This is a genomic window from Belnapia rosea, assembly GCF_900101615.1.
Lineage (GTDB): Bacteria > Pseudomonadota > Alphaproteobacteria > Acetobacterales > Acetobacteraceae > Belnapia > Belnapia rosea.
Genome location: NZ_FMZX01000015.1, coordinates 1 through 56177, shown reverse-complemented (window position 1 = coordinate 56177; position 56177 = coordinate 1). Strand labels below are relative to the sequence as shown.

The 56177-nt window shown below is 66.5% G+C and carries 53 protein-coding genes and 7 pseudogenes (1 of these 60 running past the window's edge); 34 read left to right on the top strand and 26 right to left on the bottom strand.

Annotated features, from left to right (window positions below; translation table 11 throughout):
* Positions 1 to 17 carry the 5' end (the start) of a MerR family transcriptional regulator gene (locus BLR02_RS20295; RefSeq protein WP_090664436.1) on the bottom strand. Its footprint begins 397 nt before the window's first position, so 17 of the gene's 414 nt are visible here — the first part of the coding sequence; it begins with the start codon at positions 15 to 17; its stop codon lies off the left edge, out of view.
* 91 nt (positions 18 to 108) lie between these two features.
* Here BLR02_RS20295 and BLR02_RS20290 point away from each other — a divergent pair, with 91 nt between their 5' ends.
* Positions 109 to 2298, top strand: a complete 2190-nt coding sequence (locus BLR02_RS20290; RefSeq protein ID WP_090664479.1) for a heavy metal translocating P-type ATPase — start codon at positions 109 to 111, stop codon at positions 2296 to 2298.
* 31 nt (positions 2299 to 2329) lie between these two features.
* Here BLR02_RS20290 and BLR02_RS20285 read toward each other — a convergent pair whose 3' ends face one another.
* Positions 2330 to 2653 carry an ArsR/SmtB family transcription factor gene (locus BLR02_RS20285; RefSeq protein ID WP_245704873.1) on the bottom strand — a complete coding sequence of 108 codons (324 nt, stop codon included), beginning with the start codon at positions 2651 to 2653 and terminating at the stop codon, positions 2330 to 2332.
* 111 nt (positions 2654 to 2764) lie between these two features.
* Between BLR02_RS20285 and BLR02_RS20280 the strand changes: the two genes are divergently transcribed.
* The 20 genes and pseudogenes from BLR02_RS20280 (at position 2765) to BLR02_RS29645 (ending at position 19916) form a co-directional block, all read left to right on the top strand.
* The gene (locus BLR02_RS20280) at positions 2765 to 3646 is read left to right on the top strand and encodes a cation diffusion facilitator family transporter (protein WP_090664434.1); all 882 of its coding nucleotides are present in this window, start codon (positions 2765 to 2767) and stop codon (positions 3644 to 3646) included.
* Entirely contained in the window at positions 3646 to 4080 is a 435-nt protein-coding gene (gene lspA, locus BLR02_RS20275) for a signal peptidase II (RefSeq protein WP_245704872.1), read from the top strand. Before BLR02_RS20280 ends, lspA (BLR02_RS20275) begins: the two co-directional genes overlap by 1 nt.
* An 83-nt stretch (positions 4081 to 4163) precedes the next feature.
* Complete coding sequence (locus BLR02_RS20270) at positions 4164 to 4460, top strand: hypothetical protein (protein ID WP_090664433.1); 297 nt, start codon at positions 4164 to 4166, stop codon at positions 4458 to 4460.
* An 89-nt stretch (positions 4461 to 4549) separates the two neighbouring features.
* Positions 4550 to 5272, top strand: coding sequence for a cytochrome c biogenesis CcdA family protein (locus BLR02_RS20265; protein ID WP_090664432.1), 723 nt, complete (start codon positions 4550 to 4552; stop codon positions 5270 to 5272).
* A gap of 62 nt (positions 5273 to 5334) precedes the next feature.
* Positions 5335 to 5799 (top strand): copper chaperone PCu(A)C, encoded by a 465-nt coding sequence (locus BLR02_RS20260; protein ID WP_090664478.1) that lies wholly within the window; start codon positions 5335 to 5337, stop codon positions 5797 to 5799.
* 2 nt (positions 5800 to 5801) lie between these two features.
* Complete coding sequence (locus BLR02_RS20255) at positions 5802 to 6422, top strand: SCO family protein (protein WP_176849704.1); 621 nt, start codon at positions 5802 to 5804, stop codon at positions 6420 to 6422.
* Between the two features lie 160 nt (positions 6423 to 6582).
* Positions 6583 to 7062 carry a signal peptidase II gene (gene lspA, locus BLR02_RS20250; RefSeq protein ID WP_090664477.1) on the top strand — a complete coding sequence of 160 codons (480 nt, stop codon included), beginning with the start codon at positions 6583 to 6585 and terminating at the stop codon, positions 7060 to 7062.
* A gap of 54 nt (positions 7063 to 7116) precedes the next feature.
* Entirely contained in the window at positions 7117 to 7473 is a 357-nt protein-coding gene (locus BLR02_RS20245) for an ArsR/SmtB family transcription factor (protein WP_090664430.1), read from the top strand.
* 281 nt (positions 7474 to 7754) lie between these two features.
* Positions 7755 to 8104: pseudogene (locus tag BLR02_RS31100) on the top strand (multicopper oxidase domain-containing protein).
* A gap of 81 nt (positions 8105 to 8185) precedes the next feature.
* Entirely contained in the window at positions 8186 to 9088 is a 903-nt protein-coding gene (locus tag BLR02_RS20235; RefSeq protein ID WP_090664476.1) for an MBL fold metallo-hydrolase, read from the top strand.
* 381 nt (positions 9089 to 9469) lie between these two features.
* The gene (locus tag BLR02_RS20230) at positions 9470 to 10105 is read left to right on the top strand and encodes a peroxiredoxin (protein WP_090664429.1); all 636 of its coding nucleotides are present in this window, start codon (positions 9470 to 9472) and stop codon (positions 10103 to 10105) included.
* 2 nt (positions 10106 to 10107) lie between these two features.
* Positions 10108 to 10404, top strand: coding sequence for a PepSY domain-containing protein (locus tag BLR02_RS20225; RefSeq protein ID WP_090664428.1), 297 nt, complete (start codon positions 10108 to 10110; stop codon positions 10402 to 10404).
* A gap of 36 nt (positions 10405 to 10440) precedes the next feature.
* The gene (locus BLR02_RS31240; protein ID WP_245704877.1) at positions 10441 to 10596 is read left to right on the top strand and encodes a MerR family DNA-binding protein; all 156 of its coding nucleotides are present in this window, start codon (positions 10441 to 10443) and stop codon (positions 10594 to 10596) included.
* A gap of 449 nt (positions 10597 to 11045) precedes the next feature.
* A complete protein-coding gene (locus BLR02_RS20215; RefSeq protein ID WP_218128007.1) occupies positions 11046 to 12614 on the top strand; it encodes an alkaline phosphatase in 1569 nt (522 codons plus the stop codon).
* A gap of 187 nt (positions 12615 to 12801) precedes the next feature.
* Positions 12802 to 13170: a hypothetical protein gene (locus tag BLR02_RS20210; RefSeq protein WP_176849703.1), complete on the top strand. Its 369-nt coding sequence runs from the start codon at positions 12802 to 12804 to the stop codon at positions 13168 to 13170.
* Positions 13171 to 13182: 12 nt separating this feature from the next.
* Complete coding sequence (locus BLR02_RS20205; protein WP_090664425.1) at positions 13183 to 13551, top strand: hypothetical protein; 369 nt, start codon at positions 13183 to 13185, stop codon at positions 13549 to 13551.
* 84 nt (positions 13552 to 13635) lie between these two features.
* Entirely contained in the window at positions 13636 to 15012 is a 1377-nt protein-coding gene (locus tag BLR02_RS20200; protein WP_090664424.1) for a TolC family protein, read from the top strand.
* A gap of 2 nt (positions 15013 to 15014) precedes the next feature.
* Positions 15015 to 16271, top strand: coding sequence for an efflux RND transporter periplasmic adaptor subunit (locus tag BLR02_RS20195; protein ID WP_090664423.1), 1257 nt, complete (start codon positions 15015 to 15017; stop codon positions 16269 to 16271).
* Positions 16272 to 16283: 12 nt separating this feature from the next.
* Positions 16284 to 19556 carry an efflux RND transporter permease subunit gene (locus BLR02_RS20190; protein WP_090664422.1) on the top strand — a complete coding sequence of 1091 codons (3273 nt, stop codon included), beginning with the start codon at positions 16284 to 16286 and terminating at the stop codon, positions 19554 to 19556.
* 57 nt (positions 19557 to 19613) lie between these two features.
* On the top strand, positions 19614 to 19916 hold the full coding sequence (locus BLR02_RS29645) for a hypothetical protein (RefSeq protein WP_218128006.1): 303 nt from the start codon (positions 19614 to 19616) through the stop codon (positions 19914 to 19916).
* 371 nt (positions 19917 to 20287) lie between these two features.
* On the opposite strand, the pseudogene BLR02_RS20180 reads toward BLR02_RS29645, so the two are convergent.
* From BLR02_RS20180 to BLR02_RS20145, 8 genes and pseudogenes are all read right to left on the bottom strand, one after another.
* Positions 20288 to 20674, bottom strand: a pseudogene (locus tag BLR02_RS20180) (transposase); the annotation flags it as partial.
* A gap of 333 nt (positions 20675 to 21007) precedes the next feature.
* Positions 21008 to 22525, bottom strand: a complete 1518-nt coding sequence (locus tag BLR02_RS20175) for a ComEC/Rec2 family competence protein (protein ID WP_090664420.1) — start codon at positions 22523 to 22525, stop codon at positions 21008 to 21010.
* 360 nt (positions 22526 to 22885) lie between these two features.
* Positions 22886 to 23647, bottom strand: coding sequence for a DUF2278 family protein (locus tag BLR02_RS20170; protein WP_218128004.1), 762 nt, complete (start codon positions 23645 to 23647; stop codon positions 22886 to 22888).
* Between the two features lie 60 nt (positions 23648 to 23707).
* Complete coding sequence (locus BLR02_RS28775; RefSeq protein ID WP_176849701.1) at positions 23708 to 24919, bottom strand: c-type cytochrome; 1212 nt, start codon at positions 24917 to 24919, stop codon at positions 23708 to 23710.
* A 134-nt stretch (positions 24920 to 25053) separates the two neighbouring features.
* Positions 25054 to 25626 (bottom strand): SCO family protein, encoded by a 573-nt coding sequence (locus BLR02_RS20160; protein WP_143018209.1) that lies wholly within the window; start codon positions 25624 to 25626, stop codon positions 25054 to 25056.
* The gene (locus BLR02_RS20155) at positions 25623 to 26954 is read right to left on the bottom strand and encodes a WD40 repeat domain-containing protein (RefSeq protein WP_090664416.1); all 1332 of its coding nucleotides are present in this window, start codon (positions 26952 to 26954) and stop codon (positions 25623 to 25625) included. The genes BLR02_RS20160 and BLR02_RS20155 overlap by 4 nt, the downstream gene beginning before the upstream one ends.
* A 161-nt stretch (positions 26955 to 27115) precedes the next feature.
* Complete coding sequence (locus BLR02_RS28770; protein WP_176849700.1) at positions 27116 to 33166, bottom strand: cupredoxin domain-containing protein; 6051 nt, start codon at positions 33164 to 33166, stop codon at positions 27116 to 27118.
* A gap of 1621 nt (positions 33167 to 34787) precedes the next feature.
* Complete coding sequence (locus tag BLR02_RS20145; protein WP_090664414.1) at positions 34788 to 35021, bottom strand: DUF6894 family protein; 234 nt, start codon at positions 35019 to 35021, stop codon at positions 34788 to 34790.
* A 407-nt stretch (positions 35022 to 35428) separates the two neighbouring features.
* Between BLR02_RS20145 and BLR02_RS20140 the strand changes: the two genes are divergently transcribed.
* Positions 35429 to 36169: a Crp/Fnr family transcriptional regulator gene (locus BLR02_RS20140; RefSeq protein ID WP_090664413.1), complete on the top strand. Its 741-nt coding sequence runs from the start codon at positions 35429 to 35431 to the stop codon at positions 36167 to 36169.
* Positions 36170 to 36651: 482 nt separating this feature from the next.
* Here BLR02_RS20140 and BLR02_RS20135 read toward each other — a convergent pair.
* Both BLR02_RS20135 and BLR02_RS20130 read right to left on the bottom strand, forming a co-directional pair.
* Positions 36652 to 37751 (bottom strand): IS3 family transposase gene (locus BLR02_RS20135; protein ID WP_090664412.1). Its coding sequence is split into 2 segments (ribosomal slippage): positions 36652 to 37499 and positions 37499 to 37751, totalling 1101 coding nucleotides; the frame shifts between segments, so codons are not numbered across the junction.
* 75 nt (positions 37752 to 37826) lie between these two features.
* Positions 37827 to 38057, bottom strand: coding sequence for a hypothetical protein (locus tag BLR02_RS20130; RefSeq protein WP_090664411.1), 231 nt, complete (start codon positions 38055 to 38057; stop codon positions 37827 to 37829).
* 277 nt (positions 38058 to 38334) lie between these two features.
* Here BLR02_RS20130 and BLR02_RS20125 point away from each other — a divergent pair, with 277 nt between their 5' ends.
* Positions 38335 to 39033 carry a thermonuclease family protein gene (locus BLR02_RS20125; protein ID WP_090664410.1) on the top strand — a complete coding sequence of 233 codons (699 nt, stop codon included), beginning with the start codon at positions 38335 to 38337 and terminating at the stop codon, positions 39031 to 39033.
* Positions 39034 to 39062: 29 nt separating this feature from the next.
* Here BLR02_RS20125 and BLR02_RS20120 read toward each other — a convergent pair whose 3' ends face one another.
* Positions 39063 to 39344, bottom strand: a complete 282-nt coding sequence (locus BLR02_RS20120; protein WP_090664409.1) for a hypothetical protein — start codon at positions 39342 to 39344, stop codon at positions 39063 to 39065.
* 373 nt (positions 39345 to 39717) lie between these two features.
* Between BLR02_RS20120 and BLR02_RS20115 the strand changes: the two genes are divergently transcribed.
* The 3 genes and pseudogenes from BLR02_RS20115 to BLR02_RS28765 all read left to right on the top strand — a co-directional run bounded on the left by BLR02_RS20115 (position 39718) and on the right by BLR02_RS28765 (position 41122).
* Positions 39718 to 40068, top strand: coding sequence for a MarR family transcriptional regulator (locus tag BLR02_RS20115; protein WP_090664408.1), 351 nt, complete (start codon positions 39718 to 39720; stop codon positions 40066 to 40068).
* Between the two features lie 247 nt (positions 40069 to 40315).
* A pseudogene (hfq, locus tag BLR02_RS20110) lies at positions 40316 to 40601 on the top strand (RNA chaperone Hfq).
* A 257-nt stretch (positions 40602 to 40858) separates the two neighbouring features.
* Entirely contained in the window at positions 40859 to 41122 is a 264-nt protein-coding gene (locus tag BLR02_RS28765; RefSeq protein ID WP_143018207.1) for a hypothetical protein, read from the top strand.
* A 72-nt stretch (positions 41123 to 41194) separates the two neighbouring features.
* Here BLR02_RS28765 and BLR02_RS20105 read toward each other — a convergent pair whose 3' ends face one another.
* The 9 genes from BLR02_RS20105 to BLR02_RS20065 form a co-directional block, all read right to left on the bottom strand.
* Entirely contained in the window at positions 41195 to 41938 is a 744-nt protein-coding gene (locus BLR02_RS20105) for a Crp/Fnr family transcriptional regulator (RefSeq protein ID WP_090664407.1), read from the bottom strand.
* Positions 41939 to 42161: 223 nt separating this feature from the next.
* Positions 42162 to 42401, bottom strand: coding sequence for a DUF6894 family protein (locus tag BLR02_RS31090; protein WP_408735526.1), 240 nt, complete (start codon positions 42399 to 42401; stop codon positions 42162 to 42164).
* Positions 42402 to 42513: 112 nt separating this feature from the next.
* Entirely contained in the window at positions 42514 to 42822 is a 309-nt protein-coding gene (locus tag BLR02_RS20100; RefSeq protein ID WP_143018206.1) for a hypothetical protein, read from the bottom strand.
* Between the two features lie 555 nt (positions 42823 to 43377).
* Positions 43378 to 44106, bottom strand: a complete 729-nt coding sequence (locus BLR02_RS20090) for a hypothetical protein (RefSeq protein WP_090664404.1) — start codon at positions 44104 to 44106, stop codon at positions 43378 to 43380.
* A 119-nt stretch (positions 44107 to 44225) separates the two neighbouring features.
* Positions 44226 to 44414, bottom strand: coding sequence for a hypothetical protein (locus BLR02_RS29640; protein WP_090664403.1), 189 nt, complete (start codon positions 44412 to 44414; stop codon positions 44226 to 44228).
* Positions 44411 to 44635: a hypothetical protein gene (locus BLR02_RS20080; RefSeq protein WP_090664402.1), complete on the bottom strand. Its 225-nt coding sequence runs from the start codon at positions 44633 to 44635 to the stop codon at positions 44411 to 44413. Before BLR02_RS20080 ends, BLR02_RS29640 begins: the two co-directional genes overlap by 4 nt.
* Positions 44636 to 44827: 192 nt before the next feature.
* Positions 44828 to 45031 (bottom strand): hypothetical protein, encoded by a 204-nt coding sequence (locus BLR02_RS20075; RefSeq protein ID WP_090664401.1) that lies wholly within the window; start codon positions 45029 to 45031, stop codon positions 44828 to 44830.
* Between the two features lie 2 nt (positions 45032 to 45033).
* Positions 45034 to 45219 (bottom strand): hypothetical protein, encoded by a 186-nt coding sequence (locus BLR02_RS20070; RefSeq protein WP_090664400.1) that lies wholly within the window; start codon positions 45217 to 45219, stop codon positions 45034 to 45036.
* A complete protein-coding gene (locus BLR02_RS20065; RefSeq protein ID WP_090664399.1) occupies positions 45216 to 45665 on the bottom strand; it encodes a DUF5681 domain-containing protein in 450 nt (149 codons plus the stop codon). Before BLR02_RS20065 ends, BLR02_RS20070 begins: the two co-directional genes overlap by 4 nt.
* A gap of 348 nt (positions 45666 to 46013) precedes the next feature.
* On the opposite strand from BLR02_RS20065, the gene BLR02_RS20060 reads away from it, so the two are divergent.
* The 6 genes and pseudogenes from BLR02_RS20060 to BLR02_RS20040 form a co-directional block, all read left to right on the top strand.
* A complete protein-coding gene (locus BLR02_RS20060) occupies positions 46014 to 46232 on the top strand; it encodes a hypothetical protein (RefSeq protein WP_090664398.1) in 219 nt (72 codons plus the stop codon).
* A gap of 93 nt (positions 46233 to 46325) precedes the next feature.
* Positions 46326 to 46598: a hypothetical protein gene (locus tag BLR02_RS20055; protein ID WP_090664397.1), complete on the top strand. Its 273-nt coding sequence runs from the start codon at positions 46326 to 46328 to the stop codon at positions 46596 to 46598.
* A gap of 434 nt (positions 46599 to 47032) precedes the next feature.
* Positions 47033 to 47302 carry a hypothetical protein gene (locus BLR02_RS20050; protein WP_090664396.1) on the top strand — a complete coding sequence of 90 codons (270 nt, stop codon included), beginning with the start codon at positions 47033 to 47035 and terminating at the stop codon, positions 47300 to 47302.
* Positions 47299 to 47805, top strand: coding sequence for a hypothetical protein (locus tag BLR02_RS20045; protein WP_090664395.1), 507 nt, complete (start codon positions 47299 to 47301; stop codon positions 47803 to 47805). Before BLR02_RS20050 ends, BLR02_RS20045 begins: the two co-directional genes overlap by 4 nt.
* Positions 47806 to 48291: 486 nt before the next feature.
* Entirely contained in the window at positions 48292 to 48423 is a 132-nt protein-coding gene (locus BLR02_RS30910; RefSeq protein ID WP_281201098.1) for a hypothetical protein, read from the top strand.
* Between the two features lie 315 nt (positions 48424 to 48738).
* A pseudogene (locus tag BLR02_RS20040) lies at positions 48739 to 48999 on the top strand (IS110 family transposase); the annotation flags it as partial.
* Between the two features lie 266 nt (positions 49000 to 49265).
* Here the strand turns inward: BLR02_RS20040 and BLR02_RS20035 are convergent.
* On the bottom strand, positions 49266 to 50321 hold the full coding sequence (locus BLR02_RS20035) for an IS110 family RNA-guided transposase (RefSeq protein ID WP_090664475.1): 1056 nt from the start codon (positions 50319 to 50321) through the stop codon (positions 49266 to 49268).
* Positions 50322 to 50364: 43 nt separating this feature from the next.
* Between BLR02_RS20035 and BLR02_RS20030 the strand changes: the two genes are divergently transcribed.
* A complete protein-coding gene (locus BLR02_RS20030; RefSeq protein WP_176849699.1) occupies positions 50365 to 51171 on the top strand; it encodes an IS110 family RNA-guided transposase in 807 nt (268 codons plus the stop codon).
* A gap of 350 nt (positions 51172 to 51521) precedes the next feature.
* Positions 51522 to 52157: pseudogene (locus BLR02_RS20025) on the top strand (IS630 family transposase); the annotation flags it as partial.
* Positions 52158 to 52493: 336 nt separating this feature from the next.
* Here the strand turns inward: BLR02_RS20025 and tnpC are convergent.
* From tnpC to BLR02_RS30540, 3 genes and pseudogenes are all read right to left on the bottom strand, one after another.
* Positions 52494 to 53759 (bottom strand): IS66 family transposase, encoded by a 1266-nt coding sequence (tnpC, locus tag BLR02_RS20020; protein WP_408735525.1) that lies wholly within the window; start codon positions 53757 to 53759, stop codon positions 52494 to 52496.
* A gap of 164 nt (positions 53760 to 53923) precedes the next feature.
* A pseudogene (locus tag BLR02_RS20015) lies at positions 53924 to 55527 on the bottom strand (IS3 family transposase); the annotation flags it as partial.
* Between the two features lie 201 nt (positions 55528 to 55728).
* Positions 55729 to 56177, bottom strand: a pseudogene (locus tag BLR02_RS30540) (transposase); the annotation flags it as partial.

Here is a 56177-nt window from a genome sequence, read left to right as displayed (position 1 = left end):
ATGCTTTTTGTACCCATGGTCCTTGACCCTGTAGCGACTACAGTGTCCATATAAGGTGTCGTACTGAACCAGGGCAAGCTGGTCTTGCTGCAGGATGAGAAGGCACGCATGGCATACGACGAGCTGACGAGGCCTGAGACACCAGCCTCAACGCCCCTGAGATACCGGGTCGAGGGCATGGACTGCCCGAGCTGCGCCTCAAAGATCGAGACGGCCGTCGGCCGGGTCGCCGGGGCTCAGGACATCCGCGTCAATTACGGCACCCAGATGCTGGCGTTCCGGCTGGATGAAGCCGCCTCTCCGCGCAGCCAAGTCGAAGCGCAGATCCGCAAGCTCGGCTATGGCATCGCGCCGGTTGAAGCACCGCGCGTCGAAGCAGGCGAGCCGGGGCCGCTGCCGGACGACAACGCCCGCAGCACCGCGCGGCCTCCGTGGTGGAAAAGCGCCAAGGCGCGCCTGGCGGCTTCCATTGGCGCACTGATCGCCGGCGCGTTCGCCGCGACGCTCGCGGTCCCTGCGCTGGATCACTGGGCCTACCTGCCCGCCGCGCTGGTGGGGCTGGCATTCTTCGGGCGTAAGGCCTTCGCCGCAGCACGGGCTGGCTCGCCCTTCTCGATCGAGATGTTGATGTCCATCGCCACGGTAGGGGCGATCCTGATTGGCGCCACCTCCGAGGCAGCGGTGGTGGTGTTTCTCTTCACCATCGGCGAGCTGCTGGAGAACGTGGCGGCCGGCCGGGCCCGTGCTGGCATCGAGGCGCTGGGCAGTCTGGTGCCGAGAACGGCGCTCCTCATCGAGGGCGGCGCGGCGCGGGAGGTGCCGGCTGCCCGCCTAAAGGTGGGTGATCTTGTCCTGGTGCGCCCCGGTGACCGCGTCTCAGCCGATGGCGAGGTGGTGGAAGGCGAGTCCGAGATCGATGAGAGCCCGGTCACCGGAGAATCCGTGCCGGTGCCGAAGGCTGAGGGCGCGGCGGTCTTCGCCGGCAGTGTGAATGCCTCGGGCGCGCTGCAGGTGCGGGTCAGCAAGCCCGCCTCGGACAACACCATCGCCCGCATCATTCGCTTGGTAGAAGAGGCGCAGGAGGCCAAGGCGCCGACCGCCCGCTTTATCGAACGCTTCTCCGCCATCTACACGCCTGCCGCCGTGGCTGTGGCGGCCCTGGTGGCCATCCTGCCGCCCCTGCTGCTCGGGGCGGACTGGGACACGTGGATCTATCGCGGGCTCGCCTTGCTGCTGGTCGCCTGTCCGTGCGCGCTGGTGCTCTCGACGCCGGCGGCGATCGCGTCCGGGCTGGCGGTAGGCACCCGGCGCGGCTTGCTCGTCAAAGGCGGCGGGGCGCTGGAGACGATTGGCCGAATTCACACCGTAGCGTTCGACAAGACCGGCACGCTGACGGAAGGCCGTCCGCGCGTGACCGATCTGATGGCCCTCACCGGCACCGAACGCACCATGCTGGGCCAGGCCGCGGCGGTGGAGAACGGCTCGAGCCACCCGCTCGGCCGCGCAATCCTTGAGCGGGCAGCGGCGGACACCATTCCCCTGCGGCCAACCAAGGACGCCCGCGCCATCCCCGGCAAGGCGGTCGAGGCCGTCATCATGGGCAAGCGGGTCAGTGTTGGCTCACCGTCCTTTGCCGCGCAGCAGGCGCCGCTGCCCGCCTCGGCCGAGGCGGCGGTGGCACGCTGGGAGCACGAAGGCAAAACGGTGGTGGTCGTCGCCGTCGATGGGACGCCCAGCGGCCTGATCGCGGTGCGTGACGAGCCGCGTGCCGACGCCGCCGAAGGGATCCGTGCCCTCAGCGCCCTGGGGGTGCGCTCGGTGATGCTGACCGGCGACAATCCCCGCACGGGCCAGGCCATCGCCGACGCGCTCGGGCTCGAGGTGAAAGCCGGGCTGCTGCCGGAGGATAAGCTGCGAGAGATCGGCACCCTGAAAGCCCAGGCCCCGGTGGCGATGGTAGGAGATGGCATCAACGACGCGCCTGCGCTGGCAGCCGCGTCGGTTGGTGTGGCGATGGGCGGCGGTACCGATGTGGCACTGGAGACCGCCGACGCGGCGCTGCTGAACAGCCGCGTCATGGATGTGGCGGCCCTGGTCGGGCTTTCGCGCGCGACCCTGGCCAACATCCACCAGAATGTGGCAGTCGCGCTGGGGCTGAAGGCTGTCTTTCTGGTGACGACGGTGGTCGGCATCACCGGCCTCTGGCCAGCCGTCCTGGCCGATACCGGTGCCACAGTCCTAGTGACGCTGAATGCCCTGCGACTGCTGCGCTACCGCTTCCACGGCGTGACGGCCTGATCTGGCCGTCAACAACCAAAGGGCGGTGAGGTCAGCTCGCGTCCGGGTCGGGAGTACCGTAGCGCTGGCAGGCGTCGACGCCATAGGCGGCACCGGCCAGCAGCTCCTCGGTCAGGCGCAGCAGCTCGCCGACCCGTGCATCACCCAGCCGGTAATCGACAAACCGGCCGCGCGGCTCGGCCTGGACCAAGCCGCACTCGCTTAGGCAACGCAGGTGGTTGGAGACATTCGACTGGCTGAGGCCCGTCGCCGCAACAATAGCGCCGACATGCAGCGGCCCGGCGCGCAGCGCGTCGAGGATCGTCAGGCGCGATGGATCGGCAAAGCCGCGAAACAGCTTTGCCTGCAGATCCAAGCTGCGGGTGGGGGTCTCTAGTAGCATCACGTCTTTCCTATCAGCTCGACATATTGATTTCCACTGATATGATGCGAAATATCATTCTACGCTGATATGAGAAGGGCGGCGATGAGCACGACTGCGATGTCTGACGCGCCCGACACGGCGCGCTACCGGGTCACCGGTATGGATTGCCCGTCCTGCGCTGCGAAAATCGAGAAGGCAGCCCGGGGCATCGCCGGCGTGGAGGAGGTTAAGGTTTCCATCGCTTCACAGATCATGACGCTGCGCCTGGCGAATCCCGCTGCGCGGCTGCCCGAGGTAGAGCGCGTTGTCACGGGCCTGGGTTACCAGCTCGACCGGCTGGACCAGCCCGCCCGCGTGGGGGCGGCCGACGACGATGACGACGAGCTGCCGAAGGATCTCAGCCACATCACGCCCGGTTACAAGCGGGCGTTGTGGATCGTGGTGCTACTCAATGTCGGGTACGGCCTGGTGGAGATCGTCGCCGGCTTCGTCGCTGGCAGCCAGGCGCTGAAAGCCGACGCGCTCGACTTCCTCGGCGACGGGCTGATTACCTTCCTCGGCCTCTTAGCGATTGGCTGGACGCTCGCTTGGCGCGCCCGCTCGGCGCTGATCCAAGGCATGTTCCTGGGTCTGCTCGGCCTCGGCGTGCTCGTCTCGACCGGCTACCGGGTGCTGGTGCTCAACCAGCCGGATTCCGAGCTGATGGGGATTTTCGGAGCAATTGCCCTGGTGGTGAACGTCGCGGCGGCGGCGGTGCTGATCCCGCACCGCACGGGCGACGCCAATGTGCGCGCCGTGTGGCTGTTCTCGCGCAACGATGCCATTGGCAACGCGGCCGTGGTGGTCGCGGCCGGGCTGGTCTGGTGGACCGGCACGGCCTGGCCTGACTTGGCGGTGGCGCTGGTGATCGCCGGACTGTTCCTGCAATCGGCCTGGTCGATCATCCGCGACGCGCGGCACGATCTGGCCGAGGTCTCGGCTTGATGCAGCCCGTTCTCACCTCGACCATCACCTGCCCACAATGCGGTCACCAGCATATCGAGACGATGCCGACCGATTTTGGTGATGGTGTACAACCAAGGGGTGACCTTCGGCCTGTTGGTAAGCGATCATCCGGCCGCTGGTTGCTGATCCTGGTCACGGGCGCAGTCAGCGCTGGGGTGGCGGTATGGATGGCGCGAGCGCAGAGCCGCACTCAGGCGGTGGCACTTGGGCTCATCATCGGTGGGGCGCTCGGCAACCTCGTGGACCGGCTGCGCCACGGCGCGGTAACGGATTTTCTAGACTTCCACGCCCAGGGCTATCACTGGCCGGCTTTCAACTTGGCGGACAGCGGCATTGTGCTTGGGGCGGCGCTGCTGCTGGCCGCCGAGCTGCGCGCGTCCACGAGCCGTGCGCTGAGCGGGTGGGAAGCGTGAGCTGCCATCGCGCTACTCACCACGCAACCCTCCCACAAGGAAGGGTCGTTCCATCGACTGGCTTCAACGACAAAGGAGACTTCATGCGTAAAATTATCGCACTACCTGCCATCCTGCTCGTCGGAGCGCTCGCCACTGCCGGTGCGTTCGCCCAGGGCAGCGCGCCGCAAGGCAGCATGCCTGGCATGCAGCACATGCAGCAGATGCCTGGCATGCAGCACATGCCGATGATGCAGGGTCAGGGCGGCATGATGATGATGGATTGCCCGTGCCCGATGATGCAGCGCATGGCGTCACTGGATCATCGTGTGCGGCAGCTGGAGGAGCGAGCCGGCATCCCGGCGCCTGCTCAGCCGAACGCGCCCGTCACGCCACGCTAGAACAAGTACCTGCTGGTGGATGCTGAGGGCCGCACCAAGTGCGGCCCTCATGCTTGTGTGCTCTCAAATCGTAAGGTCGCCTCCCCCTCATGACGCTTGAGTTCTCGGCACTTAGCTTTGCTCTCGCCTTCGGCGGCGGGCTGGTGTCGTTCCTTTCGCCCTGCGTGCTGCCGCTGGTGCCGGGCTATGTGGCCTGGGTGGCCGGCGCGGACCTCGCGCAAGCACAAGCGCGACCTTGGCGGACGATGCGGATGGCGCTGTTCTTCGTGCTTGGCTTTTCGGCCGTCTTTGTTGCACTCGGCGCAGGGGCGACGTTGCTGGGCGGCTGGCTGCGGCGGTGGAGCTATGAGCTGTCCATCGCCGGCGGGGTACTGATCGTGTGCCTCGGCCTGGTGCAAATGGGCGTGCTGCGGCTGGCGCCGCTGGCGCGCGAGTTGCGTTTTGCCGCGCCCGGTGCCGGTGGCAATCCGGTTTCGGCCGTGCTGATTGGAGCCGCGTTTGGCTTTGGCTGGACGCCCTGCATCGGCCCGGTACTCGCGGCCGTGCTGGCGGCCGGTGCAATGGCCCCGGCAAGCGGCATTCCTCTCCTGGCCGCCTATGCGGCAGGCCTTGGCGTGCCCTTCCTGCTGGCCGCGCTCTACCTGCCGGCTTTGCTGGCGCGTGGCCGGCGGCTGGGGCGGCTCGGCCATGTGCTGCGCCTAGCGAGCGGGGCGGTAATGGTGGCGGCCGGCGTCGCCATCGCCACGGGCGAGCTGACCACTGTGGCCGGCTGGATACTGCGCGCCTTTCCCTGGCTGGCGAGCATCGGGTGAGGGCGGTGCCGCCGCAGGGCCTTGCGCAGCAGGACCGACCGGAAAGGACGGAGAACTCTATCATGCGAACCCTCTTGCCCGGTCTCCTGGCCGGAACACTGGCTCTGGCGGCGGCGGCCCACGCTCAACCGAGCGACATTACCGTTTCCTTGGCCTGGACGCGCGCGGTCGGCGCAACCGCGCCCACGGCGGTCGGCTATTTGACGTTGCGCAACCGCGGCGCCAACCCTGACCGCTTGATCAGCGCGGAGACGCCGGCGGCGCGCGCCGTTGAGATCCATGAGCAGCGGAGGGAAGAGGGGGTAATGCGCATGCGCCCACTCCCCGACGGCGTTCCCGTACCACCGGGGGAGACTGTGACGCTCGGCCCGGGCGGGACGCACTTGATGCTGGTGGGTCCGACGCGGGCCCTGGCGCGCGGCGAGCGCGTGCCGCTGACGCTGCACTTCGAGCGCGCAGGTCAAGTCCACGTCGAGCTCTCGGTTGAGGCGGCCGGCACCCGGCAGCCGGCCCATGCAGGGCACTGACGATGCTTCGCTGGATCCGCCGTGTCGCCTGGGGTTCGGTGGCCGTGCTCGGCTTCCTCGTGCTGGCGATTTCGGCAGGCTGGTTTGTCACCGACGGTCCACTCGCCGATCGGCCGGTCGCGACCGGGCCGGCGAGCCTGCCGATCGGCGGCCCCTTTCGCCTCATCGATCACCGCGGTCGCGCCGTCACCGAGGCTGATTTCCGCGGTCGGCCGATGACAGTGTTCTTTGGCTTCACCCAGTGCCCCGACGTCTGCCCGACGACACTCGGTGACATGACCGCACTCATCGAAGCGCTTGGTCCCGAGGCCGACCGGCTGCACTGGCTGTTCGTCAGTGTCGATTGGGAGCGCGACACGCCTGAGACGATGGCTGGCTATCTCGAGGCCTACGACCGGCGGATCGTCGGTCTTTCGGGCACCGAAGCGCATGTCGCGGCCGCGGCGCGGGCCTTTCGGATCTACTACCGCCGTGTGCCGCTCAAGGATGGTGGCTACACGATGGACCACTCGGCCAGCGTCTTCCTTCTCGACGCGGCGGGCCGCTTCGCGGGCACGATCGACCATCAGGAAAGCCATGCGGTGGCGCTGGAGAAGTTGCGGGGCCTCCTGACGTCGCAGTGACACTCCCCTACCGCGGGGGTGCCGGGCTGCACCATTTGTAGTGGTATGCCAAACCCTCTTGCAGAAAAGCTAAAACAGGCGTTTGAACGTTTTCTTGTGCAGCTAACGTCCGGAGAACCGCGTGTTCCGCAGTCCTCACCATCCATTTCGCGCGGGCCTCATGGCCCTTGCCGCTGCCTTTGCGTTCGATCAGGGCACCAAGTGGTGGATCGCTGAGGTAGTAATGCAGCCGCCCCAGACGATCCCGGTCGCCCCTTTCTTCAACCTGATCTTCCATCGCAACACAGGTGTGAGCTTCGGCCTTTTCGCCGGCAACGGCGAGGCAGGCCGGTGGGCGCTCGTGGCCGTCGCCCTCGCGGTTATCGCCATGCTGTGCGTGTGGATGATCCGTGCGGAGCGGGCCTGGGTCGGGATCGCTCTTGGCCTCGTCGCCGGCGGCGCGATCAGTAACGTGGTAGACCGGCTGCGGCACGGGGGCGTGACCGACTTCCTCGATTTCCATTACGCCGGCTGGCACTGGCCGAGCTTCAACCTCGCTGATGCGGCTATCTGCGTCGGTGTCGCCCTGCTGCTCCTGGACGGGTTTCTCGGGGAGCGGCGACAGGAAACGGCAGGGATTGCGGACGGGAGACAGCCTTGACGCAGTTCTTGACACCCTTTTACACAAATAATTATTTGATTATTTGAGGGTTGAATGGACGAGCCGTTACTCACCGACGAGCAGGCGCAGGAACTTGCTGAGGTGTTTCGCATGCTCGGTGACCCGAACCGGCTGCGCATCGCCTTGGCTTGCCTCGGCAATCCGCGGTGCGTCGGCGATGTCGCCGAGCGGGTTGGGCTCTCGCACGCCCTCGTCAGCCATCACCTGCGGGTACTGAAGGCGGCACGGTTTCTAACCGCCCGCAAGCGCGGCAAGCAGGTCTTTTACGTGGCGTCTGACGACCGGGTCCGCTGCGTGATCCGTGACATGGTGGGCCATGTCGCCGAGCCGGGCAGTGGGGAGCCTATGAGTGCAATTGAGGTCGAGGAGGAAGGGAGTGATGGACAGTGATCCACGCGGCCCCGCCGGCGTCGGCTGTGCAGGTGCGCGCCGGCGCTACCGGCGGATCGACCTGGTCCTACGAAGCCGCCTCGCCGTTGCGTACCCCGTCCGGCCCGCCTGCTATCTAACCCGATGGCAAAGCCCGATTTCGCCAGGGCAGTACGCCGTTCCGTCGAATTCGGCCGCGGCGTGATGGATCCGAAGATGATGCGGGGCGCTGCGACAGCATGCGCGGCTGGGTGGACGGCGACAAAGAATGACGAGCGGTCACGGCTGTATGGGTCGGCGAGGTGGCTGGGAGGACGAGGACTGGATGGAGGGCTCCATGCGCCATCGCTGCATCGACCACCCATGGCGTTTCGGCAACTGGCGAGCACCACCCGCACACACCGATCCTGACCTTGGAGCGCGGCGACTCTTACGTCCTCGGCATACTCAACGACACGTCCTGGCGGCACCCGATGCACCTGCACGGTCAAGTGCATCGGGTGCTCTCGCGGAACGGGCGGAATCGCATCGTGAGTGGCTCGACACCGTGCTGATGGCGCCGGGCGAGCGAGTCGAGATCGCCTTCGTCGCCGACGACCTAGGAGACTGGATGTTCCACTGCACGTCCTCAAGCACCAGCAGGCCGAGATGATGGCTGTGGTGCGCGTCGCGTGAGCGTGCCGGCCTCAGGCCGCGCGCATGATGTAACCGGAGTGAAAAAGGGAATGCAATGATGACGCGCGGACCGACTGTGCATGGCTTTTACGACGAGGGCACCGGAAGCGTCGCCTATGTCGTCGCGGACCCCGAGACGAGGCGGTGCGCGATCATCGATCCGGTGCTCGGCTTCGACCGCGCTTCCAGTGGCACCGACACACGTCTTGCGGACGAGATCGCCGAGTACATCCGGGCACAGGGCCTGACCGTGGAGTGGGTGCTCGATACCCACCCGCATGCCGACCACATGTCCGCCGTGGCCTACCTGGGCGACCGCTTGGGCGCGCCGACCGGCATCGGCGAGCGCGTCACTGCGGTGCAGGAGATCTGGGCGGACATCTACCACCTGCCTGAGCTTCAAGCAGAGGACCGCAGCCACTGGGATCACTTATTCGCCGAGGGTGACCGCTTCTGCATCGGCGGGCTGGAGGTTGAAGTGATCTTCTCCCCGGGTCACACGGCGGCTTCTATCACCTATCTTATCGGGGACGCCGCCTTCGTCCATGACACCCTGTTCATGCCGGACGCCGGCACGGCCCGAGCCGATTTCCCTGGCGGTGACGCGGGAGCCTTGTACCGCAGCATCCAAAAAATTCTTGCGCTTCCACCGGAGACGCGCCTCTTCACCGGCCACGACTATCGTCCTGGCGGGCGCGCGGCACGCTGGGAGTCGACCGTGGCCGAGCAGCGGGCGCGCAACATTCACCTTCGCAACGGCGGCGGCGAGGAGGAGTTCGTGCGCCTCCGCAAGGAGCGCGACCGGACGCTGCCCCTGCCAGGGCTGATGCTCGCCGCGCTGCAGGTCAATCTCCGCGGTGGCCGCCTGCCGGAGCCCGAAGCGAACGGCACCTCCTACCTCAAGCTGCCGCTGAACCGCTTTGATCCGGCGGCTGCGGAGCAGCCTTTTGACGTGGAGTAAGCCGGCTAGCGGCCAACTCTGACGCTGTCTCTGCGGCGGTCCGCCCTGACGCCGCACACGGACAGGGCGGGCTTGGCGGGGCGGCCATCCTGCGACGATGAGAGTGGGCTGGTCCTGGCACCGACTGGAGTTGAAGGGTGTTAGAAGGACTTCCTGCGGCACCGACGGTCGTCCGCTGACGCTGTGATCGTGGCAGGTCAAACGGTCTGTTGTCCCTCCCCCCCCTCTTGCAAAAACGCTGGAATGAGTGTTTGAACGTTGGAGTGTGTGTGACGCCCGGGTGCTTCACCACCTCGGTGCGCGACCGAACCACGAGGTGGTGGCCTGGGAAGGCGACGATGCTTGCGCCGTCGCCAACGATGATGCGGAAGGAGATCAGCGATGCTGCAGCTTGGCGACACCGCCCCCGACTTCGAGGCCCAGACCACCGAGGGCCCAATCCGCTTCCACGCGTGGATTGAGGGCTCTTGGGCGGTCTTGTTCAGCCACCCGAAGGATTTTACACCCGTTTGCACCACGGAGCTCGGTACCGTCGCACGACTCAAGCCAGAGTTTGATCGGCGTGGCGTGAAGGTGATCGGGCTTTCGGTCGATCCTCTTCCTGAACACAGGGCCTGGGTGGGCGACATTGCCGAGACCCAGGGACACGCACTCAACTTCCCGCTCATCGCGGATCCAGAGCGCAGGATCTCGGATCTGTACGGGATGATCCACCCGAAGGTGAGCGACACGCTGACTGTGCGGTCCGTCTACGTGATCGGGCCCGACAAGAAGCTGAAGCTGTCGCTCACCTATCCCGCGAGCACGGGCCGCAACTTTGACGAGATCCTGCGCGCGATCGACTCGCTGCAGCTTACTGCGGAGCACAGCGTCGCAACGCCAGCGGACTGGCGGCAAGGTGAGGACGTCATCATCGTGCCGTCCCTCAGTGACGACGAGGCGAAGAAGAGGTTCCCGGATGGCTGGAAGACTCTGAAGCCTTACCTACGCGTCGTTCGCCAGCCGGGAAACCGCTGACGATGCCCGCACGTCTGCGCCGCGCCCCGCTCCTCCACAGCTGGATACTGGCCGCCGCACTGGCCGTTTTGCCCACCGCCGCGCCGCGTGCCGACGATGATCGGCCGTCGCCAGAAGAGCGTGTCAGAATTGAAGCCGCGCTCCGCGGCTTGGGTTTCGTACGTTGGGGCGAGATCGAGCGCGAGAACGACGGTCGGGCCTGGGAGATCGACGACGCCCGCAACGCCGAAGGGCGGCAGTACGACCTCAAGCTGGCCGCTGACGACCTGAGAGAGCTGTGGCGGCGGGAAGACAATTGATGGCCATGGTTTCTGTGACGCGCAAAGGCGGAGACCATTTGCTGGTACGAGCGGGTCGATGTCCTAGCGGCGCCCGAGCGTACCTCTTGGAACTACCCGGCCTACGGGGCGGAGCACCTGGAACGACTCAGCTTCGTGCGGCGTGCCCGGAATCTTGGGTTCTCGCTCAACCAAGTGCGCGACCTGCTCTAACTTGCCGATAACCGGAATCGGTCATGCAAGGGCGTGGACTGCGTCGCCCAGACCACTTGGAAGAGGTTGAACGCAAAATCGTCGACCTCGAGCACTCCGACACGAACTGCGGGACCTCATCGGCCAATGCCGCAATGCCGCCACGGAACGGTGGCCGAGTGCCGCATAGTCCAGGCCCTTTCTCCCGTATGACGCGCGGCTTGCCCGGCGGCTTGGCGCCTGCGCGGAGTCTATTCAGTCAGCAGGAGAATGGAGTGAGGGTAATCGGCCGATTATGAACCTAGGCCTGAGCGCCTTTCTAACTCCGAGGGAACATTGGCGCCCTTTTGATAACGCTACAAGAACTTAACCTCACATCCATCGACGCCCCTCATCGCTCCCGCTTCATTGCCGCGCCCGTTGCCAGCCAAGCGGCCACGGGCACAGGCAAGAGCCGCACGGGGGCAGACATGGCAGACATGGAATCCGGTACATCTCAGCCGCCAGGCGACGACGCCGCGGGCGGCTCGGGACCGATCAAGAACATCATCGTCATGGTTGCCGATGGCGGTGGCTTCAACACGCTCGAGGCCACCCGCCAGTACCTGGGCGACGCACGCGGTGGTCCGGTCGGTGAGCTTGCCGTTGACGGGGATGGGTTCGTCGAGGTGGCGCAATCGGTCTACCCGCTCGACACACGCAGCGAGCCGCTCCCGGCCCCTGCCGGTCTCCTCCAGAACCCAGCGACCGTCTACTCCCCGGAGCAGAACTACGACTTCACCCCCGTCGAGGGGGAGAACGCCGACGGCTTCACGCGCGGCTTCGATGGATACGATTGGAACCGGGGCACGGCGCCGGATTCTGCGAACACGATGACCTCGATGATGACCGGGGTGAAGACCTACAACAACGCGGTCAACGTAGACGGCGCCGGTGACCCGCTACTCACCCTGGCCGAGGTCGCCAACGCCGAAGGCAAGGCGACCGGCGTAGTCTCCACTGTCCAGTTCAGCGACGCGACGCCCGCCGCGGGCGGCGGGGCGCACAACGTCGCGCGGTCCAACCGCACCGAGATCGCTGAGGAGATGTTCAAGGCTGGGGTCCTCGACGTCATCGGCGGCACCGGCAACCCGGACTACGACGACGACGGTCAGCCAGTTGCCGAGGCCCGCTATGACTGGGTCGGCGAGGATGTCTGGACGGCCCTCAAGGACGGCACCTTCCGGTCGGACGACGGCTCCTCCTGGGAGCTTCTGCAGGACCGCGCCGACATCCAGGCGGCTGGGTCGGGCGACCCGACGGACGATCGGTTGGCGATGATCGCCCAGGCGTTCACCGGCACCAACTTCTACCGCGCGGACGGCGACCCTGAGAACGAAAAGCCGTATGACGTTCCCCGCCTGGAGAGCTCGCCGACGCTGACCGAACTGTCGCAGGCGGCGCTCAACAAGCTCGGCACCGATGACGACGGCTTCTATCTCACCATCGAGGGCGGCGGCGTGGACCGGGCGATGCACGGCAACAACTTCGGCCGGATGATCGAGGAGTACGTCGATTTCGACGCCGCCGTAAAGTCGACCATCGATTGGGTCAACTCCGAGGAGAGCGCGGCGACGTTCGAGGACACGCTGCTCATCGTCACCGCCGACCACGACCACCTGCTGTTTGGGCCGGAGGGCGAGACCATCCCCTACCAGCGCGTCCAGGAGGACCGCGACGGCGACGGGGTGCCGGAATACCAGTGGTTCGGCGACAGCCACTCGAACCAGCTCGTGCCGCTCTATGCCTTCGGCGCCGGCGCGGAGGGTGTTGCCGCTCTTGCTGATCAGAAGGACGCCGTCCTCGACGCCGACGGCAACCGGGTTGCGGGCAGCGGCCGTGACTACACCGACCAGGCCGAGCTCGGCGCTTACCTGCTGGACCAGGTCGGCGAGGACGGGTCTGACGAGCCGGTCGCGCCGCAGGAGCCGGTGGACTGGAACGCCCTCGCGGCTCAGGTCCTCGCCAACTACGAGGCCACCGGGAACTGGTATCTCTGACCACTGAACCGGGATGCTTGGCGGTCGCCGACCGCCAGGCACTCAGGGCCTCCGCCGGCTCAGGCAGTTGGCGCTCACTTGGGCCTGACACCGGTGTCACTTGAAGGTGGACACCCTCTACCTTACCATTCGGTCACGTAGGTGGAGGTCAGTCGACTTGGACCGCAGGTTGTTGCTCGCTGGCGGCTTGGCGCCGATCCTGCTCTGGGCCGCGAGTGTGCGCGCCCAGGGCTCTGGGCACGGGCACGCGCATAGCGGAAACGAGGTGAAGATCGGCCACCACGAGGTCGAGCTCACGGTTCGTGGTACCGAGGCCACCCTGTTGGTCAGGGACGAGCGGGATCAGCCTGTCGATGCGGCCTCCTTCAGCGCGACCGCCGTCGTGCTGGCTCGTGGCAATGAGCGCCGCACGCTTGAGTTCCGCCCGGCGGGTGCCAACCGAATGGTGGCGCCGGTGGACTTCCCCTTCGATGGCAAGTTCCGAGCGACCGTGACCCTGCGCGGCCCCGGCGGCGACCTTGGGACCGGCCGCTTCAACGTCGACCCGGTGCGCTGAGGCGGGCCGACCATGAACCTGGGCACGAGCAGGATGGGGCTGGCGAAGGGGCAGGCGGTCATCGCCCGCCTTCTCGCCGTCGCCTTCCTGCTCGCGTCCCTGCTGGTGCCATTTGCTGCCGACGCCGTTCCCTCCGGCGCCGAACCGGTGACGGTGGCCGCGTCGACCGCCGCGAACCAGGATGGTGGTCTAGGCACGCCGTCGCGCCCGCACGGCATCCTTCACTCGGGCGCCCACTGCGCCTGCCAATTGGCGGACCACCTAGCACCACCGCTGGCCGTCGCACCCACCGCCTTCATCATCGTGGGCCACCCGGCTTACACGACACGCACCCGCGCCTCGCTTGAGGCGCCGCCGCCCGCACGCCCACCGCGGGCCTGACCGAAGCAGAGCCGTCATAGCCACCGCGCCCCGGGACAGACCAGGGACGGTGGCTCGCCTCGTGTTCAGTCAGTCCCGGGTGCCATGCCGATTCAATTCCGTTCCCGATTTCCGCTCGCCTTGGTGGGCGCGGCGATCCTCGCCACGACCGCCACTCCGTCCGGCGCGGCCGACCCTCCGGCACGCCACCGGGTGGCGCAGGCGGGCCCCGACCGGGTGGCGTCGCCTTCCACAGCGGCGGGCACCGCGCTCCTGGTGACCTCGCCCGAGCAGGCGGTCGCGCTCGCTCTGGCGCGCGCGCCCATCCTGCGCAGCGCGGAGGCCGGAAGGCAGGTGGCGCAGGGCGACCGGGTGACAGCCGGGCTACGCCCGAACCCGGACTTCTCCTTCAACGCTGAGAACATCGGCGGCAGCGGTTCCTATGGTGGGATCCGTTCCCTCGAGACCACCTACAGCCTGTCCCAGCGCATCGAGACCGGCGGCAAGCGGCAGGCGCGCATGACGGCCGCGGACCGTGCCGTGGCGTTGACCAGCCTCGATGTCGAGGCTGTGCGCCTGGACTTGGCGCGTGAGGTGGTCCGGGCCTTGGCCGAGGCGGTGGCGTCTGGCCGAGCGGTGGAGATCGCCCGCGAGCGGGTGCGCCTGGCCGACGAGGTGCTGCGCGCGACCCGTGCCAGGGTCGAGGCTGGGCGCGAGGCGTTCCCGCAGCAGCGCCGCGCCGAGGTTGCGCGGGAGACTGCCGCGGTCTTCGCCGAGCGCTCGCAGCGGGAGGCGGGATCGGCACTTCGCACCCTCTCGGTGCTTCTGGCGACGCCGGGGGTCGACGTCATGGCCGCCCGGGCGACTTGGTTCGACGACCTCGGCCCGCGCCCCGCGCCCACCCGTGCGGCGGCCCTGCCTCCAGGGCAACTCGACCGCACCCGGCTGGACGCGCTCATCGACCAGCGTCGCGCCGAGCTGGACCTGCAGCGCCGCAACGCCATCCCGGACGTCGCTGTAGGTGGTGGCGTCCGGCGGTTCCGGGAAGCGAGCGGGGACACCGCCTTCGTCCTCGGGCTCAGCGTGCCGCTGCCCATCTTCGACAGGAACCAGGGCAACATCCTCCGCGCCGGTGCCGAGCTGAACCGGGCCGAGGCGGAGGCCGAGCGCGGTCGGCTTTACCTCGACGCCTCCCTCGCCGACGCCGAGCGGCGCCTGGACCAGGCGTGGCGCGCTGCCGACAGCCTTCGCCGCGTCGTCCTGCCCGCCGCCGGGGAGGCGGCCGCCTCGGCGCGGGAGGGCTACGCCGGGGGCAAGTTCTCGCTGCTTGAGGTGCTCGACGCCCAGCGCGCCCTGTCCGACGCCCGCGAACAGCTCAACGCCGCCCTGCTCGAGGTGCAGCAGGTCCGCGCCGACATCGCCCGGCTGCGCGGCCGCGCGGCCACCCCAGCTTCTACCCCCGCCGCCGCAACGAGGCAGTGACCATGAAATCCATCCTCACCTTCATCGCGGGTGCCGTGATCGCCCTCGGCGGCGCCGTGCTGATGCCCGGCGTGCCCACCACCTTGCGGTCCAGTCTCGGGCTCGCTCCTCCGGTGCAGGCGGTCGGCCCGGCCGAGGGAGCGGAGCCCGCGAGCGGCAAGGGCCACGCCCACGGTCCGGGGGAGGATCACGGCGACGAGGCCCCCGAGGGCGCCGTCCGCATGAGCGAGGAGCAGATCGCCAGTGCCAGAATCGAGGTGGCGGAGGCAGGCCCCGGCTCCGTGGCGCGACGGGTTTCACTGCCGGGGACCGTGGCCGCCAACGCCGAGCGATTGGCCCATGTCCCCGCCCGGGTGGCGGGTATCGTCACCGCCCTAAACCGGCGCCTTGGCGACACGGTCGCGGCGGGCGAGGTGATGGCGGTGGTCGAGAGTGCCGAGATCGCCACCGCGAAGGGGGAGTACCTGGCCGCGTTGCGCACCACCGAACTCGCCCGCGTCACCTACGAGCGCGAGCAGCGGCTGTGGCACCGCCGGATCTCCGCCGAGCAGGACTTCCTCAAGGCGCGGACCGACTGGCAGGAGGCGCAGATCCGCCTCGATCTTGCCCGCCAGAAGCTGGCCGCCATCGGCCTCGGCGGGGCCGAGATCGAGGCCCTGCCGCGCCAGCCCATCGAGGCACTCAGGCGCCAGGAGGTTCACGCCCCCATCGGGGGACGGATCACCGCCCGGCCCAAGATGCTCGGCGACGCGGTATCGGCCGAAGCCGAGGTCTACACGCTCGCCGACCTGTCCACCGTCTGGGTGGAGATGGCGGTGCCACCGGCCGACCTTTCCTTCGTGAAAGAGGGCATGCCGGTCCGCATCCGAGGCGAGGGCGAGATGCGCGGTGAAGGCCGCATCGTCTTTCTCAGCCCAGTGCTGGACCCGGAGACGCGTTCGGCCCGCGCCGTGGTCGAGCTGCCGAACCCGGAGGGCGCCTTCCGGCCCGGCGGCTTCGCCACCGCCGAGGTCGCCAGCGAGGAGCAGCGTGTCGATGTGCTGGTACCCCGCGGCGCCGTGCAGGAGATTGAGGGCGAGACCGTCGTCTTCGTGCGCACGCCCGAGGGCTTCGAGAAGCGCGAGGTAGTGCTCGGTCGCGGCGACCAGGAGGGCGTCGAGGTGGTGTTCGGCCTCGATCCAGGCGAGCGCTACGCCGCCGCCAACACCTTCGTCCTCAAGGCCGAGCTCGGGAAGTCCGAAGCCGAGCATTCGCACTAGGGCCGCCGGATCATGATCGCACGCATCCTCGACTTCTCGGTCCACCAGCGCTGGCTCGTGGTCCTGCTGGTGGCCGCCGCCGCGGCATTCGGCCTGCGTTCGCTGCAGTCGCTTCCCATCGACGCGGTGCCCGACATCACGAACAACCAGGTGCAGATCAACACGCTGGCGCCGGCCCTCTCGCCCATCGAGGTGGAGAAGCAGGTGACCTTCCCGGTGGAGACGGCGCTGGCGGGCATCCGCGGCTTGCAATCCACCCGCTCGCTGTCGCGCAACGGCTTCAGCCAGGTCGTCGCCATCTTCCGCGACGAGGTGGACATCTACTACGCGCGCCAGCAGGTGCTGGAGCGGCTGACTGAGGCGCGTGAGCTGCTGCCACCCGGTGCCGAGCCGCGCATGGGTCCGATCTCGACCGGCCTCGGTGAGGTCTACATGTGGACCGTGGACTGGGCGCCCCGGAAGGAGGGCGACACCGTGCGCGACGGCAGGCCGGGCTGGCAGGCGGACGGGAGCTACCTGACTCCCGAGGGACAGCGCCTCGCCACGGAGCTGGAGCGCACGGCCTACCTCCGCACCCTGCAGGACTGGGTCATCCGGCCGCAGCTCCGGAACGTGCCAGGCGTCGCGGGCGTGGACGCCATCGGCGGCTTCGTGAAGCAGTACCACGTCCAGCCCGATCCGGCCCGGCTCATCGGCCTCGGGCTGTCCTTCGCCGACGTGGCGGAGGCGCTGGAGCGCAACAACGCGAGCCGCGGCGCGGGCTACCTCGAGCGCGGTGGCGAGGGCTACGTCGTCCGCTCCGGCGGGCGCCTGGAAACCCTGGACGACATCGGCAACGTGGTGGTGGCGACCCGCGAGGGCGTGCCTGTGCGGGTGCGCGACATCGCCCGGGTGGAGGTCGGCAGGGAGTTGCGGACCGGCAGTGCCAGCGCGGATGGGAAGGAGGCGGTGGTCGGCACCGCGCTGATGCTGATCGGCGAGAACAGCCGCACCGTCGCCGCCGCGGTGGATGCCAAGGTCCGCGAGATTGCCCGCACCCTGCCGCCCGGGGTTCAGCTTCGCACCGTGCTGAACCGCACCGAACTGGTCGACGCGACCATCCACACGGTGGCCAAGAACCTCGCCGAGGGCGCGCTGCTGGTCGTGGTGGTGCTGTTCCTGCTGCTCGGCAACCTGCGGGCGGCGGTGGTCACCGCGCTCGTCATTCCGGTGACCATGCTGCTGACCGCCACCGGCATGCTGGAGGGCGGCATCAGCGCCAACCTGATGAGCCTCGGCGCCCTCGACTTCGGCCTCATCGTGGACGGCGCCGTCATCATCGCCGAGAACAGCCTGCGCCACCTGGCGGGGCGGCAGCACGCCCTTGGACGCGGCTTGTCCTTGGAGGAGCGCCTCCGGACGGTGGCCGCCTCAGCGCGGGAGATGATCCGGCCATCGGTGTTTGGCCAAGGAATCATCATTCTCGTCTACGTCCCATTGCTCACCTTCCAGGGCGTCGAGGGCAAGATGTTCGCGCCCATGGCGTTGACCGTCATCATCGCCCTGGCGGTGGCCTTCGTCCTCTCGCTCACCTTCGTCCCCGCCATGGTCGCGCTTGTCGTCACCGGCAAGGTGCAGGAGAAGGACAACTGGCTCGTCCGCGCCCTCAAGCGCGGCTACGGCCCGGCGCTGCGCCTCGCCCTGAGGCGGCCGGTGCCAGTCATCGGCGCATCGGCGTTGCTGTTCGTCGGCTCACTCTTCCTCGGCTCGCGGCTCGGCTCGGAGTTCATCCCGCAGCTCGACGAGGGCAACATCGCCATGCACGCGCTGCGCATCCCCTCGACCGCCCTGACCCAGTCGCAGGCGATGCAGCTCCAGGTCGAGGACACCGTCTCCCGCTTCCCGGAGGTCTCGGTCGTCTTTTCGAAGACCGGCACGGCCGAGGTGGCGGCTGACCCGATGCCGGTCAACGTCTCCGATGCCTTCATCATCCTGAAGCCGCGCGACCAGTGGCCCGACCCGGCGTTGCCTAAGGAGGAGCTGGTGCGGCGCATTGAGGAAGCCGTGGGGCGTCTGCCCGGCAACAACTACGAGTTCACCCAACCCATCCAGATGCGGTTCAACGAATTGCTGGCGGGCACGCGCGGCGATTTGGCGGTGAAGGTGTTCGGCGAGGAGTTCGGGCCGATGCTCGCGGCCGCCAACCAGGTCGCGGGCATCCTGCGTGGCGTCGCGGGCGCCGAGGACGTTCGGGTCGAGCAGGCAACCGGGCTGCCCTTCCTCGAGATCACCGTGGACAAGGGCGAGATCGCGCGGCGCGGCCTCAGCTTGAGCGCTGTGCAGGAGGTCATCGGCACCGCCATCGGAGGCCGCGAGGCCGGTTGGGTCTTCGAGGGCGACCGCCGCTTTGCCATCGTCGTCCGGGTACCGGAGGCGGTGCGCGCCGACTTCGAGGCCCTGCGCAACCTGCCGGTGGCCCTGCCCGGGGAGGCCCGCGCGGGTGGTGCCGTCACGGTGCCGCTCCGGAGCCTCGCCTCCTTTCGCCTGACTGAGGGTCCGAACCAAGTCAGCCGCGAGAACGGCAGGCGCCGCGTGGTGGTTACCGCCAACGTCCGTGGGCGCGACATCGCCTCCGTGGTGGCCGAGGCGCAGGCGCGGGTGGAGCGCGAGGTCCGGCCGCCGCCCGGTTACTTCGTCACCTGGGGCGGGCAGTTCGAGAACCTCGATGCGGCGCGCACCCGCCTGATGGTGGTGGTGCCCGGGGTCTTCTTCCTGATTTTCCTGCTGCTCTACACGGCGCTCGGATCGCCGCGGGACGCTCTGCTGGTGTTCAGCGCGGTGCCCCTGGCGCTGACCGGCGGCATCGCCTCCCTTTGGTTGCGCGACATGCCGCTGTCGGTTTCGGCCGCGGTCGGCTTCATCGCGCTCTCGGGCGTTGCGGTGCTGAACGGCTTGGTCATGCTGAGCCACATCAAGCAACTGCGCGGCGAGGGGCTGGGGCGAGACGAGGCCATCCGGCAGGGGGCGATGGACCGGCTACGGCCGGTGGCGATGACCGCGCTCGTCGCCTCGCTCGGCTTCGTGCCAATGGCGATCGCCACTGGGGCGGGCGCCGAGGTCCAGAAGCCGATCGCCACGGTAGTCATCGGTGGCCTCGTGACCGCGACGCTGCTTACCTTAATGGTGTTGCCCGCGCTCTACGCGCGCTTCGGAAGCGCCGACGCACTTCCGGAACACCCGGGGCTACGACCCGTGCCGGAGCCCGAGGTTGCCGCGCGTGCAGGCCGTCCCGCCCCGGCCAGGTAGATAGGAGCGTCGAAGCGCTGCCGAGCGCCTTGGCCGCCTCAAGCATTCGCGGCGTCAGTGGCGGTGGCCGCCGCCGTGATGGCGCCCGCCGTGGTGGCCGTGCCCACCACGGTGGTGATGCCCGCCGTGTTGGTGGTGTCCGCCGTGGTGGTGATGCCGCGGCGCCGCGTGGTGGTGGTGCCCGCCGCCCCACCCGCCGCCCCAGTAGCGCGGAGCGACCGCGTATGGTGCCGGGCCGTAAGCTTGGTAAGCGGGCGCCGCCCCGTAATGGAGGGGTTGGGCGCAGGCTGGAATTGCGGCCAGCAGAGCCAGTGCGACGATGACGTTGAACCGGCGCATGAGGGTTTTCTCCCATTCTGATGCCCAGAACATGGAAGGCCGGTGTGTCGCGTTCGAGGCGGCCCGTCGACGTCATTGAGGCAATGCGCTGTGGATCCTATTCGTTTTCTCCTCAACCGAGGCGCAGCGGCAGTATAACTACAGATTTAGGGGAGGAGGTCTGCTGGAGGGCTACCGCGCAGGCGACCTTTCTCGGCGGTGGCCCGGGTCGGGCGTGCTACCCATCCGACCTGACCATAGAGCCGACATCAATTAGCCATATGCATGCTCCGTCCGACGAGCTTGAGCGCCCGCTCACCTGATGGGGTGGATGCCCCCTGCTCCGCGGCATCGAGGTGCCATAGCGTGGTTGATGCTGAGCCTGACCACGAGGGAGAGGAGGCATCCATGGACGCAGTTTTCTCATAGTGGATGGCGATCGCGCGCCATTCTTTCAGCCGTGTCCAAAGGTTCTCGACCAGGCGATGGTTGGCGTAGATCCAGTCCGGGCAAGCGACCTCTGCATCGGTGCGCCGAGGCGGGATCGCAGGCCGCGCGCCCATGGCCCAAATGCGCTCGCGGAAGGCGTCGGAGGCAAAGCCGCGGTCGCCGACGACCCAGGTAGGCACGTCCGGCAGGCAGCCGAGCAGGCCCGATGCCATGGGTAGCTCGTGAGCCTGACCAGGTGCGAGCGCGAAGGCAACGGCTCGGCCGCGGCCATCAGCGATCACGCAGGTCTTTGTCCCATAGCCGCCGCGAAAGCGGCCAAGCGCCTCGCGCACATCTCGCTCCTGGCTATTCGTAGGCAGGCTAGTTGGTCACCCTGTGTTGCTGGTGTGGAGTATGGTGCCGGCGGTCTGTACTGGCTTGAATGGCAAGGTGAATGCCCCGGAGCGGTGGTGGGGCATAGCCCTGACCCCACCCTTAGGCTAGCGACACTGTGAGCCCCTTCCGTGCACCAAACTCCCCTCGCGCGTGCGCGCGCGTTTCGTGCGCGCGACCTCGTCCGCAATGCGCTCCATCTCATCGAGGTGCCGCTCGACCGCTCGCCGGTGGTCGTCCGGTCTAGTGGTGACGCGCTACCGCGCAAGCGGGGGCAGGCGGCGTAAGCTCCGTCGCTGTCAGATCAATATTTAGAATCGAGATGGAAATGATTTTTCACTCCAAGAACCATCGTTTTCATTCATTGTAGCAGTAAGAATGGTGTCGCCATCGGTCCGCACGTTTACCAAGCCGTAGACTAGCCCGGCGACCACGTGAGCTTGCGATAGGCGCTTCCGCTTCGTTCTCGGGCGCAAATCTCCCGGCTTAGTTTCGGTGAATTCGACCACAACCTTATGCAGATCGGCGGTCTCGATCCGCATGGGTCCATTCTCGTCCACGAGCCCCCGGTCGATCTCAAGTGCGCCCGGCCTGCCAAGCGACACCGAGCGTGCGAGCTCCGTCGAGTAAACAAGAGGCGTAATAATTTCGTCGCCGTCGACAGTGAGGTGCCCTGCGGCGCCGCTCGCGGCGACAATCTGAGGCCTCGGGTGGTCATGCCCCTCAGCGTCGCCGGAACTGATAACCGTCGCCGACGCGGCCATCGCTTGGAGAAAGGCAAACGATACGTCTTCGCTCCCATGGTGACAGGCCTTGGCGACGTCGCATTGGAACTCGAGGCGACGCCCCGCATATGCTTTGAGGAGCAGCCGTTGGCTGTCCTTGTTCAGGTCGCCAGTCAGGAGGATGCGCGCGCGCCCGTAGTCTAGCCGGAGTAGGATACTATTGCCGTTCGCCGTCCTCGACTCCGCGCCGAGCCTCGGGAGGCCCGGTCGCCCCCGGAGGTTGGACTCGATCGGTCCGAGGACTGCGATGGCCGGGCCGTCGCCCCGAGGCGCGAAGCCGGGCAGATGCTTACTGAGATGGCTCAGCCGCGCAATCGGTGTCGGTCGCCCAGTCTTCTGTCTCGCTGATATAGCAACCTTTTCGATGAAATCGCCCCAAGTGCCCTGGAGGCGATGCCGTCCGTCCGGGTCGAGGGCGGCCATCGCAGATCGGCGGTCTTCTAAGAGCTGCACGTAGTAGGTGTCACCATCCTCCTTGATCGTCTCGCCGAGCGTTCGCCGCCCTGTATCTGGATCGACCCACCAGGAGATCCCAGCGTGGTAAAAGGCTTCGACGTTGATGCTTTTAGCATCCAGTTCGGCCTCCTGCGCCGCGTCCAGGAGGTCAGCCAGCCCGCCGTAGTGGTCGAGGTCGTTATGCGACGCGATCATGGCGTCGAGCTCGATGCGGTCCGAGCCGTAGTCCTCGAAGAATTTCCAATCGACGAAATCCGCCGCGCTTTTACCCGTGTTTTGCATCTGGCGGGGATGTCCACCATCGATCATGATGTGTCGGAAATCCGGAGTCTTAATCAGCACTCCGTCGCCCTGGCCCACGTCAATGAAGTAGACTTCGAGGAGTGATTTGCCGCCGTTGAGCGCGCTCTCCTCCACCCAGCCACTCCGGCCCCGCGACCGCACTGGCACGCGCCCGTTGCGCGCCTGACCCGTGAGCCGCACGCCGTCCCCCCAGAGCAGAAAGCCAGCCGTGGTCCGGCCAGAGGACTCTGCGAAGAGGCGCGCCGAATGCACGCCGACGAAAGCATCGAAACGCGGATCGAACATAGCTGACCTCCCTCGGGGCAGCACGCTGAGCCCGTAGCCCGTAGCCCGTAGCCCGTAGCCCGCAGTCAAGTGGGAGACGTGCGCAGACACAATATTGACGCGGAACCTTCCTAGGGGCCAGCTACGCCGCATTACTTAGAGCCAATGCTCCGCCTAAGTGTGGTTTCGTACACTAACGAGACGCTGAAGGCAGAGGATCGCAAACTGAGGCTGGAAAACCATTGCATGCAGATGGTGACAACGTCGGTGCGGTAATGCTGGTGCATTGGCCGAGCAGCTGCGCCAATCCGGCTGGCGCGCTTCGCTCCGCTGAGGAATAGCGTTAGCTGTGCCGTGTGGTTGACTGAGCTCCTCCATTGCTCATGATCTGCCAAACGGGTGACCCTGTTTATCGGTATTGAGCGTCTGCGTGACGAACTTCACCAGGAACGCTTTCATCGAGCCGTTGGCAGCCTGCGCGAACACGGCGCCATCCTGCCAAACGCCGCTGTTGTTATACCATTGCAGCTTTTGCCGATAGTTCGGCTCGCCCGGCTCTGGTAGAGGATCGCCCTGGTTCATGTGCACGTCGTGTATGCCGTTCCCGTCTGTAAACGGCGCGCCGAAGACGAAAACCCTCTCAGCATTCACAAGGAACGCCTCAAGCGCATCGAGCGCACTGCCGCCGACGTTCTGCTGCCATACCGGCCGCTGCCCAATGTCCGTAGGCCGGGAGTGTAGGTTGGTCGAGTCCATCGACGCTTCGGGTGGGGGTCTGTGAATCGGGCTCCGAACATAATCGATTGCACCGGACGAGTCCGATCGCGCGAGCTCGTGGTATCCCTCCGGCAACGGGTCTATTCTGCGGGACATCAGCCAATCGAGGTGTGGCACCTCGCTGTACTCAATAGCACCGTTGGGCTCCTTCACGTCAACAGCGCAGCGGAACAGCGCCTGCATCCCCTGCGGCAGCGGGGCACGTACGAAAACGTGCCCGTGGAAATAGCTGCCGTAGCGGTTTTCTGGATCGCGCTCAAAGTGGTCGAACCGGCCGACGAGCACCCCGTAGTTCGGCAAGGACATGGCTTCGAACTCCAAAAGCGAGACGCGCGATGCGACAGCTGTTCTAAGCCGCTTCAGCACCGTTTGCGCCGCTCTGCCGCGAAAAGCATGGCGAGCGCCTTGCCTGACGATCAAACACAATCACGGCCGCTCCCAAGTGACATTGACCTGGGCCTCGCTGCTGCCCGGCCTTAATTGGAAAAGTTGCACGCCATAAGCGGCATCAATCCTGATGCCATCGTTCATCGGGGCGATAAGGGCACTGACTTGGCCGGCCGCGATATTGGCGAGCGCGGCGCGGAGCTCAGTAGACACCGGCCAAGGTCCGGCGCGCTGGAGTGCGAGTGCCGTGAGGTCCGCCGCTGCGTGGATGCGCCGTGCGAGGTCGGGTTGCCGCGCCAATAAGGCGGGCGCCAAACGGCGGAGCTCCTCAAGCACGCTGCCCGGCATCAAACGGCCGCGCGGGTCTGCCACCACTAGCGGGAAGGCAAGCTTGGGTTGCTGCCGCAGCAGTGCCGCCGCGTGATCAAACGGCAGGAACACCGTCACACCTGCGGGCAGCCAAGCGAGGTCGTCAGAGCGCAATTGCCGCGCGGCAACCACTGCCTTGATCCCGGCTGGCAGACGATCGGTGCAGCTTTGCTCCTCCAGAACCCTTTCCCCGCAGAGCAGGGCGACGGCACCGCCCATCGCTTCAGCATGCCGCTTGAGGATGGAGACTTGTACAGCAATAGGCGCTTCAGCGAGCACAGCAGCGGTGGGCGCGGCGTCGTAGCTGTCGAGCGGAAATAGGTGAGGCAGGTCTGCCGCCTGCAAAGCAGCATCAAGGCCTGGCACTCGGGCACCCGGACCCGCTACCGCCGCCAGTGTCGCAGCCGCGCGTAAGACTGAGGCCTGTGCCCCCTGACCATCCGCCGCAACAGGTAGCGCGACCGCGCGCAGGCGTCGTCCCCAGGCATTGCGTCCTGGGGCTGCCCATAGTGCATTGAGAAGCGTAGGGACAAACGCATCGCCCGCGAGATGCGGCACCGCAATGCGGATTTCATCACCACTTACGCCAACTGCACTGCGCCTGTCGCTCTGCAGAAACGCGATCAGCGAGGTGATATCCGCCTCCCGCAGGTCGTAGCGAGGCATAACCGGATGAAGTGCCCGCCCGGCCGAGTCTTGCCCCTCGGCCAACGCACGCCAAAGCGATGCGGCGTCATAGCCCGGCCGCGCTGGTGTGCTCGCGCGCATGAGGCGCCAGACTAGAGCGGGCGCGGCCAGCCCTCCCTCGAGCTGCCCCATAGCATCTGCTCCGTGACAGCGAGTACAGGCAGCCGAGTCCCCATACAACTGCAGACCGCCCATATGAGGCAGCGTGGCGCGTAGGCCATTACCCTGGAACAGAGCCGCACCAGCCTCAACGTCGGGGCGGTCGGCAGCGAGAGCGAGAGGCATTGCGACCGTTGTTAGCGCCAACGCCAAAATTGCCGCGCTTGCCGTCATCCCCGCGAGCCGTGCCAAAGTCTACGAAGCTCCGCAGCGAGTTCCTCGGGCGGAGGAATGGCGAAAAGCTGCTGCAACCGGGGAATGCGTCCTTCGCCCACGAAGAAGACCGGCGCATGGTCGTCTGGTCGGGCAAAGCGCGCCCGCAGCGCCCGCAGGATCGCAGCGACATCCCTGCGCGTCCCAGTGAGGAATAGCCAGTTGTCGGCTTCGGCTACGCCGGCTGCCGCAGCGTATTCGGCGAGACGCTCAGGCGTGTCGGCGTCTGGGTCCAGGGTCAATGACAGGTAGCGCAGCGGCCCGACGGCTTCGTCGCCGAGAAGGCTGCGCGCCTCCGCCATCACGCGAGTCGACAGCGGACAAATTGAGGTGCAGCCGGCGTAGATCAGATCAAGAGCGATCACTGGGCACTGTGCCATGGCCTCGCTGCGGAACCGCCAGGGTCGACGCCGATGGTCGAGCAGCGGAGCATCCGGCAGCACGGTGGCAAAGGGACTCCAGGCCGCTGCCACCGATGGCGCAGCGAGTGCCGCCGTGAGCACGGCGCGACGGGTGGGCCGCGAGCTCACGCCGGGGCCTCCGGCGCTATGCTGATCTCGTGGCAGACGGCGCGGCCCTGCTCCGGCAAGGCGAAGATTAGCCGCCAGCGGCCTACTCCTGGGGCTTCCGTGGTGAGTTCGATGCGCGCCGCAGCGGTGCGCGCGGGCTCACGCGCCAGGGCCACAATCCCCGCGAGGGGCGAGCCACCGGCGGCGAAAGCCGCACGGGGCGACGCCATCCCCATACCGTGGTGAAGGTAGATCCTGCGCTCCTCCGGATTGCCTACCAGCATCGCTTCGCCCAGCGGTGCCAGCAGCGGTAGTCCTGCATTTCCAAACGCAGCTGCGCCGGCGTCGGCGACTGCGGTACCAACCCGGCCCGGGCGTAGGCGCAAGGCGTCTACTAGGGTCAACCGCGATGTCCCTTCAGGGCGCAGGTAGAGTGTCGGGCCTGCCAGGGAAACTTCGGCCGAAAGCGCGGCAGGCAGTTTGAAGGCAAGACCCGCAGCGGCGTCGAGCACCACCACTGCGCCGTCGATCAGCAGTGCGGCGGCACGGCCCGAGGGTAGGGGCAGCACCGCCTTCGCTGACGCTGGAAGGACGAGGCGCGCGACGAGCCTGCCACTCGTTGCCTCGATAGCGAAAGCCAATGCTCCAGCGGCGACGAAGATTGTCGCCGTTTCCTCCGCAACGGCGAGCCGCACCGGATGTCCGGCACTACCCGGGAGATCTACTACGTGCAGCGGGCGCAATGTCGGAGCGTCGAGGATCAGAAGCTGGCCCGCAATCGAGGCGAGCGCCACCAGCCGCTCGCGTGGAAGGATTGCTATGGACCCAGCGCTGCCCATGGGCAGGGTCGGTTCGGCGCGCGGCTGCAGCGTGTCGGGGTCATGGAGGGTGACGACGCCGTCCGCCGAAAGTACGAGAAGCACCTCGCCGGCCGCGTCCCAGGCGAGATCCGTTACGGGCTTGTCAAAACTAAGCACAGCGTCGGCGCGGCGCGTGACGAGGTCCACTGTCGCCACGACTGGCGGCTCGGCTGTGGCAACAAATAGGCGCTGCCCGACGGTGTCCAATGTGAAGGCCTTTGGAGGCCCTGGCAGCCGCACAATACCCGCCAGGCCAGCGGGACCAAGACGAAGCGAGGGATCGATCATGGTGATGGTCGCGTCCGAGCCGAAGGCGGCCACGAGCGGTCCCGTGAGCTCCCGTGAGCCTACACCCTTGCCGCCATTAGCGACCAAGCGCCGTGCCGCCTCGATGCAGGGCACCCGGTCGGTTGGCCGATCGAAGAAGGCGCGATACATGCTCGGCGGCGCCGCCGCAATTCCGGGTGCGGGCGCGAAGCCGAGACGCATCGGACGACCTGCGACCAGCTCGCCCCCTCCCGGGGAACTGGCCCCCGCCCTACCGGGCGCAGCAAAGGGCTGCACCTCCTGGCCGGCCACGGGCGCCCCGGCCAAGCTGGTCACCAGGAATGCCGTCAACGCCAGGCTCGGTGCTACCCCATGCCTTGGTGTCATGGGCGCACCTCCAACCAGCCCCAGACGCCGGCATTTAGCATCGGGGTGGGCCCGTCGCGCCAGAGCCACCGGCCTGTGCGCGGGCATGGGATCACGGCGGTGACCGCCCGACCCGGGCCGAGCAGCGAAGCCCCGGCCGCCCCGTACCATCCGGCCTCGCCAGACCTATTGCCAACCCCGCAGGTCGGTTCCTGGCCGTGGGACGCGCCCAGAGATACGCGAAGGAATGTCGGCGACAGTCGCTGCGCCCGCTCCGGGGCGCCCGGGTAAAAGTGGCCATCACGGTAGTCATGGCCGAGGACGGTGAAGATGCGCTGCCGCGCCCGTCCTGCGGGCTGGAGCACATGCAGGCGCAACTCCCGGTTCGTCGTGGCCCGGATAACTGGCATCCGCGAACCGGGCGCCAGCAGGTGGGTCCGAGGGAAAACGATGGCGTTGAGGTCGGGCCTTCCCTCGAACGCCGGCTGACCCTGCTGGTCGGCATGAGGGAGCATGCTGGCCGGTGGGCCCGGCGGGCGGGTTCTCGGCTGCGGGAACACTACACCTTCGCGGCGCTGCGTGGGGAAGGGCATGAGGCGCGCCCAAAGAGGCTCAGCGCGCCATCCCGCACCGCGCTCGCCCCGGTCGTAGCTGTCGTCGCAGACAGGGCAGTCCGGCAGTGGCCTGCCCTCCTGGTATTCGGATGCCTGGTCGCGGCTGCGGAAGTGGTGGTTCAAGCCATCCCGATAGACCAAGACAGCATCGGTGTAGTCGGCCGGCCGGGCCCGGTCATTCCCTTCCCCGCGCGCGAGCCAGACCGGCGTCACGGGCGCCGTCCAGCCGCCACGGGGCATGTTCGGTGGCGGTGGCGGATCTCCAGGCTCCGGCAGCCGCGCATGGGCCTCGTGCACGACGAGCGTGCCGAGCAGGCCGTGTGCCGGCTGGAAGAATGGGTCGGTGCCGGAGGTCAGGGGAACGGGCCCGAAATCCATGGCAAAACCGACCACCGTGAAGGCTTGGTGCTCCTCGCCACCGCGATTGCGCGGGTCCGGTATGTTGACGCCGGCGAACCACGCGTAGTCCACCACCGTGTCCAGCCCGCTCTCCGGTGCCTCCGCCGCGAGCCGACGGTAGGCGTCGCGTTGCGGATCCACCTGGGACAGGCTGTTGATGCCCGCTAGCACTCCGGTGTCGAGCGGGTTCTGCTGGACGAGCTGCGGCATCAGCGAGACCCGGCGGGAGGGTAGCAGCACGCCAGCACGGCGCAGCGCATCACGCCCCAGGGCAGCGCGTGCATCGAAGCCGCGCTCCCAAGAGCGTGGCCCGGGCACGTGCTCGTAGGTGGTGTTCAGCGAGACGATGCCGGGCAGGCGCGCCTCCCCCTCCACCGGGTCGAGTGCCGCGCCGGGCGCGCGGTGGCGCAGGCGGACGTGGATGCATTCGCCGGCCAGGGCGCGCAGGACCAGCGGTCCCGCATCCGCATCCGCAGCCGGTAAGTCGCGGTAGACGGCGGCGTTGGGATGTGGCGGCACCGCGCCCAGGCTGGTGGCCATGCGGATCGCACGGAACCGCAGCGGCCGCGGGTCGTAGATGCGCCCGCCCTCTCCGCGCCAGACCTCCCGGCCGCGCTCGCCCGGCCGTGTGTCCGGCTCGGCGACAACCTCATAGCTCCGCATCCGCACGCGTTCGAAGGCCCAGGACGGCGCGCTGTCCGCTGTGCCTGGTGAGGGCAGCCGCAGCCAAGCCACCTGCTCGGGACAAGCATTGTTATCGATGCCGCCACGGAACGGACGTGATTTGCCGGGCTGCTCCGGATGCTGCTGCCATTCGGGGAAGTGCACCTGCGGCGACTGGAAGGCGTGCTCGCCCGCCTTCTGCCTCCGGAAGGCATCCGCAGCGCCGGCCTGTTCGGCCGCTGCCCGGCCGGCGCGGACGCTAAGCAGGCGGCCGCGTACTGCCCTCCGGTCGCAGTCGGGTTTGGGCAGGCCACGAGCGTCGGCCATGCCCCGCGCGACGTCGCAGGTCGCGTCCGGCGTAGCCGTAGCTTCGCGTTCGCCGTTGTTCTCGTTCCACTCCCTCTGGTGGTCCCGGATGGTGCCGCCATGGAGGCGGATCACTCCCCAGGCTCCGTTCCAGATCGCGTCAGAGGAGCCGAAGTGCCACAGGAAATCGGCCGCGCCTGCCCGTCCGGTCACGTCGGTGTGCGTAGTCTGGAACTCGAAATGCTCCGAGATCCCGACCTCCTGGGCCGAGACGAAGCTCGGTTGAATTTCGCGCGCTGTAAGCCGGTCCGCCGGCGTATTCCGCTGGGCCAGCAGTCGGGCTGCCAAATCACCCGTGGTGCCTTGTGCACCGTAGGAGACATCCGGATCCCGGCGCCAGCGGAGCCCCGGCGCGTTGAAGACGTGCTGCACCTCCTGCGCGCCCTGGATTAGCCGGATCTGGAACTGCTCGCCCTCGAAGGCCTCGAAAATCTCAGTGAAAGGATCGCCATGGCACCAGCTGTCGAAGGCGTTGGCGAGGTCACCGGGATCGGCAAGCGCGATCTCGCCCGGGCGCGGCACAGGAGCCGGGCGCTGCATCTTGATTTCATCCAGATTGTTGACACGGGTCTGCGGGCAGCGCGCGCTCAGCGGCTTATCGCCTTCGTTGTCCTCGCGCGGCAAGGGTGGGCGCTCGTCCGGCATCTCGGAGTGCCGACCGATGCGCAGCGGTAGCGGCTCGTGACCGTAGTTCAGCAAAAAGGGATTATGGTGGTGTTGGCTGATCGCCTCGGGGGCCAGCGGCGGGTCGACCGGCCAGCCGTTCTGGCGGCGGAACTCCATCACCCTCTCCTGGCTGGCAGGCGAAAGGGTTCGTGGGCGCGGCTTCACCCCGACCGGGCCGGGAGCATAGAGCAACGCGAAGTCGGCGATGGCCATCGGGAATTCGCGGTGGTCGCGGTGATACTCCTGCGTCGACGGGTTGCCGCCGGCGCGGACGATCACGGCCTGGGCGTTCGGTCGCCAAAGGGCGCGTATGGAGGCTAAAAGATCCTCCCCCCCGCTCGCGTCAGGGTCAGGTGGGAATAGCTGCGTTACCGGCATGACGCAGGTCCCCTGCGGGCGCGATCCGGCCATGGAAGCGGGGCTCGAACACATCGGACGACCGTCGGCCGTGAACCATTCGCTTCCTTCCGGCTCAACCAGCAGCGCACTGTAGAAGCCGTGCTGCTGGATTGAGGAGGGGCCGAAGTGGTCATGGGTGAAGACGGTGCGGAGTGTTGAGTCGCGGCACTCTACCTCGCCGAATGCTCGGCCGTCCTGAGTGCAGGGCCCGCCAGTGCCACCGGAAGAGACACCGGGAGCATGCCAGATCCGGTCGGCGTACCAGCGCTGGGTGGTGGTCTGATAGCGCGGCTCGGCCCTGAGGCGATCAATCTGCTGGCGGAGCGCGTCCCGCGACCGCGGAGCGCCGTCAGTGTCCACGAGGCGGCCACGAGACGCAGCTTCGAGCCGCTCGAGGATTGTGCTGCGCGCGAAGGTGCCGTCTTCGTAGTTCCAACCGTTGGCGGAGCCGTCCGCGGCGAGTACGTCGAACTTCACAAGATGGATGTGCTGGCCGATTGTGTCGATGGGCGTGGCCACTTGGAAGTCGTCGAGCTTCAGGACGCCTCCGGTGCGGTTCTGGTGGTGGTACTCGACGCAGTCGCCCGAATGCGCACGGAAGAAGAACGGCGCGGCGCGCATGCTCCTGTGCTCCACTCGCTCGGCCTCGGCGGTCAGCACGTTGGTGTGGCCTTGTGGGTCGTGCCACCCCGCCTCGTTGACGACGAGGTCCAGCTCAACAGCTGACACCTCGTAGACCCTGAGCGGCGAGTGCGAGTACCGCCCGGCGCCTGGATCCTCCGAGGCGGTGTTGCGGCACGGATCGGCGAAGGGTGCGCCGCGCACTGGGTCGCGGCCATTGACGCGGAACCAGCCGGGCTCCCCATTCTCGGGGCGCGGCAGATTATAAGCTCCCATTTGCCCGATTGCCACGGGGCGGAACCGCCTCCCCTCGACGAGGCTCCCGTCAATTGCGTTGCGCGCGCGCGGCGCCGTGCCGGGTGACTCGCCGAGCGCAGCATGGAAGGCCATGGCGCGCTTCTCGCGCAGGTCGCCGTCCTGCGGCAGCAACTCCAGTTCCAGCTTGTCGAGGTGCAGCACGAAATCGGCGTCCAGGATCGCCCCGCGCAGGTCCGGTCCGTGACGCTCCCCGACTCCTACGACGCGGTGGCGCGGTAAACCGCCATCGTCGCGAATGTCCATCGGCGGCTGCGGCGCGCGATGCCCGCGAAGGCCGGGTACGAAGAAGGGGTATCCGGGACGGCCCGCCACTGCGGGTTCTGGGTCCTCGTCGTAGGTCGGGGCAGGCGGCATAGCCTGGCCTGGAAGCGGCACGACGGCCGGGATCGGCGCACCAGGCCGGCGGGTGCCGTCTGCTGGATTAGTGCCTTCGCCCAGCTTCCCATCCGGCAGGGTGCGGGTGCCATCCTCCAGCACATCATGGTTCCGCCACAGGGCCCACATACCTTGAGCGAAATGTGGGTAGAGATGGCAGTGGAAGATGGCGTCGCCCGGGGTGAGGTTTAGGTTGCCGCCGCCGCCATAGTCGATCTCGTACGCGAAAGCCTGTAGCGGTGCGATGGTCTGACTGTCTCGGTAGGCTCCCTGCCCGTCAGACCCGGCGCGCCACTGGTGCGCGTGCAGATGGAAGACATGCGTCTCCTTCGGGCCAGCGTGCAGGTTTTGGAACACAACGCGGTCGCCGAGATAGCTGTGATGGACGTTCGACGGATCGTCCGGGTAGAGACGGGCACCGCGCGCCACTTGCTCTGGTAAAGAGTCGCTCATCTCGGGTGTAATCAGCGCGGGATCACCATTCGCCCATGATTGCAAAAAAAACTCCTCGTAGAGGCACTCGGTGCAGTCGCGCGCAGGACCAATCCCTAGTCGGTTTGCGAGCAGAATAGAACCCATGCCGGACGCGCCATAGTTGATGGCGAAACCGTCGCGAATGCCGTCAAGCATCGCGCCGTTCGGTTCAGGGGCGCCGTTCTCCCCGCGACTCCCGCCGAGGAGCGCGAGGCGGCGCTCGGGGTCCAGCAGTTCGAACGGTCGTGCATAACGGGTTTTCAGTTCATCGTGGAATACAGCCGTGAAAGAGCGGTGCGCCGGTAGCCCGTGCCACGGTTCGCCGTCCGGCTCCACACTCGCAACACCTGGCGAGGCTTCGCGCATCGCTCGCGACGCGCAGTGCCACTCGGGTACATCTCGGGACGGCAAGTCCCTGTCCTGTGGAGCACCGGCCAGCGGCTTCTCGCCGGGTCGACTCCCGCCACGTTCGCGCTCGGCCAGCGGGCAGTAGACGATCGCGTTAAGGTCGGAATGCATGATTTCCAGCAGGCCGTCGCTGGGTGCGCTACGCGCCATGTTTAGGAGCGGCGCTCCTTGCGCTACGGCTTCGTAATTGAGAAAGGCGGTCGGCTGGCCGTTACTAGTTTTCCTAACTGCCTCTCGGGCGGCAGCGAGGGTCGCGGCGTCAACCTGGCTGCGGTACCAGCGGCTGCCCTCGCGCTCCACGACGACGACCCCAAAGAGGCCATGCGACAGGCTGCCACCGTCGCCTTGGCCGCCCGTAGGAGCGGCGTGAGACAGCATCAAGTGCGCGCCTGGTCGGTCGGCGGTGAAGCGGTAGATGCGACACTCGCCAGGACGTTGCGGAATTAAGCCCTGGCGCTTCGCTTCGTTGTCAGGCCGGTCGGTATGATCGGTCTCACAGGAGACCGGGACGCTTGTCGTTCCCGTCGCGCCGGTGCCGCTGCCGACGTCGAACTCAAACGGAATGGTTTGGGGCTGCGGCGGACGCGGCCCGTCGACGCTCGCCGATGGCATCGGCAACCCAATAACGGAGATGCCGGCGCAGGCGGTGGCTGGCCAATCGGTGCTGTCGCCACCACCGACCCTTCCTTCGCAGCCACGTTCGTTCCGCCGCACGCCCGGGAGGAGATTTAGGAACCGCACTTCGAGCACGTCGCCGACATTCATCCGTAGCACGAGCGGCCGCGGGCGCTTGTCTTCTCGAAGCCGTGCTGGCGAGCTACGCTGCCCAGGATGCGTAACATCCCGGGAGAGCGCGAAAATCATCCCGTGCGGATTATGAGAGCCAAAACGGTTATAGAGAAGCGGCTGTTCCAGTGCCACAACATTTGCTACGACAGTACTACGCTGGCGCAGTGAATCGTCGATGTGTGTTGCAGATCCCCTCGATGGTGCCACTTGGGCGAGAGCTCCATGGCAGGAGATCACTACTAAAGCAGTCGCAAGGGTTAAAGAGCGCATGTGGCACCTTGACCAGCAACATTTGCGAAAACACGTTCGCAGGCATGGAAAAGGATTGCGGTAACTTTTGCGCTACGGTTGTAACTTAATAAGCTCTTATCCTGCTGGGTGTTGCTTGATGGGTGTGCTGTTCGTATCAAGTTCAGCAGTACAAAGGTATGAGTCGGAAAAGAGTTGTTGCGGCGGCGTGCTGCGCCGGGTTTAGACATGTAAGATGCGTGGACATCGTGAAGTACCGCCTGGGCACCTTGTTGCATGAACCGGCGCCACGGACACACTGAGCCCGCCCCATGTTCCGGGTTATGCGATGCGGGACGTGCAGCACTCGCCAAGCCTAACCCCGCTTGGTGCCGTGCTTCTCCTCCAGTCATGCGGCATTAGGTCACCACGGCCCGGCTCCCGCCTACACGACTTCTAAGGAAGCGGCGGCACAGCTACTCCCGCCCGGCTTCGAATGGCAGCAACCGGATTACTCCGGCGGCGCCGTGTATGCGTCCTGCAAGCGTAGCGGGATGGATGGAGAATTTCCCTATCTGCACCACGGGCAATGGTCCGCGACAGAGCCGCTAGCGATGTGCGGGGCGGTGCTGCGGGCTTGGGCGATGCTGTTGAAGCTCGCCTGGGCAGAGTTAAGGCTCGATAATCCCCGCCTAAAAAAACAGGTACAACGCCACACTCAGCGCGGCCATCCCGAGGCCGACAACGAGACACAGCGCCATCAGGGCAAGAAAAGACACCCCCTGCTGCATGGCTCCACGGGGTTGAGGCGGTGGTGACGATCCCATCAGCAAGGAGTGTATCGCCGCGAGGTCTGTTCTCCTATTTGCCGGCTGGCCTGCCGCAATTCGCATCTGGGCAGAGAGAAGGCCGCTCACGCAAAGCGGGCGGCCTGAGTTGGGAAGGATAAGATGTACCAGTCCGTCCCGCCCAACGTCGCCCTTGCTGGGCTGGTTCGCGAGCATTCCGCCAATGGCGGGAGCGTTCCGCAGGCCGCGCGACCGGCCTTGCCTGCCTTGCGATAACTCCGGCGCACCACGGACAATGGTGCGCGACTGAGCCGCTGGCGATGTGCGGGGCTGTGCTGCGGGCCTGGGCGATGCTGGCGAAGGGCTGAAACCTAGCAGGTCGAGCAAAAGGCCGTTCGCGGGGCCCCCTGCGAACGGCCTCTAGCTTAGGCTTGTTGTACTGCTACGCGCTGCGGCGACCATTCCGCAGCATCCGGTCAACGCTGCCCTGGATCGGCAAGTTTGTAAGCGTTCCGCCAGCGGCCAGGGCGTTCCGCGTGTCGCTCGATCCGGCCCTGCCTAATCTGCGATAACACCCGCACCTAGGACTTGAGGGCATCCATCAAGGGGATCGTGGCCAGCACCTTACCGCTTGGGTCGGTGATCTCGTACTGCCGCGTGTCCTGAACCTGGTCGTGTTGGATGGCATCGCCGAGGACATCGCGCGCGGCTGCCAAAGCCTCAGCGCGTGCGGCCTCCAGGTCGGGGAACTCGAGCCCTTCGTCGTCCCTGGCCAAAAAATCGCCGTCGCGGATGTTCAGAAAAAATCGGGGCATCTTCTAGCCTAAGGCTCAAGTCCCCTGTGTGGCAGCACGCTTTCGTACGCCCCGCCCCGGCCGGGCGGGCGGGTTTGCGAGCATTCCGCAGCATCACCTAGATCCCAGCGCAGCGGCGGCGGCCCGGATCCGCCTTCAGGCGGCTCCTCCAGCCCCGGCTCCACGGCAGGTAGTCCGACCCTCAGCACCCTCGGGAGCATCTCGCCAGGACCCCATGCGGTCCAGCCACGCACGAAATCGTACAGTGCTCGCGCCCAGGCAGCCCAACGGCACCAGCCGTACGGTTCTGCGCCGACGGATCGTGGCCCGCATGCCCATATGGAGCGCATCACCCGCCGCGACCCTCCGGCGCGGGCGACAGAGAGAGGCCAGCGCTCCCGCCGACACCCCCGTCGCAGGAGCCCTCCATGGCCCTCTCCGCCACACCCACATCCCGTAATCGCCTGCTCGCAGCCCTGCCGTCCGATGTTCTGGCCGAGTTGTGGCCGCAGCTTAAGTCCGTCGAGCTCCCCTTCCGTCACGTCCTACAAGCGCCAGGCAGGCCCATCGAGGCCGTCTACTTCCCCGAGAGCGGCTGGTCCTCCATGCTGGCCTATATGGAGGACGGCGACGCTGCCGAGGTCGGGCTGATCGGCCGCGAGGGTTTCGTCGGGCTCCCCGTCCTACTCGGGGCCGACCACGACGACATCGAGGCCATGGTGCAATGTCCCGGCACTGCCCTGCGGATGGACGTGCGGGCGTTCCGCCAGGAACTGCAACGCCATCCCGCCCTGCACAACCTCCTGCTCCGTTACGCCCTGGTCCACCACGGGCAGGTAGTGCGGACCGCGGCTTGCAACGGCCGCCACCAGACCGACCAACGCCTCGCGCGCTGGCTGCTGATGGCGCATGACCGGGCCGAGGGAGACGAGTTCCCGATGACCCACGAGTTCCTGTCGATGATGCTCGGATTGCGCCGTGCCGGGGTCACTGTCGCAGCGGGCCAACTGCAGAAGGCAGGCCACATCGAATACGGACGGGGGCACATAACGATCACCGATCGGCCCGGCCTGGAGAGCGTCGCCTGCGAGTGCTACGGCATAGTCCGCCGCTCCCAAGACAGCCTGTTCGGGTTGTCACAGGAGGCAAGGGACGTTTACCGCCCCTGAACCTGTCCCACACCGCAGGTGAGCCGGCGCTGCCACAATCAGCAGCGCACAAAGAAAAGCCGCCCCTGTTGTGACAAAGGACGGCTTTGAAGGTTGGGTCGAACGACCCCTGAAAATCCAGCTCGAGCCCAAAGAGATCGCGCTGGTTCGCCACTGTATCACTTCGCAGGCGAGACAGCACGGCCGCAATCGGCCTGCGGGCAAAGAAAAGGCCGCCTGCCTGGGAGCGAGACGGCCTCGAGTTGGATGATAAAGCAATGAACATTCATCCAACACCACCCCGGCCGGGGAAGTTCGCGAGCGTTCCGCACTAGCAGCGGCGCCCTCTAGCTCGGCCAGCCGTCACTTGCTGGCTCCGGCACCAGCCGTCACTTGCTGGCTCCGGCACCTGCACCCTCAGCCGGGCCGCCGCAGCCGCGAGCTGTTCGACGGCCTGACCGTGGACCCGAAACTGGTCCGCCCGAAGGGAGAGCTTCCGAGCGTCACGAGCAGCGCTTTTGGGCTGCTTTGCCAGCGAATTCCTGGGGCGTCTGGTGCCCCAGGGCAGTGTGAGGTCGGAACGCATTATAGTCCCGCCTCCAGGCCTCAATCTTGGCCCTGGCGTCCTCGAGGGACAAGAACCAATGCGTGTCGAGGCACTCGTCCCGGAGACGCCCGTTGAAGGACTCCACGAAGGCGTTGTCGGTCGGCTTACCGGGTCTGCTGAAGTCGAGCGTCACGCCGCGCTCATAGGCCCAGCGGTCCAGCACCTTCGAGACAAACTCCGGCCCGTTGTCCACGCGGATGAGGCCCGGTGCACCACGACAAGCAGCGACCGCCTCCACAACCTCGACCACATGCTCTCCACGGATGCCGCTGTCGACCACGATCGCCAGCGCCTCGCGCGTGTAGTTGTCCACCAGCGTCAGAGCGCGGATGCGACGCCCATCGAAGAGTGCGTCGGAGACGAAGTCCATCGACCACTGCTCGTTCGGCCGCGTCGCCACCGGTCGCTCGCTTCGGCGCGCTGCCATGACATGCCTCTTGGGCCGCTTGCGCCGCAGGCTCAGGCCTTCCTGCCGGTACAATCGGTAAACGCGCTTCCTGTTCACCGGCCAGCCCTCACGCCGGAGCAGAATGTGGATACGCGGGTAGCCATAGCGAACCCGCACCGCGGCGATCTCGCGGATCCGCAGTCTCAGGGGCGCCTGATCGTCGCGGCTGGAGCAGTAGCGCTGCGACGAGCGGTGGAAGCGCAGCGCTGCACATCCCCGCCGTTCGCTCACTCCAAACCGGTCCTGCACGTGCCGGACCAGTTCGCGCCGGCGACCAGGCGTCACGGCTTTTTTGCCAGCACCTCTTGGAGCATGGCTTTGTCCAGGCTGAGGTCGGCCACGAGCTTCTTGAGCTTCGCGTTCTCCTCCTCCAGCTGCCGGAGCTTCCGCAGCTCCGACGGGCCCAGGCCGCCGAACTTCTGCTTCCAGCGGAAGAACGTGGCCTCCGACACGCCCATTTTGCGGCAGACCTCGGCCACCGACGTGCCGAGCTCCGCCTGCTTCAGGGCGAATGCCACCTGTTCATCAGTGTAGCGGGACTTCCTCATCGGCAGGTCTCCCCTTGGGTCAACAAACCTGCCCGAAAACTCTCACAATCGGTGGGCCAGTTTCCCGGTCTAGGGTCAGGCCCCCTCGCGCCATTGCTTCTGGGTCAGCAGCTTGGTCACCTCGGCCGGCGGCATCCCAAGGGCAGCTCCGATCTCGGCCAGCGTGGTGATGCCGCGCTCGTCCAACTCGCGGCCGATCGCCATCTTCAACCGGATCATGGCCAGCCGATCGGCATCTCGCCGCTGGCGCTCCTCGGGCGAGATCTTCGGCTTCGCGGGCAGCATCTGGTCGGGGGGCAGGCTCATGCCGCAGATGTCGGCCGCCGCAGCAACCGATGCTAGCCCTACCCCCAGCAATGGAAAGCGGCGACCCGAAAATCGACGAACCCACTGGCAGCGATGGCGTTGCCGCCCCCGATGCCGCGTCCTTCCCTGCCGCCTGCCGCGGCCCTCCTCGCCCTTTCCCTGCTCCCCGTCAGCAATGGCGGGGCTTTGCCAATTCTAGCCCTCGGTACTGATGCTAGGTACAGGCACGCTTTGTTCAGCCGCTACAACCGTGGCGAGAGGTGTGGCAGGTAGCAGCATGCCTCTCGTCATCCAGCGGCTTTCGGCCGCCATCTTCGTCCTGCTTGCGCTTCTGTCCGGCTCTTCCGCTGGGGCTGCCGAACTGCTCGGGCGGGTGGTCGGCCTCGCGGACGGGGACACCTTGACCCTGCTCACTGCGGAGCACCGCCAAGTGCGGGTCCGATTAGGCGAGATCGACACCCCCGAGAGCCGACAGCCCTACGGCACACGCGCGCAGCAGATCCTTTCGGGACTAGTCTTCGGCAAAGACGTGCGGATCGTGGTGCAGGATACGGACCGGTACGGGCGGACTGTTGGGCGAGTCTACGCTGGCCCGCTGGACGTGAATGCCGAGATGGTCCGGCAGGGTGCCGCTTGGGTCTATCGTCAATACAGTCGGGATTCCGAGCTGCTGCGGATCGAGGCCGAAGCCAAGGCAGGTCGCCGCGGCCTATGGTCACTCCCCGAGGCCGAACGCACGCCACCTTGGGAATGGCGCGCCGCAATGCGTGGAGGTGGAACCGGCCACAGCGCTGAGGCGCCGGCAGCGCCCATGCGTTCCGCACCAACGGCGAGCAGCGGCTTCACCTGCGGCGGCAAGCAGTATTGTCGGGAGATGACCAGCTGCGCCGAGGCTCGCTTCTACCTGCAGCAGTGTGGGCTCTCACGGTTGGATGGCGATCGTGACGGAGTGCCGTGCGAAAGCCTTTGCCGATGAGATCCACGCTATGTGGCAAAAGGATGCTCTCAGCGGCCATAGATTGAACGTGGCTGGCTTGCGTAAGGATTGCCACCCGACGTGCTGGGCGCGTTGAAGGCAGGGTAAGGGCTCCGGGTTCCGGCCTGCCCTGTGTAGGGATTGACGTTCCCCTGCGTGCTCCAGTTGTCCAGCCGGCTAGCGTTGGGAGCAGATTGATAATGCGGCTGCACATAGGTGCCGTTCTGCCTCGTGTAGCCCTGGTAATAAGTGGACTGCGCGGCGGCTTCTCCAGCCAGAAGCAATGCAGCCATAACGAGGATGCTTTGCATAACAGGATCCCTCTGCCTTGTCTGCGGAGGGGCATAACACCTTTTAAACGTGTTATGTAACGAGATACCCATAGGTTGATGAGATTTTCGCATCAAGGGTGCTGCCCTCACGCGTCGTTCTTTTGTCAGATCATTATGGCTGTGGTGATGTTTCCGGCAGGTAAAGCTGGGGAATGTCCGTTGATCACCGTCGAGATGGCCTACGTCGGCCTAGCCGTCAGCGTTGCCGTGATGCTTGGCGTTCGGCCGCTAGAGGCCCGAATGACGCGCTGGGCCCGGATCCGCCGTCTCCACAATCGGTTTGCGGGCGCACCTCTCCATCGGCTGTCGGGTCTCAGAGGGGACCAGGCGTGGCCGGAGAAGGGTCCAGCCGATGACCAATGACCCCGACCGCCTGCTGCAGATCCTGCGCGAGACATGCCTGTCCGAAATCCGTTCTGACCATCCGGATCTGCCCCTCCGGTACCTCGCCGTGCTGCTGGTGATCTACCAGACGGACGAGCCGCAAACCGTCCGCGGGTTGGCGAAGCATCTGAACATCAACAAGCCCGCCATTACCCGCGCGCTCGACCGGCTGGAAGAGCTCAACTTGGCGTACCGGGAGGTTGATCTGAATGACCGACGCAGCGTTCTGGTACAGCGGACCGTTGGCGGGACCGCGATGGTGGAGCGGTTGGGGGCGACGATGGTTAGGGCTGCTACGGAGACCGGTCATAGGACCTAGTTGAACCGCGAGAGGAGGCTTGTATTGCCCGTCCAACCGCCAGCTACGCCGGTGTTAGAAAAAGTCGCTCACGACCTCGTTCGAGAACTTGTTCACCGGTACCGTGAACGATGGCACCAGGAAGCCAAGACTGGCCGGCTGGATGGTAAGGTGCGTGGTACCAAGCCGCTGCAGGAGGCTAACTCTTGGCCGGCCTCGGTTGAGCCGGATCCTCCCCGCAAGCGCCGGGGTTAAGGGAAGCACCACCATGGCAGACCAGGAACCACCGCAGTCTGTTCAGGACGTGTTCCTGGCACAGCTGGTCCGAACCAGATCACCGGTGACGGTTTTCCTGACCAATGGGGTCAAGTTGCAGGGTCGGGTGGCTGATTTCGACCGCTTTTCCCTGATGCTGACCCGGGCCGGCCATGCGCAGCTCGTCTTCAAAAAAAGCAATCAGCACCGTCATGCCAAGCAGCGAGACCATGCAGACGGAAGCGCCCACGGGGCCAGCCGTGTCCTCCCGCCTCGCTCCGGCACGCCGCCCGGCATGATCTGGGAACCGGGTCTACCGTGGGGAATGAGTGCGCAGCAGGGGAACGGCTGAGGCAGGCCAGCGAAGCGCCATGACGTTGGCTGAAGCCGTTGCATTGGCCTGGCCATGCTGCTGATGGAAAGCGTTGTATTTTCACAAAGAGTCGGTACGCGAATGGGCGCCGTGTTGATCGCAGTCGCACTGCTGGCGATCGCCCTGGTGGTCTTTCACCAATGGCGCCGTTAGGAACAAGGTGACGCATCTCCTTGAGCAGCCATGCAAACCAATGAGGACCAAGCGACCAACCCAGAGATAGCCACTCTCCTGTTACGCATCTTCGAGGAGGCGTTTGACCAGCACGAAATGCGGCAGCGGAGGGGTAAATCAGCGGCTACTCAAGGTGATTGGTTCGCGGCAGCAGAACCTGTTGCTTGGCAAGTAGGGCTCGCCTCTCTGGAGGCGCTGGCAAAATTCTCTGGCTATAAAGATTTAGCTTCAGCCTGCGCTCGGCTTGTGTCGCTGGAAGAACACAAGCGGTGAGCTATGACCCAACCGCCGCAGCGTGCTGGTGCAGCGGACCGCCAGCGGGTCCACGCCTTGGCACGCCACCCGTCAATGCCAATAGGAGTGCTCACCAGGTCCAAGACCGAACAACCGGTCCTTGGCACGGCGAGTGACGCCGTAGCAGTCGCAGGAGGCCGCCTCGAGGCCGGGCCGGTCGGTGATGGTGATGCGGCCGCCGCTATAGCGGATCAACCCCGCCTTCTGCAGCACGCCGGCCGCCACCGTGACCCCGGCGCGACGCACCGCCAGCATCATGCCAAGCATTTCATGGGTGATCGGGAAGGTATCCCCACCGGCCCGGTCATGCGCCATCAGCAGCCAGCGGGCGAGGCGATCGTCGGTATGGTGGCGGCCGTTGCAGGCGCCAGTGCGCGCGACTTGGCCGTAATGGACTAGCGCATAGCGGTTCAGCAGGCGCCGCAGCTGGGGCAGGCGCTCCAGCACCGCCTGGAAGGCATTGGCTGGGATGCGGAAGGCGGTGCCGGCCATCTGCACGAGGCCCTCCAGGTCGTCGCGGTCGTCATCGAGCAGCAGGGGCAGCCCGATCAGCCCCTCATTGCCGACGATCCCGACCTCCGCACCGTCGCCATTCTCTAACATGGCGATCATCGAGACCATCCCGGTCTCGACGAACCACGCTGCCTCCATAGGCTGCTCTGGCACCTGGAGCACTTCGCGGAGGGTCAGCTCGACCGGCTCGAGCTGGGGCCATAGCTCGGCCAGATCCCCGGGCGGCAGGGCCTGCAGCAGGCGGTTGCGCGGGGAGGCGGCTGGTACAATGGAGAGGGTCATGGAGGGCTCCTGCGACGGAGTGTCGGCGGGAGCACAGGCATCTCTCGGTCACGCGCGCCGAAGGGCCGCAGCGGATGATGGATTGCACATGGCTACGCACACCGCGTTGCGTCAGCCCAGAACCGTACGAATGCTGCGATTAGACTGCCTCGGCGTGGTCTATGTACGTTTCCGCACACAACAGGATTACATAGCCTCGCCCCATCACCTGCGATAACTTCCGTTACCGAGGCAAACCAATCGCATCCTTAAGCGTGACTATCGCCAGCGTTTGCCCGGCCTGATCGGCGATTTCGATTCGTGGAACGTTCGCTGGCCCACCGCTGCGTAGGCGATCTGCGATCATCTGCTGCAACGTAGCGATTGCTTCCTTCTTAGCCGCGCCCAGGTCACAGAGTTCCGACCCTTCCGCGTCGAGGCTAAGCGCCTCATTGGTGCGAGAATGGAAGAAAAAACACTGCATTTTAGTAGCCTACATCCTGCCGTTCGCCTCGGCCTGTCCGCTTTCAAACATCGATCACCTGCAATAACCGCCGCGCATCGCAGGTGAACCGGCGCTGCCGCAGTCACCCCGTTCAGTTCGGCCAGCTGTCGCTTGAGGGTTTCGGCACAAGTACCCCCAGCCGAGCCGCCGCAGCCGCGAGCTGCGCCACGTCGCCCTCGCGCCATTGATGCCGGTTCAGCAGCTTGGTCGCCTCGGCCGGCGGCATCCCGAGCGCAGCGCCGATCTCATTGGGCGTGGTGATGCCGCGCTCGTCCAACTCGCGGCTGATCGCCATTCGAAGGCGAAGACTCTTCAGCCGATCGGCGTCTCGGCGCCGGCGCTCCTCGGGCGAGATCTTCGACTTCGCGGGCGTCGGCTGGTCATCAGGGGGCAGGCTCATGGTGCAGATATCGGCTGTCGCAGCATCGGCACCAGCCCACCGCGAGCGCTGGCGCGCAACGGCGCCGCTGGCGATGTACGGACAGTGCGGCGGGCGGTGCAGACGCTGCTGAATGACCCTGAGTGGTCGCAGTGGTCGGACCGGGAGATCGCGCGGCGCTGCGGCGATGACGCTCTACGCCAAGCAGCGCGACGACAAGGAGATGGCCGTCTGGGTCAGCGAGATCTACCTGCGGGCCTGCCTCCGTATTGGGGAGCTAGCGCTGGGGAGATGGCGACACCCTCACCACGGGCGATGGGGGCGGACGCTGCCGCTGGCGATGTGCGGGACCGGTGATGCGGGCTTGGGCGAAGCTGGCAAAGGACTGAGGCCCCGCGGCCGTTCTGGCGGCGGTGAATTGGCTAGGATCAGCCATGCCTTCTGACAAGCTAGCCCGCTCGTCGCCGACCGCGCAACACGCCCCGCTGCGTTGGATTGCGGGGCGCCCGGAGGCACAGGGCAGGGAGAGCCCCGCTTGAAATACGGCCGCCCGGCATCTTGTGCGCGACCGCGACCCTAACCCTGGTCTTCGACATATGGCGCGACGTTACCGGCTACGCCTTCGCGGAACTGCAACAACAGGTCCTGACGCTCTTCGCCGCCGATCGAGGCGCCCTGAAGTTCCTCCATCAGCGAGATGTACTGGCATTCCATTATGATCCTGTAGCGGTCCTTGGCGATGTACAGGCCCTCGTTTTCTCCAGCCGGTTCGTTTCCCAGGTCCGACATGAAGAAGTCCGCGATCTTCTCGGCCAGACCTTCCTCTGGGTGAGGGTGCTTGGCCACATAGTCCTGCTCGACCTGTTTAAGCCCCTGGATGGTATCGGTGAGGGCCTTGTCGAGGATGAGGATCGCCGTCATGGACGCCGCAGCCTGCGCGGCCGTGATGGCAAACCCGGTCACGATGCGCCCCGCATCGTCCACGATCACGCGGAAGGCGGTTTGCTCCGCCCGGCGGCCGATCTGCCGCTCGAATAGCTTTGTAAAAGCATGGTTACCGTTTTCCTGAAGGACGTAGTGATCGAAGCTCTTGAGCGTCTTCTCGCAAATCTTCTTGGTGACCCGGTCGCCGCCGAGGGTCACGCTGTGCAACGCCTTGCGCAGAATCCAGGGGCGCTCGCCTGGAGCTACCCGCTCGGCCAAGACCCTTCGCTCTGAGTTGTGGCGGGCGATGTGCTGGCCGACCCTTTTGGTGCGGCGTGCCAACCAAACCAAGGCCTTCTTGGCGATCGTGTCCGGGCCCATGAGGCAGTCCCCTTTGTCCCGGACGAAGGCTAACTGACCTAGGGTTTCTCAATCCACAAAGTGTGGTGGTCCTAGGGTAAAACCATGCCGCGAGTTTTCTATCCGAGCAGAAAGTTTCGCTATGCATAGGCTTTAGGCGTCGCGGCCATCTGGCTAGGAACCCCCCGCAGGGATTGTTCTCTTGCACCTCGGCAGGCCAGCTTCTGCAGCTCCGGCCCGAACAGGTGCTCCCGCGCCGCCGGGTCCGTCTTCACCGCGCCTATGGCGACCTCCTCGACCAATGCCCAGGCGTGCAGAGTGGTGCTCATAACCCCGCCCTCTGAGCCGCCATCCACTCCTCCATCGTCGCTTCGGGCGGTGCCAGGATCACCGGCCCGGTCCAGCCCGTGCGGCGCTGGTGCTCAGCAATGGCCACACCCACCGCCGCCGGGCTCGCCAGGTCCTCATCCGACAGCCAGATCACATAGCTCGGCGCAGGCGCGCGCCGTGCCTCCAGGGCGGCGACGCGCCGATGGATAGTGCCGCTCATGGCCGCGCCACCTTGCTCTCAGGCGCCCTGTCGATGATGCGCTGGAGATCGACATCGCTGGTGCTCTCAGGAAGCCCCAGGAAGGCCCACAGCGCCGCGTCGGGCCACTGCTCCGCCGGGGGACATGCCGGAAAGCTTCCCAGCCTGTTCCACCGGCTCGCTCGAGCCGGATGATGCGCACCTCAATCGGCTTCATGGTTCAGCCTCCTCACTGGTGTTATCGCGCGGCAACGGATGGCCAGCGATCGCAGCCGCCGCCAGATCATTCCATTCCGCCCATTCCCGCAGCGCTGCCTCGGCCTCCCGTAGCTGCCGCTGTACGTCATCAATCGCCGCGCCCAGCTCCTCGTCAGTGAGGCGCGACAGATCATCCCGGCCGCTCAACACCTGCTCCATCACTAGGCTTCTCCCAGAGTGACGATGATGAGGCTGGCGTCTGGCGGCGCGCCTGCGGGGCCGAACTGCGGCGCCATGGCCTGCTCCAGCGTCTCACCGAAGCCGACGTAGATCATTGTCCAGGGCTTCGCTCCCGCGTCGGCCTGCTCCAGCGCCGCCACGCGTCGGTTGAGGGCGTGCCCGGTCATTGCCCCGCCCTCGCCTCGAGCGCCGCGATGCGCTCGGCCAGCTCTGCGGTCTCGATCGCCCGGCGCTGAATTTCCACGACGCCGGCGACTGCCTGTGCTTCGTCGGGGGTCAGATCACCAGACGCGACTGCCTCCACGATGGCGGCAGCCGCCTTCACCGCGTCGGTGGCGCCGGCGATCGGCGGCAGGTCAAACTCCACCAGGCGGCCTTTTCGCTCCGGCCAGACCCGGCGGAGGAGAATTTCGGCCGCACGCATGTCACCGGCCTGCGCGTCCTCCACCACCTTGCGCAGCACGGCCTCGGCCCCCTCGGCGCCGATGGCATTCAGCGCGAGAAGAGCCTTATGGCGCGTGCCGCGCGGGCGCCCGGACGGGTTGCCGGATTGCCCCGGCTCGAACCGACCACCCGTCTGTTTCAGATCTGTTGTTTCAGGTTCGGCGCTCACGGGTGGGCTCCTGCCGGTTGCGATGGCTGCTGAGGTTGAGGCGGGCGCCAGACGTCAGCGAGCCATCCGGGTTGTTCCGCGCCAGTGACGGCAGTGACGGCCAGTGACGCCCCAAACCCAAACCGCTCTGTGTGCGCATGCGCGTATGCGCGTGATCACCCATATATTGGTGTTGATTTGCACTGAGACCTCACCCACTACGGGGACAACAAAGGGTGCATTCGGGAATAACCAGACGGCTCCGGTCGGAGCATGTCCAAACTGCCGTTGCGGCCAAAGAGGCGAAGAGGCTGCGGGAGGCGCTGGCCGAGGCGCGGCGGCCGTTCTGGCGGCGGTGGATTGGGTGAAATGATCTCGACCGACACCACTGCCCTGATCGCCGTCGTACTGGCTGATCTACCGCCCCATGAACAAACTGGCCTGATGGTGCTGACGATGCGGGCCTACATCGGAACAGCCCGAGATGCCGGCATGACCGACGGGGATATCGAGGTGAGCCTCCGAGCTTTCTGCGGGGCGTGGATTAAGAAGGCGGCGGCGATGCGGCCAGCGGCGTGGTTCCAATGATGGCGGCAGCCTCGGCTGAGAGCCATACAACGTAGCTGCTGGTCGGCTTGCCGCGGTTAAGAGACTGCACGCACCCGCCCACTACCCTGCAGCATGACCCTCTTCCCGGATCCACCCCCGCCAGCGGCACGCCCTGAGCCCGAGATCACCGCGGCCGAGGGCGCGCTGAGCGGCCCGTCCTACCGCTACCGCGGCGCCGTCATCGACTGCCAGAAGGGCGGGCATGTGTGCACGCTGCGGATGCCGGATCACCCGTTCCATGGCCGGGGCTTCGGCTCGGTGGGCACCATCACCCCGCTGGTGGATCTCTGGCTCGATGAGCGCCGGCTGCCGAAATACATGTTGGCGGTGCCGAAGGTGAGGTAAGGGGTGCGCTAGGCGAAGCAAAAGCCAGTGCTGGTGATCGTCTGCTCGCGGTGCGGTGCCCGTTATGCCGATCCTGGCGGAGATGCGACGCCATGGCGCTGCCGGGTCTGCGAGGCAGCATTGTCGCGGGAGAAGGCGGCCTAGCGTCTCGTCCTCGCTCAATAGCTCCACCGTCGACTGCTCAGGAGGGGTTGCCACCCGAGGCCATAGGCATGCGTCGGAACGTCCTGCAGGTGCCGGACTGGCCGGGGTGGCAGCGGGCGCCGATATACCTGGTCACCATCAAGCCGGCCGCGCCGGCTGCGCGTTGGAGCTGAGTGGGCTGCAGATCCGAGGCCGAGAGACGATGACGCATGTAATCGAGGGGATGGATGCGCTGCGGGCCCGGCGAAAGGCCGGCTGACCCCCTATCCCCACCTGATTAGGAGCACGCCATGCCCGTCCTATCTGCCAACCGGCAGCTGCGCCCCATCAGCCAGACCGTGACCGTGTCCGTCCGGTCGGGTCTGTCCGCGGCTCAGCAGCTTCTGCCTATCAGCCAGCAGGTGACGCTCCACGTTGAGCCCGAACTGAAGGTCAGCGCCGACCAGCAGCTCGAGCAGGTGAGCCAAACGGTCCGGATCAAGCTGGGTGGGGGCTTCGTGCAGGCCGAGCCGAGGCCGCCGGGCACGCCTGCGCAGCCACGGCCAGGAGGTGCGATATGACCGACAAGCCCGAAGCACCCGGCCAGATGTTCAGCCACCTGCGGCTGCTGATCGCGAATGACCTCATAGCGATAAACCTCCCACCGGACCCACCCCGACGCGGTGACCGCCCTGTAGAGATCGACCGGACGCCGGTGCGCGTTCTCGGCAAGCGCCTGCACGAGGTTTGGTGGCGCGGCCGGCAATGGGCCGTCACGGCCTATGGGCTGGAATGCCTAGACGGCACCTATCCCATCAAGGGGAAACGGCTGGCCGAGGACGTGGACCGCTACGGCTGGCCGCAGCACATGAGCGGGAAGGGGTGGTGCGACCCCGAGGACTTCGCTACGGCCTGGCTGGCGGCCCTGGCGCTGCACGGCATCAAGGTTCCGGGTGGCAAGGCGGCGATCCGCACGGCCCTCGGTCGCGCCAGGGTAGCCTCGGACTGCACCGTGTTCCCGGATGAGCGGTGCTCAACCCCTACCAAGTGTGCGGCAACGCGATGCCAGCACGTGGTGGTGTGACGGAGGCAGCTAGCGGGAGCGAATGAATCGCTACAGCTTTTGAGGTCTGCGACCGGCCCCGAGTGGAATTTTCATCATGGCGAAATAGGGGGGTCATGTGGCCCGCTGTTCGCCCGTCGGTTAGAGGCGGCCCGCCCCCGGTCGACTACTGCCTCGCCGAGCTGTCGCTAGCGCTCTACCAAAGGTAGGATTGGGCCATGCAAAAAAAATCAGACAGCAATGTGCATGCCTAACTGACCCATCCACTTATGCCGCGATGGATGGCACCATGGCTGAGGCAAAAGCTCGGTTTGATCGGCAGTTGAGGATCTTGCTCGCTGAGATAGAGCTGCTTGTTACGGCTCTACGAGCTGACGCCTTGGTCATTCGGCAAAAGCAATTCGCCGAAGAGGCTTTGGCAAATCGGTTTGGGGACCGAGGCTAGCTGGCGCTCTGACTGGACGACCGGCCGGCCGCCGGACCGGCATCTACCTCAAGCTGAAGGTGGTGGCGCAGTCGCAGGGCGTCGACATCGAGACGGCCATCCGGCAGGCGGTCGAAAGCGGCGCGATCACCCTTGAGGATTACGAAATGATGGGGCTGCTGCTGTTGGGCGGCCGTCACCCGCCGATGGCGTGACGGCGACTCACGCCTGAGAATGCCTGCTTCTCGGGCCTGAGCGGGACCTACCGCAATTCGCATCTAGGCAGAGAGAAGGCTGCCCAGGAAAGGCGGGCGGCCTGAGTTTGTGCAAGACAGACTTTGCCAATCTGCCCCGCCAAACGTCGCCCTTGCTGGGCTGGTTCTCGAGCATTCCGCCAATGGCTGGAGCGTTCCGCAGGCCGCGCGACCAGCCTTGCCTGCCTTGATGAGGTGGATGCCCCCTGCTCCGCGGCATCGAGGTGCCATAGCGTGGTTTGTGCTGAGCCTGACCACGAGGGAGAGGAGGCATCCATGGAGGAGATTACGACGATCGGCCTCGACCTGGCCAAAAGCGTCTTCCAGGTGCACGGGGTCAATGCGGCAGGTGGGGTGGTGGTACGGCGCAAGCTGCGCCGGTCGGCGCTGCTGGACTTCTTCGCGGCCCTGCCGCCGGCGCTGGTCGGCATGGAGGCCTGCGGCGGAGCGCACCACTGGGCGCGCGAGCTCACCCGCCTCGGCCATACGGTCCGGCTCATGCCGCCGGCTTACGTGAAGCCCTACGTCATGTGTGGATGGCCCCCTCGATGCAAGGGCTTTCTGGTGTGGTGGCGCCGCGGTCGGGTGCGGTCATGTGTCCGGCCTCGATGTGCGGTGCGCATGACCGCGGGCCCTGATGAAATCCGCGACCCTGCTTCCAATCAAGCGGCCGCGTTCCACGACGCTTTGACATAGACGGGTTCAGCAGGGTTCCGGGATCGACCGGTTTTGCCATCACTCCACTTTGCCCTCACGCTCCCATCGGTCGCGGCATCTCCGATGGGGAAGCTCTCACCTTCGTTTTACCCGGCAGCCGGCGCCGCGACGGCTGCGTCGGCGGCTCGATAAGCCTCCCCGCTGCGCAGCATGGCCCAGATCACCCGGGCTGTTTTGTTCGCCACGGCGATGGCCACCACCTTCGCCGGCCGACGCTCCAGCAGCCTCCCCAGCCAGCTTCCCGCGTCCTGCGCCTTCTTGCTGCGGATCACTGCGATGGAGCCAATGAACAGGAGGCGCCGCAGGTAGGCGTCTCCGGCCTTGGAGATGCCGCCTTGCTTGGCCTTGCCACCGCTGCTGTTCTGCTTCGGGGTCAGCCCCCATGCCGCCGAGAGGTGCCGGGCAGAGGTGAAGTTCGAGGCATCACCGATCGTGGCGACTACTGCTGAGGCGGTGATTGGTCCGACGCCAGGGATCTTGGCCAGCCGCCGGCTCGCCTCATTGCCCTTGTGCCACTCCAGGATCAGCGCCTCGAGTTTATCGATCTGCGTCTCCACCGCCTCGATCTGGGCAGCGAGGCAGGTGAGCGATGCCTTGGCAAGCGGCGGTATCTTAGCAGCATCCGCCCCTACCAGTTCCGCAACAAGATCGGCCACGCGACGGATCCCTTTGGCGGCGATGATGCCCAGCTCCGCAAGGTGGCCCCGAAGCGCATTCGCCAGAGCCGTTCTTTGTCCAACAAGCAGCTCACGGGAGCGGTGCATCATCATTGCCGCCTGCTGTTCGGGTGTCTTGGCCGGCACGAAGTGCATGTTGGGCCGGGTGACCGCTTCACAGATGGCCTCAGCATCGGCAGCGTCGGTCTTGCCGCGCTTGCCGTACGGCTTGACGTAGGTGGGTGGTAGCAGCCTCACCTCGTGCCCGAGAGCGGCGATCTCGCGGGCCCAGTAGTGCCCTGTGCCGCACGCCTCGATACCCACCAGAGCCTTGGGTTGATTCTTGAAGAATGCGAGCACATCTCCGCGGCTGAGCTTGCGACGCAACACGACCTGGCCAGCGACATCGACCCCGTGAACCTGGAAGAAGTTCTTGGCAATATCGAGACCGATGATGGCCGGGCTGGCTTTTGCGTTGGTCTGCATGGTGGATGGCTCCTCTCGCTCGTTGGCCACAACAGCTCCGAGCTTGGCACAGAGATGCCGCTCAGGGGCCATCCACCTCATCAAGCGGGGCAAGACCGACGCGGCGGACGCCGAGGCGATCTGTGAGGCGGTGACGCGCCCGACCATGCGCTTTGTGCCGGTCAAGACGGAGGCGCAGCAGGCGAGCCTGGTGGAGCTGAAGGTCCGCGACATGCTGGTGCGCCAGCGCACCCAGACCGTCAACGCATTGCGCTCCCACCTCGCCGAGTACGGCATCGTGGCGGCGCAGGGGCGCAAGGTCGCCGAGCTGATCGCGGTGGTGCGCGATGGCGACGATGCCCGGCTGCCCCACCTGGCCCGCGAGGCTCTGGACGAACTCGTGGCGCAGATCGAGGCCTTGGAGGGACGCATCGAGCGGCTCGACAGCCGCATGGTCCGCCATGCGCGAGAGGACGAGACGGCGCGGCGGCTGGCGAGCATCCCCGGAATCGGGGCGATCGGCGCGACAGCCCTGGCCGCGATGGTACCCTGTCCACAGAGCTTCGCCTCCGCGCGGCACTTTGCGGCCTCGCTTGGCCTGACCCCGCAGCCGCACTCGAGCGGCGGCAAGGAGCGCCTGGGCCGGATCTCCCGGCAGGGCAACCCCATGTTGCGCCGGCTGCTGGTGCTCGGCGCCACGAGCCGCCTGCGCTATGCCCGGCGCAACCCGGAGGCCTCGGACTGGGCCACGCGCCTGCTGGCGCGGCGGCCCTTCAAAGTCGTGGCCGTGGCGCTGGCCAACAAGATGGCCCGCATCGCCTGGGCCTTGCTGGCCCGGGGAGGGACCTACACGACAGCCGCGACCGCCTAGGCGGTCGCGTCCGAGCTCGCCGGGCGCCGCGCCTGGCGGGGGCCAAGGTGCCGAAGCGACGATGACAGCGAGAGACCGGTGAGCCGGTGACGAGAGAGGCCGTTTATCGCAGTGCGCGCCCAAGCGCGTTCACCTGATTGCCCCTCGTCCCGCGCAGCTCATCAGGGCCCGCGGCCAGACCGGCCGCATTTGAGGCCGAACACATGACCGCACCCGCGCTCTCGGTGCCTGCGTCGCTGATTCGCCTTGACCCGCAGGGGGCATCCACACATGCGATAACTCCGGCGTGGCGCAAGTGAGCGTCTACCAATGACAGCTGGCTCCCGACAGCTTGGGCTACGACCTTTCTCGACCCGCAGTTCGCCGAAAAGTTCAGCGATGTCGTCGGCCTGTACGTCGATCCACCAGCCCATGCCGTCGTGCTGTCGATCGACGAAAAGAGCCAGATCCAGGCGCTCGACCGCACCCAGCCCGGCCTGCCCATGAAGAAGGGACGAGCCGGGACAATGACCCACGATTACATCCGGTACGGCACGACGACGCTGTTCGCCGCGCTGAACGTGCTGGACGGCACGGTGGTCGGCCGCAACATGCGGCGCCACCGGCATCAGGAATTCATCCGCTTCCTCAACCAGGTCGAGGCCGCAGTGCCGGCGGGTAAGCTGGTCCACGCCGTGGTCGACAACTATGCCACGCACAAGCACCCCAAGGTGCGCGCCTGGCTGGTTCGCCACCCGCGCTGGACCTTCCACTTCACCCCAACCAGCGCATCCTGGCTCAACGCCGTGGAGGGCTTCTTCTCAACTCTCACCCGACGTCGGCTGAAGCGTGGGGTCTTCTGCTCGCTCGTCGACCTGCAGGCCGCCATCAACCGCTACGTCGCTGAGCACAACCACAAACCCAAACCCTTCACCTGGACCGCCGACCCAGATCGCGTCCTCGCCGCCATCGCACGAGGGAAGCAAGCGTTGGAGTCACTCCACTAGCGCTGCGAGCGACAAACCTTTGCAACTGCAAACTATTATTTTATTAAAAAAAAGCTATTAGACTAATATCAAAGCTCCATCGAATATGGGCGATAGGCCGTGTGACCTGAGTGATGCTCAGTCCTGCGGCCGCCCCTGCCATCCGTGTTTTGCCAGGAGTATTGCCGAGCATCTGAGCGTCAAGGCGCGAAGACCAGGGGTGGTGCTTACGTTGAATGCCGGACGGGCAGGAGGAAGGGGCGCTTCGCAAGAGCGCCCCTTCTGCTTTCGGTAAGCGTCGCGGCAATGGCATGGGCAGAGTTGCATTGACGGTGGGAGCCGGTTGAGCGTCGGCGGCTACGCCGCGACAGCGGGCACTGCGGCTGAGTTGTTGGACTTCCAGTTCCATGGCAGCAGCGTGTCCAACTCAGTGGCCTTGGTCCGCCCGGAGACGATGCGCTCCAGCACGTCCGTGAGCCAGGCCTGTGGGTCGACGCCGTTCAGTTTGGCGGTCTGGATCAGCGTCATGGCGATCGCCCATTGCCGCGCCCCACCATCACTTCCGGCGAACAGCGCATTCTTGCGCCCGAGGGCCACGGGCCTGATGGCGCGCTCGACCACGTTCGAGTCCATCTCGACCCGGCCATCATTGAGGAACACCGTCAGGCCGGGCCAATGCCGCAAGGCACAGCGGATGGCCTTGGCGAGATCCGAGGCGGCCGAGACGCGATCCTGATGGACCTGCAACCAGGCATGCAGGGCCTCGACAACCGGTCGACTGCGTTCCTGGCGCGCCTGTCGCCGGTGCTCGGCGGGATGGCCGCGGATCAGGCCCTCGATCGCGTAGAGCGCCCGAACCTGCGCCAGCACCTCGGCTGCGAGCGGTGATTGGGTGTAGGCGTGGAACTCGTAAAAGTGCCGCCGCATATGGGCCCAGCAGAAAGCCAGGCCGACCGAGGCGTCGGCGCGATCGCCGGCCAGCCGCTTGAACCCGGGATAGCCATCGACCTGCAGCACGCCGCGGAATGCCGCCAGATGCGCGGCGGGCCGGATACCTTTGCGATCCTCGGTGTAGACATAGGCCGCCACCGGGTGACCTGGGCCGCACCATGGCCGGTCATCGACCGCATAGCACCAGAGCCGCCCGGTCTTGGTACGGCCGCGGCCGGGGTCGAGGACTGGCAGTGTGGTGTCGTCGGCAAACAACTTGGGCGCGGACAGTGCTGTGCCGACCAGCAGGTCATAGAGCGGGGTCAACCACCAGCAGGCCCGGCCAACCCGTCGGACGTATACGTCCGACCCGAGCGTCGAGCGGTCGAGGGTGATGCCCTGCCGCGCCAGCATCTGGCCCTGGCGGTACAGCGGCAGGCTGTCGCAGAACTTGCTCACCAGCACATGTACGATCAGCGCCTCGGTCGCCATGCCGCCATCGATCAGCCGCTCCGGCGCGGGCGCCACCACCACCGCGCCCTCGCAGGCGCGGCAGGCATAGCGTGGACGGCGGGTGACCCGAACCCGCAACTGGGCAGGCACAATGTCGAGCTGCTCGGTGCGCAGCTCGCCGATGGCATGCAGCGTGCCGCCGCAGCAGGGACAGTCGCGGCGCTCAACATCGACCAGCACCTCATAGCGCGGCAGATGCTCCGGCAGGGCACCGTGGTTGCGCCGGGGTGGTGCCAGGCGGCGGCCCTGCTGGGCCTCTGCCGCCTCCTGCCCGGCCTGGTTCTCGGCGACGCTCTGCTCGAGATCCTCGAGCCCGAGCTGCAGCTGGTCCAGGTTGAGTCGCTGGCAGCGTCTCTGACTGTGTGGTCGGTGGCGTCGCGCTCGGGGTTGAGGCAGACGTCGCCGGCCGGCGTCCAGTTTCTGATCTGACGTGACCACCGCGTAGGGTTGGCAGCGCGGGCTTTGGCGTAGGGGTCGGTCCGACGCTCGATGAGCGCGTGATCCTCGCCGGTATATCGGACACCGGGCGTGACGAACCGGATCGCGCTGTGGCGGTGCCCGTGATTGTACCACGTCACGAAACTTGCGACCTGGCGCTGCGCGTCTTCCCTGCTGGCGAACCCCGATGCCGGCCAGTCCGGCCTGTACTTGCAGGTTCGGAACAGGGCTTCGGAGAACGGGTTGTCATCGGCCACCCGCGGCCGGCTGTAGGAGGCGATGACGCCGAACTGCTCGAGAGTGGCTTTCATGGTGGCGCCCTTCATCGGGCTGCCATTGTCAGCGTGCAGGACGAGCGGGCGGGTGAGACAGCCTTCGGCCCAGACTGCGCGGCGCACGACCTCGCTGGCCAGCTCGGCAGCCTCGCGCTCATGGACCTCTCATCCCACGAACTTGCGGCTGTAGATGTCGAGGATGAGGTAGTGATAGAAAAACCCGCCCCGGATCGGGCCGGGCATCCAGGTCGTGTCCCAGCTCCAGACCTCGTAGGGGCCACGGGCGCAGTGGCTGGTCGGCGGTTGGCGATGGACCGGCGGCTTGGCCCCGCCGCGATGGTGCTGCTGATCCGCGGCCCGCAGGATGCGGTAGACGCTGGCCGCCGAGGCGAGATAGCGGCCCTCGTCGGCGAGCCGAGGCACAAGCTGGCTGGGCGGCAGGCTCTTGAAAGCCTCGCTGTTGCAGGTGTCCAGCACCGCCCGGCGCTCCTCCGCGGACAGGGCGTTGCGAGGCGCTGGCCGGAGCGCTCTCGGGTGGCGGTCTTCGGGAGCGCCGTCCCCGCCCGCCAGCGCCGACAGGTTCGCTCGTCGAAACCGAGTTCAGCGCAGGTCTGGGTGCGACGCGCGCCAGCCGCGATGGCCTGATCGATCAGCGCGATGGCGTTCTGGCGATTTGGGGTGCTGATCATGCGTCCTTGCCGTCCCCCCGAATCGCGGCGTTTTTTCGCAGCACCAGCACCAGCACCAGCACCAGCACCGCCTCAGCGAGCGCGTTCGGGCCAGTGGCCTGAACCCTTGCGCGCCAGGTCGCGCTCGAGCGCCTTGACGCGCTGCTTCTCCTCCTTGGTCGCCTGGCTCAGCCGCTGGCTGCTGGCGCGCTCCCAGTCGTTGGCTTACTCGCAGGCGGCCCGCCAGGCCCCGATCTGCTCGGGGTAGAGACCTCGCTGGCGGCAGTAGGCGGCAAGATCGGCCTCACTCATGGCAGCCGTCTCGATCACCGCGGCGAACTTGTCGCGCGACGTCCAACCCTCCGAGCCAGCATCGGCATCGGGCAATAGTCGCGCTTGGCTGCGGTCCTCGCGGCGCCAGGCGTGCAGGGTTGCCTCGGAGATCCGCTCCTCCCTGGCCAGCCGCCGCAAGGGAGCCGCGTTCGGCGGCTCCAGCTTCTTCAAAACCGCCGTGCGGCGCTCCGGTGAGTAAGCCAACTCATCCCTCCATCCCGCCCCTCCAAAAATGAAAGATCATCTCAAGCAGCCGGATAACTTCCCTGACAGAGAGTGCCATCGCCTCGGCGCCAGTGGCCTGCCTCCGCCTCCTGCCGCGCCAGCTCCGCGGCGGCGAGAGCGGCACCTAGGAGCGCGTCCGAGTAACCGCGTCTAGGGGCTGACGCCGCTGAGGTTGGAGCGACATTGGTGGCGTGAGCATGCCGCCGAGCGTCAGGCTTGTGTTGCCCTGGCGAGCTTGGTGAGATTGTGGGCGGTGCAGATGGGCGCCCATTCGTGCTTCACCTTCTGGATGCCGCGGAGCAGGAACTGCTGGAACCCTCGTGCTGCTTTGATCTGTCCAAAGACGGGTTCGACGACCTGCTTACGTAATCAGTATCGGCTGCGGCGACCTGCACGTCTGAGCCGCTGGCGCATGGCCGAGACCAGCGGACCTCGACGTCGGTTCTCGCCGCCATCAGGGTGCTTGGCACGGCCGGTGGCGACGTAGCCGCGGATGCCGCGCTCGGCGAGGTCGGCCAGGTTGGCCTCGGAGCAGTATCCGCTGTCGGCTGAGACCTCGGCAGGCGTGGTGCTGGTGTTGGCGGTGACGGCGTCGAGCAGGGGTGCCAGCGCATCCTGGTCGGAGGCGTTGTTGGCCAGGTGGTGCGCCACGATCACCT

What these genes read in the sequence shown, in the direction of transcription:
- BLR02_RS20105 (WP_090664407.1), bottom strand. Translation starts at nt 41,938, where the DNA reads ATGACCCTCTCCATTGTACCAGCCGCCTCCCCGCGCAACCGCCTGCTG.
- BLR02_RS20130 (WP_090664411.1), bottom strand. Translation starts at nt 38,057, where the DNA reads ATGAGCCTGCCCCCCGACCAGATGCTGCCCGCGAAGCCGAAGATCTCG.
- BLR02_RS20235 (WP_090664476.1), top strand. Translation starts at nt 8,186, where the DNA reads ATGACGCGCGGACCGACTGTGCATGGCTTTTACGACGAGGGCACCGGA.
- BLR02_RS20245 (WP_090664430.1), top strand. Translation starts at nt 7,117, where the DNA reads ATGGACGAGCCGTTACTCACCGACGAGCAGGCGCAGGAACTTGCTGAG.
- BLR02_RS20075 (WP_090664401.1), bottom strand. Translation starts at nt 45,031, where the DNA reads ATGGAGCAGGTGTTGAGCGGCCGGGATGATCTGTCGCGCCTCACTGAC.
- BLR02_RS20200 (WP_090664424.1), top strand. Translation starts at nt 13,636, where the DNA reads ATGCCGATTCAATTCCGTTCCCGATTTCCGCTCGCCTTGGTGGGCGCG.
- BLR02_RS20090 (WP_090664404.1), bottom strand. Translation starts at nt 44,106, where the DNA reads ATGGGCCCGGACACGATCGCCAAGAAGGCCTTGGTTTGGTTGGCACGC.
- BLR02_RS20125 (WP_090664410.1), top strand. Translation starts at nt 38,335, where the DNA reads ATGCCTCTCGTCATCCAGCGGCTTTCGGCCGCCATCTTCGTCCTGCTT.
- BLR02_RS20230 (WP_090664429.1), top strand. Translation starts at nt 9,470, where the DNA reads ATGCTGCAGCTTGGCGACACCGCCCCCGACTTCGAGGCCCAGACCACC.
- BLR02_RS20140 (WP_090664413.1), top strand. Translation starts at nt 35,429, where the DNA reads ATGGCCCTCTCCGCCACACCCACATCCCGTAATCGCCTGCTCGCAGCC.
- BLR02_RS20120 (WP_090664409.1), bottom strand. Translation starts at nt 39,344, where the DNA reads ATGCAAAGCATCCTCGTTATGGCTGCATTGCTTCTGGCTGGAGAAGCC.
- BLR02_RS20145 (WP_090664414.1), bottom strand. Translation starts at nt 35,021, where the DNA reads ATGCCCCGATTTTTTCTGAACATCCGCGACGGCGATTTTTTGGCCAGG.
- BLR02_RS20155 (WP_090664416.1), bottom strand. Translation starts at nt 26,954, where the DNA reads ATGCGTCTCGGCTTCGCGCCCGCACCCGGAATTGCGGCGGCGCCGCCG.
- BLR02_RS20225 (WP_090664428.1), top strand. Translation starts at nt 10,108, where the DNA reads ATGCCCGCACGTCTGCGCCGCGCCCCGCTCCTCCACAGCTGGATACTG.
- BLR02_RS20080 (WP_090664402.1), bottom strand. Translation starts at nt 44,635, where the DNA reads ATGAGCGGCACTATCCATCGGCGCGTCGCCGCCCTGGAGGCACGGCGC.
- BLR02_RS20060 (WP_090664398.1), top strand. Translation starts at nt 46,014, where the DNA reads ATGATCTCGACCGACACCACTGCCCTGATCGCCGTCGTACTGGCTGAT.
- lspA (WP_245704872.1), top strand. Translation starts at nt 3,646, where the DNA reads ATGCAGCCCGTTCTCACCTCGACCATCACCTGCCCACAATGCGGTCAC.
- BLR02_RS31090 (WP_408735526.1), bottom strand. Translation starts at nt 42,401, where the DNA reads ATGCAGTGTTTTTTCTTCCATTCTCGCACCAATGAGGCGCTTAGCCTC.
- BLR02_RS20280 (WP_090664434.1), top strand. Translation starts at nt 2,765, where the DNA reads ATGAGCACGACTGCGATGTCTGACGCGCCCGACACGGCGCGCTACCGG.
- lspA (WP_090664477.1), top strand. Translation starts at nt 6,583, where the DNA reads ATGGCCCTTGCCGCTGCCTTTGCGTTCGATCAGGGCACCAAGTGGTGG.
- BLR02_RS20100 (WP_143018206.1), bottom strand. Translation starts at nt 42,822, where the DNA reads ATGAGCCTGCCCCCTGATGACCAGCCGACGCCCGCGAAGTCGAAGATC.
- BLR02_RS20265 (WP_090664432.1), top strand. Translation starts at nt 4,550, where the DNA reads ATGACGCTTGAGTTCTCGGCACTTAGCTTTGCTCTCGCCTTCGGCGGC.
- BLR02_RS20035 (WP_090664475.1), bottom strand. Translation starts at nt 50,321, where the DNA reads ATGCAGACCAACGCAAAAGCCAGCCCGGCCATCATCGGTCTCGATATT.
- BLR02_RS20260 (WP_090664478.1), top strand. Translation starts at nt 5,335, where the DNA reads ATGCGAACCCTCTTGCCCGGTCTCCTGGCCGGAACACTGGCTCTGGCG.
- BLR02_RS20115 (WP_090664408.1), top strand. Translation starts at nt 39,718, where the DNA reads ATGACCAATGACCCCGACCGCCTGCTGCAGATCCTGCGCGAGACATGC.
- BLR02_RS28765 (WP_143018207.1), top strand. Translation starts at nt 40,859, where the DNA reads ATGCAAACCAATGAGGACCAAGCGACCAACCCAGAGATAGCCACTCTC.
- BLR02_RS20070 (WP_090664400.1), bottom strand. Translation starts at nt 45,219, where the DNA reads ATGACCGGGCACGCCCTCAACCGACGCGTGGCGGCGCTGGAGCAGGCC.
- BLR02_RS20045 (WP_090664395.1), top strand. Translation starts at nt 47,299, where the DNA reads ATGACCGACAAGCCCGAAGCACCCGGCCAGATGTTCAGCCACCTGCGG.
- BLR02_RS20290 (WP_090664479.1), top strand. Translation starts at nt 109, where the DNA reads ATGGCATACGACGAGCTGACGAGGCCTGAGACACCAGCCTCAACGCCC.
- BLR02_RS20270 (WP_090664433.1), top strand. Translation starts at nt 4,164, where the DNA reads ATGCGTAAAATTATCGCACTACCTGCCATCCTGCTCGTCGGAGCGCTC.
- BLR02_RS20195 (WP_090664423.1), top strand. Translation starts at nt 15,015, where the DNA reads ATGAAATCCATCCTCACCTTCATCGCGGGTGCCGTGATCGCCCTCGGC.
- BLR02_RS29640 (WP_090664403.1), bottom strand. Translation starts at nt 44,414, where the DNA reads ATGAGCACCACTCTGCACGCCTGGGCATTGGTCGAGGAGGTCGCCATA.
- BLR02_RS28775 (WP_176849701.1), bottom strand. Translation starts at nt 24,919, where the DNA reads ATGGGCGGTCTGCAGTTGTATGGGGACTCGGCTGCCTGTACTCGCTGT.
- BLR02_RS20205 (WP_090664425.1), top strand. Translation starts at nt 13,183, where the DNA reads ATGAACCTGGGCACGAGCAGGATGGGGCTGGCGAAGGGGCAGGCGGTC.
- BLR02_RS20190 (WP_090664422.1), top strand. Translation starts at nt 16,284, where the DNA reads ATGATCGCACGCATCCTCGACTTCTCGGTCCACCAGCGCTGGCTCGTG.
- BLR02_RS20050 (WP_090664396.1), top strand. Translation starts at nt 47,033, where the DNA reads ATGCCCGTCCTATCTGCCAACCGGCAGCTGCGCCCCATCAGCCAGACC.
- BLR02_RS20175 (WP_090664420.1), bottom strand. Translation starts at nt 22,525, where the DNA reads ATGTTCGATCCGCGTTTCGATGCTTTCGTCGGCGTGCATTCGGCGCGC.
- BLR02_RS20255 (WP_176849704.1), top strand. Translation starts at nt 5,802, where the DNA reads ATGCTTCGCTGGATCCGCCGTGTCGCCTGGGGTTCGGTGGCCGTGCTC.
- BLR02_RS20215 (WP_218128007.1), top strand. Translation starts at nt 11,046, where the DNA reads ATGGCAGACATGGAATCCGGTACATCTCAGCCGCCAGGCGACGACGCC.
- BLR02_RS20055 (WP_090664397.1), top strand. Translation starts at nt 46,326, where the DNA reads ATGACCCTCTTCCCGGATCCACCCCCGCCAGCGGCACGCCCTGAGCCC.
- BLR02_RS28770 (WP_176849700.1), bottom strand. Translation starts at nt 33,166, where the DNA reads ATGAATGTCGGCGACGTGCTCGAAGTGCGGTTCCTAAATCTCCTCCCG.